Source organism: Streptococcus parasanguinis, from assembly GCF_016648925.1.
GTDB lineage: Bacteria > Bacillota > Bacilli > Lactobacillales > Streptococcaceae > Streptococcus.
The window spans coordinates 1-46,485 of sequence record NZ_JACLQX010000018.1 but is presented as its reverse complement, the minus strand read 5'-3'; the positions used below and the strand labels follow the sequence as shown (position 1 = coordinate 46,485).

Genomic DNA, 46,485 nt, shown 5'->3' with positions numbered 1-46,485 from the left:
GTAGAGCCCACTCAACCACTGCGTCTTGCTCGACAATCCAAAAATAATTGAGAGGCTAGGACTTTTGTCCCAGCCTCGTTTCTGTTTATTTGCGATCGTCCTATTTTGATTCTTCATTTCGCTTCAGACTAAAATGGTCTGGCAAGGGGTCCGGTCCTGCTTTGGTTCCAGGATGGCAACGTAGAATCCTCGCAATCCCCATCAAGACACCTTTCACACCAAAACGTTCAATCGCTTGGATCATATAATTGGAACAGGTCGGTTGAAAGCGACAAGAAGGCGGAAATAGGGGAGAAATCCATTTTTGATAGCCTCTGACCAGTGCAATTAGGATTGTTTTCATGCTTTTTTAGATTTAGTTACTGCTAGATTGTGCAGTTGGCTGATTTCTTTTTTGTTCAAGCGACGGTATTCACCCGGACGTAGCCCTGAGACGTCCAAATTTCCAAACTGGGTCCGGGAGAGTTTATCCACTAAAAGTCCCACCGCTTCAAACATCTTTTTAACCTGGTGGTTACGCCCTTCATGAATGGTCAACTGAACCACTGAACGGTTCTTTTCAACATCGACTTTTAAAATCTCGTAAGTCGCTGGCTTGGTTTTCTTTCCATCAATGGTCACCCCTCGCGTCAAGGGACGCAAGTTTTCCTTATTGGCAATCCCTTTGACACGCGCCACATAGACCTTATCAATTTCATTGCGCGGGTGAATCATCTCATCTGTAAAATCACCATCATTGGTCAAAATCAAGACACCAGATGTATCCCAGTCCAAACGTCCCACTGGGTAGATGCGCTCTGGTACTTGAGATAAAAGGTCAACGACTGTTGTCCGCCCTTTATCATCTGATACACTAGAGATGACGCCACGTGGCTTATTTAAAAGATAATAGACCTTTTCTTCGTTATAGATTGGAGTCCCTTCTACTTCAACCTGATCACCGGTTTTAATGATAGTCGCTAATTCACGCACAACTTGGCCATTGACCGTCACCAAGCCTTGCTTGATCAGTTCTTCGGCCTTGCGACGACTAGCCACGCCTGCATGGGCAATATATTTGTTAATTCTCATCTAGTTCCTCTGTTCTCTCTGAAAATAATTGACCTTCTTCTGGATCGATGTCCACTTCCTCAACCTTTGGCAATTCCTCCAAATGATTGATCCCCATATAATCCAAAAAATACTCCGTCGTGACATACAAATTAGGACGCCCGAGGACTTCTTTTTTTCCGTCTTCGCGGATCAGATCAAATGACAGTAGTTTGGTAATAGCACCACTGGAATTGACACCTCGAATATCATCGACCTCCACGCGGGTGATCGGTTGCTTATAAGCAATAATTGACAAGGTTTCAAGGGCAGCCCGAGACAAACTTTGGTTCATAGGCGTTCTAGAATAGTCTCGTAAAACCGAAGCGTAGTCTGCCTTTGTCACCAATTTATAACGGGAAGCTGTCTCCATCAAACACAGACTCGTACCTGTATCCTCCTGGTATTTTTGGGCCAATTTTTCTAAACTTTGCACCACACCTGTTGGGGGTAAAGAGAGAAGATCTGCGATTTGTCTGGCAGTAATTCCCTCTTCACCCGCTACAAATAAGAGTGCTTCAATTTCAGCTAATTTGCTCATGTTCAATCCTATTTAAGTAAATTTCTCCGAAAGCCGTATCCTGTACCACTGTGACCTCTTGGATCTTGATCAATTCAAGGGTTGCAAGAAATAGGGTAATGACCTCTTGGAGATCCGCTGCTTCTAGAAACAAGTCCTGTAAGAGAACTTGTGAGCGATCGTGGAATCGGTGACGCAGCTGGTCCATCAGATCCTCAATCTTGTATTCATCCTTGACAATGGTTGTATGGTTCTGGCGGAATTCTTCTTTTTTCTTCGTCAATAGTTTTGAGAAAGCCAAGAAGAGATCCACCGTGGTGCGATCATGAAGTAATTCGGTATCGTCATAGACCAATTCCATCTTTGGTTTCGAATAATAGAGGGCGCGCTCCTCGTGCTGCGAGGCCATCAACTCTCCTAATTGCTTGTAAGTACGGTACTCTTCCAATTGAGAAAGGAGGTCCTGCTCTAGATCCTCTGCTTCATCCATCTCCTCTGCGACCTTAGGAAGAAGTCTACGACTCTTGATCAGGGTTAATTGACTAGCCATCAGCATGTATTCCCCAGCTACCTCTAGTTTCATAGCTTGGAGAGTCGCTAGATAAGCCAGGTACTGTTCGATCACCTCAATCAAGGGGACCTCATAGATATCCATCTGGTATTTAGAGACCAAGTGGAGCAAGAGGTCCAAAGGCCCTTCAAAATCTTTAATTTTAATATCCATTATTTATATTTTTCTAATGTCACCATGGTTTTTAGGCCCAATTCACGCGCAATACTAAAGAGATCCACACCGAGTTCCCGTTGTTTCAAAATATACTGCTCACGAATCGATTGTGCCGAAAGGTCTTGGTTGCCTTTTTCGATCAAGAAGGCTTCTAATTGTCGGAATCCCCACTGACGAGAGTATGATTTTCCTTTATTATCAAAGAGATAGACACCATCCAGGAAGAGTTGCAACTCATCCAGTAAAGGCTCTGGAACTTTTAAAACCCGTTTTTGGCCATCTTTGCCCACTCGAATGACATGAAAGTCCAGCTGAATATCTTCGACCTTGACTTGGAGGATCTCACTTGGCAATAAGCCCATCTCCAGAATCAATAAGGCCATCAATCGTCCCTGTGGATTGGTTGATTCTTCCCAAAAATGGGTCAGATCCAACAATTCACGATCATGGGTCTTGGCCGGTTGAATTTTAGGCAAGACCAAACGATGGTATTCAGAAATAAAGCGTTCTTGATACAAATAATATAAAAATTGGTTAACAGCGGATAATTTTCGTTTTTGAACCGCCGGTTTAAAATCTTTTATCGAAGCTTGGTAAATTCTCAAATTTGTCGGTGTCACTTTTCCATGGATCGACTCAATAAATTGGTCCAAATCATAGAAATAGGCAGACTGAGAATTTTCACTTAATTCTTTTTGATCAATAAAACTTGCAATAAATTCTTTCATTTTGGAATCATCTCGTATTCATTTGAAAAATCATGCATTAGCGAATTGATGGCTTTAAGAATCGATTTCCGTGTAATAATCCCTTGGAAATACCCTTCTTCATCCACCACTGATAAGAAGGAGTCATCCACCAACTTATGAAGGACTTCTGTCAAATTGAAGTCTAAGCCGATGACCCCGACCTCCTTCTTTGCAACGTCTAAGATATCCATCGAGGCAAAAGTCTCCTCAGGAATCTCGTGTTTCAATTGATAAGATAGAATATCCGTTAGGGAGATCGTCCCCACAAACTTGCGTTCATCCGTCACTACCGGAATACGACTATAGCTAATCTGGCTCAACAACAAGACAGCATGGTCTACATTGTGGTTATCAATCAAGACCGCTAAATTTTTGGCTGGAGTTAAGAACGTCTCTTCCTGCGCCAGCAAGAAACGTTCAAATTCCTTTGCTATCATCTGCTAAACTCCTTTGTCAATTCAGGATACAACTCATGATCTCGCGTATAATACTCTACCCTATAGTTCGAATCCGTAATCTCTATCTTGGCATACAAACACTCTCGAATCAGACCGCGTGGCTGACTGATCGATCCAGGATTCACAAAGAGGGTTCTTCCTTCCTTCCAAGCATCTGGGATATGAAGGTGGCCGTAAAGACAGATATCTGCTTCTTCCTCTTGGGCCCACAGATCCAATTTTTGAAAACTAAAATTGATCTGGAAGAGATGCCCATGGGTCTGGATAATCCGTGTTGGCCCTAGTTGAGTCACCAAGCGTTCCGGATAGCCGTCATAAAAATCCATATTTCCTTGGACAACGTGGATCCCTTCCCAGACAGGATCGTCACTTTTTAGCTCAGAATCCCCATTGTGAAAGATCCCATCGACCTGGCCTAGGTATTTTTCTTTAATAGCTTCAACAATGGAGCGGTCTCCATGCGAGTCACTCATCACGATGATTGTTTGTTTTGCCATGATGGAAATACCTCCAATAACTTTTTAACAGCTAAAGCACGATGTGATTGTGTATTTTTTTCTTCTAGCGTTAATTCAGCAGCAGCACGGCCCGTTTCCCCAACTAAGAAGAGAGGATCATAGCCAAAGCCGTGTTCTCCTTTGGGCTCAAAATTAATATACCCTGGCCAATCAGCTTCCACCACTAGGCTTTCCCTGCCTGGTCTTGCAACCACCAAGGTCGTATGGAACTGAGCTGAACGATCTTTCAAATCAAAAACCATGGCCAATTCGTGCAACAATTTCGCATTGTTTTCCGCATCTGTCGCTCCAACTCCCGCAAAACGAGCTGACCAAACTCCTGGTAAGCCTCCCAAGATATCTACCTTCAAACCTGAATCATCCGCTAAGACTGTTTTCCCAGTTAGCTCTGCGATGGTTTCAGCTTTTAGGCGGGCATTCTCCTCAAAGGTCATCCCTGTTTCTTCGACTTCTGGAAGCTCTGGATACTGATTGAGGTTTTCCACTTCAAAGCCTAGCTTTTCAAACATATTACGGAATTCTTTGGTTTTTCCCTCATTTCGAGTCGCAATAAGAATCGTATCTTTGACCTTGTCTTGACCCAAGAAGGCTTCCAAATCCACCCCATCACTTGGCAAATGCAAATAGAGCAATTTCCCTTTTTCAACCAAGAGCAAGGCTCCTTGACGCTGGATAATTTCAAAAGATCTTCCCTTGACTTCATTCAAAATTTCAGTCAAAAAGGTTAGGAAACGAAAGGCTGATCCATAGCGCATCACCGATAGATTGAGAGGAAATCCTTCAGGATCCTTGGCAAAGAGAAGTTCCAGCTGGTCTAACAAAGTGGAAGCTCCCGCAGGCACTTGACTAAATTGATTGTAGTCTGCATCTTCTCCCCATTGGGCAATATACCAATCTTGGGAATCTTTGTATTCAAATAGTTTGTCACTCATAAATTTACGTGCTCCACATTCACTGAACGTTCTAGCCATTTTTCGGCAATCGCTGCAAAGCTATTGGCATTTGCAGTGGTATAAAAGCGGTAGGTCTGCTCTAAGAGTTCGCGGCTCTTATTGAGCTCAAAATAGTTTAATAAGACGGAAATATCCCGAACACACTCCGCTCCACTATCAATCAATTTGACATCCGGTCCCATCACATTTTGAATGATCGGTTTTAACAGGGGATAATGGGTGCATCCCAAGACTAAGGTATCAACCTTTCCAACTAGTGGTTTTAGGGTTTCGTAAACCACCTTTTTGGACACACTGGATGCCAACTCGTTGGATTCCACTAAAGGAACAAACTTGGGACAAGCTAAACTGGTGACTTTCATATCTGGTGCCAGACTTTGAATCTTCTCTTTATAAATTCCAGAAGAAACCGTCATCGGTGTCCCAATCACCCCAATTTTTTGATGGGTCGTTGATTTAATGGCTGCAGAAGCACCGGGCAAAATCACTCCTAAAACAGGAATATCAAGTTTTTCCTTGACTTCTTCCCAAACCACTGCAGTCGCTGTATTACAAGCTAACACAATCATCTTGACATTTTTGGTCAGAAGGAAGTTCACCATCTGCCAAGTATACTCGCGAATTTGGTCTGCTGGTCTAGGACCATAAGGTGCACGCGCTGAATCTCCAATATAGACGACATCTTCGTGAGGAAGCTGACGGAGCAATTCGCGGACAACTGTCAGGCCCCCTACTCCAGAATCTAAAAAACCAATCGGTCGGTTATCCATATCTCTTCCTTCCAAAAGGAGGGACTAAGAAATTCCTCCAAGCCCCTCTCATTTATTATCGTGAGATTGCCCCACTCTTATTTTTTCTTGTTTTTCGCCATTGCTGATTTTTGTTGGCTCACAATTTGGCGATAGACTTGTTGAACTTTTGCTTCGCTTGGACGTTGGCCACTCGCACCTAAAAGAGTCCGAACTGCTTCAACATTCAAACGGGGATTTGATGCAAATTCTTTTTCAAATTGACGACGAAGCAAGAACATTCCTGCAACCATCCCACCAAAGAAAGCCAAAATAATCAACAAAATTCCTAAAAAGAGATTCATACAATTTTCTCCGATCCATTATTTTTACATAACTATCATTATATCAGACAATCGCTTATTTTTCAATGTCAAAGCCGTAGAGTGTCGCAAGATAATCTTCTGGTTTTTCTGCTCGACGAATCAAACGGGCCTGCCCATCTTCTTGAAGCAAAACTTCTGCCGAACGCAACTTGGCATTGTACTGATAGCCCATTGAAAATCCATGGGCTCCAGTGTCATGGATCACGAGTAAATCTCCAATCTCCGTCACGGGTAGTTCTCGTTGTTTGGCAAATTTATCGTTGTTTTCACAGAGACTTCCCACGACATCGACCACTTCAGTTGGTTCATCTGAACGATCCATATTGGTAATATGGTGATAAGCACCGTACATAGCCGGTCTAAGAAGATTCACAGCTGAAGCATCGACACCCACATAGGTCCGGTAGGTTTTCTTTTTATGAGTGACTCTTGTTACCAGGAGGCCGTGTGAAGCCAGCATAAAGCGACCAAGCTCGGTATAGATTTTCACATGACCAAGTCCTGCTGGTTTAAGAATCGCATCAAAAACGCGATGCACGCCCTCCCCAATAATGGCAATATCATTTGGTTCTTGTTCTGGCTTGTAATTGACCCCAACTCCACCAGAGAGGTTGATGAAGCCCAAGTGGACACCTGTTTTCTCGACGACTTCTACTGCTAATTCAAAAAGTTGACGCGCTAGCTCTGGATAGTAGTCGTTGGATACAGTATTAGAAGCTAATAAAGCGTGAATGCCAAACTCTTCCACACCTAGTTCTTTCAACTCGATAAAGGCTTGGATCAATTGCTCCTTGGTCATTCCAAACTTGGCTTCTTCAGGATTGTCCATAATATCGGTTCCCAGTTCAAAAACTCCACCAGGATTATAGCGGCAAGAAATGACCTTGGGAATGCTAGTCACAGACTTCAAGAAAGCAATGTCTTCATAGGCGTCCAGATTGATCGTTGCCCCTAATTCTCTAGCATAGACAAATTCATCTGCTGGCGTATTGTTAGAAGAAAACATGATCTCTTTTCCACTAAAGCCCAGTTTATCCGCCATTAACAATTCCACGTAGCTGGCGGTGTCGACACCACAGCCCTCTTCTTGCAAAATTTTTAGGATCGATGGGTTAGGAGTCGCCTTGATGGCAAAGTATTCTTTAAAACCTTCATTCCAAGCAAAAGCTTGATGGAGAGCACGAGCCGTTTCACGAATTCCTGCTTCATCATAGAGATGGAAAGGGGTCGGAAATTCTTGGGTCAGGCTTTCTAATTGTTCACGGGTTACAAAGGGTGTTTTCATAAGCGCTCATTTCTATTCTTTAGTCACTATTAGTATAGCACAAGTCGAAAGACAAAAAAAGCCGAGGCAACTGCCCCAGCTCAATCTCTCTTTGATTAGTCGTTTCTTCCGAAGATACGAAGAAGGCTGATAAAGAGGTTGATAAAGTCAAGATAAAGTTCCAAAGCCATCGCTACTGCCCAACCTGTAGCAGGTTGACCATTTGTTTGATCATAGACATAGCGAATCTTTTGGTTATCCCAAGCTGTCAATCCTGCAAAGAGGAAGACAGAGATAATACTCAAGATATAGTCCATTCCAGAACTTCTCAAGAACATGTTCACAACAGAAGCAATGATCACACCGATCAAGACTCCCATCAAGGCACGTCCCGTTCCAGACAGGTCTTTTTTCACGACGCGTCCGATAGCTCCCATGACAATAAACATCAAGGCACTGACCAAGAAAGCCTTATAGACAGTTGCTTGCATGTAGCGAGCAATGATAAAGCTCAAGGTAAAGCCATTCAAAGCTGAGTAGATCAAGAAGATCGGAAGAGCAGACGGGCTATTTTTAACAGCCTTCCCACTTGCAACAAAGACCAAGATCAATTCTACAACCACTGCTGCGTAGTAAACCATTGGTGCGGTTGTCAAGATTTGTACGAAGAAGTCTTGAAAGACTGTCATCATCAGGCCAGACACAAGGGCTGAAATCCCCACACCGATCCCAACTAATGAGTAGATTTTGTTATAAAAAGCATTCAATCCACTTTGTTCTTGGATTACTGAATCATTATACATATTAACAAGTTCCTTTCAAATTTGTTTACTACGATTTTAACATTTTTCGATGAAAAAATCTCCTTTTAGCCATCTTTTTACGCCATGGTTCTGAAGCTTCTTTAACAGCCCAGTATTTATCCACCATGGTCACTACGAAGGATTCTTTGTAGCGAGGCGGAGCAAGGGTAGCTCCCCACATGTGTTTAATAATGATGTCTTCTTCCTTGGCATTGAGATCTGTGATCTTTCGTGCATTTCTCACGGCAATGCGGGGATGGATCCAGGCGTGACTTTTCGTAAACTTGGTCTCGCGCCAATCATAGTAAAAGAGGTCATGCAAGAGGCCACCCCGAGCCGTACTTTTGGCATCCCAACCAAATTTTTTAGCCAGTTTATAACTGGTATAGCTCACATGAATGGAATGCTCCAAACGATTGGAATGAATATGGTGGGGAATGTCGGCTAATTTTTGAACCTTAGGATGCTGGATCAGATGGCCTACATAGGTCATGTATTCTTTGTCACGATGATATTGCATAAGATAACCACCTTTCGTTGATAAGCTCTCCCAATAAGATCTCCATCAACTTCTTCTTACAGGTTAAGTATACTTCTTTTTCTCAAAATTTCCTTAAAGAAAACATCAAAATTCCTGCTGCCACTGCAACATTTAAACTCTCTGCCCGACCTGGCATGGGAATATGAACCAGCTGGTCTGCTTGTGCCGCCATTTCCTGGCTGATGCCATTTCCTTCATTCCCCATAACCAGGATAAACTGATCGGTCTGAGAAAGCTGACGGTAGTCAATGGAAGCTTCTGAAAGCGTCGTTGCGAGAACTGCTAGATGAGAGTGCGCAGCTCGCTCCAATAGTTCTTCTCGATCCAGTTTCCAGATAGGAATATGGAAATGACTGCCCTGCATGGATCGAAGGGTCTTGAGACTGTATAGATCAGCGGAGGCTTTCGAAAGCATGACGCCATCAAAACCTGCTGCATCTGCTGTTCGAATCATCGTCCCTACATTGCCAGGATCCTGTACATCCTCCAAATAGAGGAATCGCCCTTGTAGCTGATCCGGAAGCTCTGGCTGCTCTAGAAGAATCTCTGCGACAATCCCTTGAGGAGTCTTCGAATCTGCCAAGAGGCTTAAGATCTCCGGAGTCACGATAGTGACTTTTTGGATGTCCTCTACCCGGTCTAAATAGGCTTCTAAAACAAAGACCTGCCGAATCTTCGCATGATTTTCTACTGCCTCTTCAAACAGATGCCAGCCTTCAATGAGATAAGAATCTGTCCGGTATTTTTTTTGATGTAATTTTTTTGCATTTTTGATTACATTATTGGATTTAGACGTTATAATATTCATAGAACTATTATAGCACAAAGAAAAAGAAGAAATCATACCTCAGATAGATTTCTTCGAGTCAAGGAGGTCGCACATGCAAAAGGTAAAAATGATTGCCCAAGGACGGGTTCAAGGGGTTGGCTTTCGCTGGGGAGTCTACAGTCTTGCTTTAGAGATCGGTGGGATCACTGGCCGTGTCTGGAATAATGACGACGGAACAGTTGGCATTCTGGCACAGGCAGAGTCTAGTAGCCAAATGGCCAAATTCATCCAAGAAATTCGCAAAGGTCCTACGCCTTTTGCGCATGTGACTTATTTAGATGTTACGCTCGCAAACTTTGAAAACTATACAGACTTCAAAATTGCAAATTAAGACTAGAGAACTATTGTGTATTTTCAAAAAAAACAGTAGAATAGAAAGGTAACATTAAAAAAAAGAAGGAACTATTTGTGAAAAAAAATAAACTTGCATTACTTGCATCGATGGGACTAGCTTCGCTTGTCTTCTTATCAGGATGCGTGAGTGTCGATCGGAAAACTGGAAATCCGACTGGATTGATCTGGAATCTTCTTGGCCGTCCAATGGGCGAAGCCATCAAATTCTTTGCCAACAACCTTGGCTTAGGCTTTGGGATCGGGATTATTATCGTCACCTTGATCGTACGGTTAATCATCTTGCCACTTGGTTTGTACCAATCATGGAAGGCAACCTACCAATCTGAAAAGATGAACTACTTAAAACCTATCCTTGGGCCAATCCAAGAGCGCATGAAGAACGCTAGCACACAAGAAGAAAAGCTATTGGCGCAACAGGAATTAATGGCTGCTCAACGTGAAAATGGAGTTAGCATGTTTGGTGGAGTTGGGTGTTTGCCACTCTTGATCCAAATGCCATTCTTCTCAGCTCTCTTCTTTGCAGCTCAGCACACCAAAGGGGTAGCAGATAGTAGCTTCCTTGGCATTGCTCTCGGCAAACCAAGCTTGCTCTTGACAGCGATCGTAGCAGTTCTTTACTATATCCAAAGTATGCTTTCTCTTCATGGAATTGAAGATGAAACCCAAAAGGAAAGCATGCGCAAAGCATCACTGATGAGTCCGATTATGATCGGTGTCTTCTCATTGATCTCCTCAGCCGGAGTAACTCTTTACTGGGTAGTCGGTGGGGTGATCCAAATTATCCAACAATTTGTCATCAACTACTTGATTCGTCCAAATCTTCGCAAACGAGTCGCTGAGGAATACAAAAACAATCCTCCTAAAGCGACTAGTCACCGCGTGAAAAAAGATGTCACACCTACTGCAACGACACAAATCCAACACAAACCAAAAAACAACCGCAATGCAGGAAAACAACGCAATAGAAAGTAGTACAAACTACTAATTCTAGCGGTATACAGTAGCACTTGAACCCAAGGTTCAAGTGCTTTTTTTGATATCGTTCAGTCAGCAAAGAATTTTCACTCTCACAAAAAGATTAAGAGCACAAAAAAACAAGCCCTCTTGGAGGGCTTGCGTTTTATAGTTACGCTGTTTTTTCTACGTTCAAAATTTTCACTTGGTAGCTTCCAGCTGGTGTCTCAACAGTGACAACGTCACCTGTCTTCTTACCAATCAAAGCGTGACCGATTGGGCTTTCGTTAGAAATCTTTCCTGCAAAGGCATCTGCCCCTGCTGAACCAACGATGCTGTATACTTCTTCATCTGTTTCGCCAACTTCTTGAACTGTAACGGTTTTTCCGATCGCTACTTCGTCTACTGCAACAGCGTCACTATCGACGATTTCTGCATAACGGATTTTTGTTTCCAAGCTAGAGATTTGACCTTCAACAAAAGCTTGTTCATCTTTTGCCGCTTCATACTCAGAGTTTTCTGAGAGGTCACCATATGAACGAGCGATCTTAATCCGTTCCACCACTTCAGGTCGACGGACCAATTTCAATTCTTCTAATTCTTGTTCCAATTTTTCTTTTTCTGCTAGGGTCATTGGGTATGTTTTTTCTGCCATTATTCTTCTCTTTCTATTATTTGAATGAAAAAGCTGTGGACGCGCCACATGCTTTTTCTAGTTTGAACTTGCTTGTGTCAATTTACTATTGACGTGTTCTTCAACATTTTTATTGTGTTCTTCGTATGTCTTAGCGAAGAAAACTTCACCATTTTCGACATTTGCGACAAAATACAAGTAATCGGTCTTACTTGGGTTCACCACCGCTTCGATCGCTGATACTCCAGGGTTATCCACTGGGCCAGGCATCAAGCCGGTATTCTTATAAATATTATAAGGTGAATCCAGCTCTGTATTGATCGTTGCATCTTCTTTTAAGGTCGTCTTTTGACCAAGTTTCCCTTCTGCATAAAGAATTGCAATATTACTTTGCAAAGGCATGTCTTGGTTCAAGCGGTTATAGAAGACACTCGCGATATCTTTGCGGTCCTGATCCGTCGCCCCTTCTTTTTCAACCAAGGAAGCAAGAGTCAATACTTCGTTTACATTGATGTTCTTGCTCTCAAGTGTTTCATAGTATGGGCTTAAGTTTTGATCCATTGCCGCAAGCATCTGATCGATCATCTCTTTCACTGTGGTATCTTTCCCATAGTTATAAGTTGCTGGGAAGAGATAACCTTCTAAACGGTAGCGAACACCAGAATCCTTACTTGGCAGATTCGCCAAGAGCTTAGGATATTTGGCCACCATCTTCTCAATAAAGGCATCGTCTTGGACAGCCTTCAAGAAATCTTCTTTCTTAAATGGAGTCTTGCCTGCCTTCTTAGTGGAGACATTGGTGGTGATAGCCGTCGCAATCTGATCGATCGTATAACCTTCTGGAATCGTGACCTTTCCAAGAACTGGAGCCTGAGGAGTTTTGGTTCCCTCTTCTTGCAGTTTTTGGATGATGGTTTCTAGATCCATGCTCTTTTGCAAATTGAAATAACCAGATTTGAAATTGCTATAGTTCTTGAACTTGGTATAGTAGTTAAAGAACTGACCATTTTTCACGAGTCCTTTTTTCTCAAGGATCGCGCCAATCTCACGATTACTTGAACCTGCTGGAATCTCAACCGTTACGAATTCTGTTGCATTTTTATCCATCGGCTTGACAGCTGAATGGATATAGGTCACAGCAAAGATCCCTGTAGCTACGATCACAATCAGCAAAAGGCTGACTACTGTCCGCACAATTCGTTTAGCGATTTTATTTTGTTTCTTTTGTTTTTGTTGGCGCTGGTTACGAGAAGAGCGCGATAAGCTTTCCTCTACCGGTTCCTGACTTGGTTCTTTTTTAGCAGGCTTTGTAAGCTCACTCTTTTCTTCCACAGCAGGAGTCGCCTTTACCGGCTCCACTGGTTCTTCTTTGGGAGCCAACGCAGATTCTTCTACTTTTGGAGGTAGTGTTGCTTCTTCCTCCTCTTTCAGTGAAGAAGGGGTTTCAATACTTCGATCAGGTAGATCATACTCTTTTTCGATTTTTAGAAGTTGCTCATTGGCCTCTTCTAAGTCTCTGAGGATCTGCTCTTTGAAGCTTAATAACTTCTCACTGTCTTGTGATTTATCAGTCAAATAATTGACCTCCCTCATCATAATCCTTAATATTATATCTTAAAAGATTTAGAAAAGCAATACAAATCGCCTTTCTTCTTTAAAATACCTATTTAATCAAGTTTTTCATTTTCCCAGACCAGATTGTACCAAACTTCACCCGCATATTGGGATTCTGACCGGCCTTCATTGGTAAATCCTTGCTTTTCATAATAAGGAATCAAATAATCATGACAGGTCAAATTGATCCCTTGGCGATTATCTTTCAACGCAATCTCTTTCATCGCTTCAAGCAAAAGGGTTCCCACTCCAAGTCCTTGAGCTTCTTTAGCAATGGATAGACTCGTAATGGAAATAAAGCCCTGTTCTAACTGACTTAGATCTTCAACCTCTGAAAAAGAGGAATCGATCAAATAGCGCTCCGGTCTAACAGGTCCTTCTAAATAGCCTAAAATCTGACCCTGGCACTCTGCTACAAGAAATGTCGTTTGAATCTTTTCGATGTGATCTTTTAAAATCTCACGCGCAATCGCTTCTTCTTCTGAGAAATTCTCAAGCTCAATGCGCTCGATGGCATCCAAATCCTGCAGCTCTGCCTGTCTAATGTGAATCTTTTCTTTCATCATTTACTCCTTCTATCGTTCCCAAACCATATGGACACCTCGATCAGACTCAGCTTCATCTCGAAATCCTTGCTGGGAAAAATAAGATAGTAAGTCTTCTGGGCAATCGATCCAAATGGCTTCCTTTTCCTTTTGAACAGCTAGATCCTTTAAAGCAGCGATTAAAATAGAACCATAGCCTTGACCTTGAAAGGCTGGTCTCACTGCTAGTCGCAATACAATTAGGTCTCTTTTTAAAGGCTGGTCTTCTGTCGCCAACAAGTAAGCCACAGCATCCCCCGCCTGCTCTGCAAGCAAAGAAATGGCTTCCTTCGAACCTAGCGCTTCCTCAAGAGTGGCCCTGTGCTCCTTTCCTTCATTGCCATGAAGTTCTTCTTCTAGTAACAGCAGCTGTTCTTGATCAGCTGGGGTGATTGATCGAATCATCATCCTGCTTTCCTCATCTCATACTCCTTCAGTGGACAGATAAATTTGAGTCTGGAACCAAAAGATTCCAGACTCAATCATCTCTTATTGTACACTATGTGTCAAACTAGATAATAAACGCTCAAATGAGTATTCATAGGTTTGAATATCTCCTGCTCCCATAAAGACATAGACTGCATTATCATGGTCAAGAAGAGGAGAAACATTCTCAGCTGTAATAATCGCTGAGCGTTTGACAATTTTTGCTTCCAAATCTTCAACTTTCACATCGCCGTGATCGACTTCACGCGCAGAGCCATAGATCTGTGCCAAGTAAACAGCATCTGCTTGATTCAAGGCTTCTGCAAATTCATCTAACAAGGCAATGGTCCGTGTAAAGGTATGTGGTTGGAAAATGGCCACAATCTCTTTACTTGGGTATTTTTGACGGGCCGCATCCAAGGTTGCAATAATTTCCGTTGGATGGTGCGCAAAGTCATCGATGATCACTGTTCCATTGACTACTTTTTCAGTAAAGCGACGTTTCACTCCAGCAAAGGTCTTCAAATGCTCGCGGACTAAATCTAAATCAAATCCTGCAATGTAAAGCAAACCAATGACTGCTGTAGCATTCATGATGTTGTGACGACCAAATGTTGGGATATGGAATTGCCCCAAATCTTCTCCACGGAAATGAACGTTGAAGGTTGAACCTGTCGTTGAGCGAAGCAAGTTGCTTGCCACAAAATCGTTCGTCTCCTTATCAAAACCATAGTAATAAATTGGTGCTGATGAGGTAATCCGACGCAATTCTTTGTCTTCTCCGTAGATGAAGAGGCCCTTACTGATTTGTTTGGCATAATCGTTAAAAGCATTAAAGACATCTTCCAAGCTCGTGAAATAGTCTGGATGGTCGAAGTCAATATTGGTGATGATGCTGTATTCAGGATGGTAAGGCATAAAGTGGCGTTCATACTCATCTGATTCAAAGACAAAGTATTTGGCTGCTGCAGAGCCACGACCTGTCCCGTCACCAATCAAATAACTGGTGTCAGTGATATTTGATAAGACGTGAGAAAGCATCCCTGTTGTCGAGGTTTTTCCGTGTGCTCCGGCAACCCCCATGCTGACGAAGTCACGCATAAATTCACCAAGGAATTCATGGTAGCGTTTATAAGTTAGGCCATGCTCATCTGCATAAGCAATTTCCACATTGTTATCTGGACGGAAAGCATTCCCGGCAATGAGGATCTTGTCGCCTTCCAAATTTTTCACATCAAATGGATAAATTTGAATTCCTACTTGTTCCAAGCCACGTTGCGTAAAGTAATACTTCTCAACATCTGACCCTTGAACCGTATGTCCCATTTGGTGAAGCATGAGGGCTAAAGCACTCATCCCTGCTCCTTTAATTCCAATAAAATGGTATGTATTAGACATGTTTTCTCCTTATTCTTGATCTAGATGGGTTAAATCCAATTCTTGTTTGATTGGCTGTGGTTTCAACTTGTGCTGATCTTTATTGTATATTTGGCTAGTCTTTAAGAAATCATAATTGTTTTTCTTTTCAGTCGGTTCTGCCACTTCTGGTTCTCCTGCAGATTCGAACTCTGCAAGGATCAACTGATCTTGTCGTAATCGTTTGCTATATTTCAATAATTCACCCGGATTTTCCTTTTGGAAGGGAGCCGTTGGCTGACCAGGTTTTCGTTCAGAAATAAATGGTTTTTTCCGTTTACTTGTAGTAGCTGCTGGATCCGTTGTCAGATAGGGAGCTGTGCGTTTCTTTTTCAGATCTTCACGAGCGCGCTCTCTCGCTTCCTCTGCATAACGATTGGCTGGGCTTTTTTTATCAATCGGCTCTTTAAAATCAGGTTTTCTTACTGGCCGTCTTTTCGGTAGGGGCTCTTCTAATGGTTGGTGGTAAGGATGCTTAGGTTTGGTATTTTCAGCAATCGGTTGCCATTCCAAATAATTTTTATCCACATAGTCGCCTGTAATGTTACTAATCAAGTCTGTTTCATCATACAGGTTCATGTGGGGCATCTCTGTTAACATCAACTCATTATCCCCTACTTGAGGAAAATATTTTTCTGTCATGCTTTCTTCCTTTCGACACTCCATTAATTATAAACTATTCACAGAATTTTTCAAGCTATTCTGACTGAATTCCAAGAATCTCACGAATTTCCTCAACCGATAAACTAGATCGTGTTTCCGTTCCGTCTAAAATCGTTGAGACCAAGTGTCTTTTGGAAGCTTGTAGTTCTTGGATTTTTTCTTCGATCGTACCACGAGTAATCATGCGGTAAACTTCAACATTTTGTTCCTGTCCCATTCGATGGGCACGTCCAATAGCCTGGTCTTCCACTGCAGGATTCCACCACAAATCGACTAAGATGACCGTATCGGCACCAGTGAGGTTCAATCCAACCCCTCCAGCCTTCAGAGAAATGAGAAAAGCATGGCGCTCACCTGCATTAAAAGCATTGGTCATTTCTTGTCGATCTTTAGCGGGAGTAGAACCTGTGATTTTAAAGGAGGTCATGCCAAGCTGGTCAATCTCCTGCTCTAGGATATCCAGCATGCCTCTAAATTGAGAGAAGATCAAAACCCGGTGTTCGCCATCCTTGATTTGACCCAAAAGATCTCGAAGGCTCTCCAATTTCCCACTATCTCCCTGATAGTCTTCCATAAAGAGGGCGGGGGTATCACAGATTTGGCGAAGGCGCATGAGACCCGAGAGAATTTCCACCTTACTCCGATTTAGTTCTTCCTCGCTAGAGCTTCGAACCCGATCTTGAATTTGTTTTAATTGAGCCAAATAGATCGTTTTTTGGCTTTCATCCAACTCATTGTGATAGGTTGTTTCAATCAAGTCCGGTAATTCTTGGAGCACTTCATCTTTTTTCCGTCTCATGACAAAAGGTTTGACAAATCGTGCAATGGTCTCAGGACTCAATTTTTGAAATTCTCTTTTAGCTGGGAAGAGCCCTGGAAGGACAATTTGGAAAATGGACCAGAGTTCACCCACATGATTTTCAATCGGTGTCCCAGATAGGGCAAACACATGCGGAACCTCAAAGCCACGTAAGTGTTGGGCAATCTTGGTTTGGGCATTTTTCATGACCTGGGCTTCATCTAGAATCAAGTACTCATACTGATTTTTCTGGTATTCCTCCACATCTTGACGAAAAGACGCGTAACTAGTGATAACTACCTGTGGATTGGTTGCGATGAGTTCATCTCGGTGCTGCTTGAGACCATAGACGACTGCCACTTCCATCTGAGGAGCGAATTTTGAAAATTCTTGTTTCCAATTGTAGATGAGACTAGATGGAGCTAGAATCAAGATTTTAGTTTCTTTTTTTGCGACACTGGTCAAGAAGGAAATAGTCTGCAGGGTTTTCCCAAGCCCCATATCATCCGCTAAAATACCACCAAAACCATAATGATTTAACATGGAGAACCATTTAACCCCTGTTTCTTGGTAATCCCTTAGGGTCGCTTGGATTGTCATCTGAGGGAGTTGGAAGTCTTCTGGATGAGTCAAATCATGAGCTAAATTTCGAAAGTCTTCTGAAAAATGAACATTGTCTTGATCTGCCAACAAATCAGATAGCTGATAAGCGGCAATCCGGCGGGCTTGTAGTTTCCCACCCTTGCTCATTTTCGCCCGCAGATCTGCTAAGGCTCGACTGATCTTCTTGGTTTCTTCATCAAAGACAAGAACTTTCCCTGTATGGCTGACAAAATAGTCTTTTTGCCCTACTAGAGCTTTGAGGACCTGGTCCACTTCGGCTGGATCCACACTTTCAAAGTCAAAACCGATCTCCAGTAGACTGCCATTGGTTTTAACATCAATTTTTGGACGCTCCACTTGATAAAGATCTAAAAGGCTATCAGAGAGGGTAACCTCTCCTAAGGCTTCAAAAGTCGGGATCTGTTGGTGAAAGAATGGATAGATTTGCTCACTTGATAAAGGACTTCTTTGGGAAGAAAAATCATCCGTAAAACCTGCTGCTAGCATGGTTGAAAAAACTTCTTGCTCCTTATCGAAATCACTAGAATAAGGAAGATTGAGAAGTTCCTCACGCGTGGTCACCACACGATCCTGGTATTGAAAGACAACATCCAGTAATACAGTCTGATCCTGTGCTAGATCAAAATGAAATTCCGGAGTGAAATCGTGGATTAAAAAGCTGGTCGGGGCTGTTATTTGTCCCAGTTTTTTGAACTCTTTTAAACTATAGGAAAGTTTGGTCTGATCCGTTGGATCAAAATGCAGGCGTTTTTTTCGATCTTGATCCATTGGTAAGTCTTGAATCGCCTTCCATAAGGTCCGCTGTTGGGGCGTCAGGTGATAGAAGACACCATTTCGAAACAGGTAAACAGCAGACTCGACAACCTTCACTTGTGGCTCAGTAATGATCAATTCGTAAAAATCACCATGGTCTTCCACCTGAAAATGAAAGAGATCTTCCTCCCCATGGACATCCTGAAAATAGACTTCAGAAAAATCATACAAGCTGTATTGCAAGAGGAAGGAATCCAAATTCATTAGTAATTCTACAGCTTCTTCAAAGAGAGTCGGTGGAAAATAAAGATGGCGCCCAGCATTGGGAAAGAAATCTTGCTCTTTCGAGCCACTATCTGTGACCAAGCCTTGTAGGAAATTGATCACATCCTGACTAGGCCCATCAAATTCTAAGTAAGAAATGGGTTCATAGTAACTTTTGCCAATTGCAAAGTGGCCTTCTTTCTGAAGGGTCTGCAAAAAAGCTAGCACATCTCTGATCACATAAGAACGCTCGTCTGGCAAGCGACGAATGCGAAGGGTCCACAAGAATTGACCAGAGTATTCATCCTCCTGCCCGACTGCTGATAAGACATAGCGAGTTTCTTTCTTTTCGATTTTTGGAAGGACCTGGTCTAAAAACAAACTTCCAAAAGAGACCTTCTCCTGCGTTTCTTCAGTCGCCGTGGCATCTTCTTCAAGGCTTGTAAGAGCTGCTTTCCCACTGTCATCATTCTTCAAAAAAGCTTCCACAGCTGCTAGATGTGTACAGAATTTTTTCTTTTGAAAGAAAGCACAGCTACAAAAAACAGCATCGTCGTCCAAACTGTACCGCAAGCTTTCTTCTTCCACCCGAAAATATAGGTATTTTTCTTTTACTTCCTGAAGGGAAACCTTCCCAGCTTCATAGAGAAGGCTCCCTTGTGAACGAACCTTCCCAGGAATTAATTTTGCCATGTTTACCACCTTAGATTAATCCCTTTATTATACCATATTTAAGCAAAAATTAGAAAAAATAGTCATCATCTTGAAAGGATTTTAGCCCGTTTTTTACCTGATTTCGTAACGCTCTCAGTTCAAACAGCTATCCCTAATATCTATCTGTTAACTGTTTGATCGAATAGCTAAACAACGGGAATAGCAAAATCCCGATTGCTCATAGAGAAAAGAAAAAACACGACCTTATTTTTTAATAAAATCCCCAGCAATAGGATCAAGAGCTCCAAGCTTACGATCGAACCGAGAAACAGGAGATACAGATAGATTTTAAATAATAAGTACACAAACCTAAAGCTCTCATGATGTTCATGAGTTTACTCTACTCATCCTTAAAAAAAGCATAAGGAATAAAGAATATCCGGACCATGATACTACGCATCTGACTATCCTCCACTTCATTTTACCAGCTTATTAAAAAAAGCAACGCTTATGCGCTACTTTTAGTTATTTTCATAGTTGGAAGAATGAGCGTTTTATCATTTGAAATATCCTTCTCCACTTTGATCCATTTGTCTCTTATTCCCTACTTCCGTTTTCGAGCAATCAAATGGATTGGAGTTCCTTCAAAAACAAAGGCCTTGCGAATTTGGTTCTCCAAGAAACGGAGGTATGAGAAGTGCATCAGTTCTTCTTCGTTAACAAAGACCACAAAAGTTGGCGGCTTGGTTGCCACTTGTGTCGCATAGAAGATCTTGAGACGTTTTCCTTTGTCGGTCGGCGTTGGATTAATGGCAATGGCATCCATAATCACATCGTTCAAGACAGCTGAAGGAATTCGTGTATTTTGACTCTCACTGATCTGTTTGATCATCTCTGGCAACTTGTGCAAGCGTTGTTTGGTTAAGGCAGAGACAAAAACAATCGGCGCATAAGAAAGGTATTGGAATTGATCGCGAATGTCATCTTCCCACTGCTTCATGGTATGGTTGTCTTTTTCAATGGTATCCCATTTGTTGACAACAATGATCATACCTTTACCAGCTTCATGAGCAAAGCCAGCGATCCGTTTGTCATACTCCCGAATCCCTTCTTCGGCATTGATAACCATCAAAACCACATCTGAGCGGTCGATGGCACGCATGGCACGCATGACAGAATATTTCTCAGTGTTTTCATAGATTTTACCAGATTTGCGCATACCAGCTGTATCAATCATGGTAAATTCTTGGCCATCTGCATCAGTAAAATGGGTATCAATGGCATCCCGTGTGGTTCCAGCTACTGGGCTAGCAATCACGCGGTCTTCTCCAAGGATTGCATTGATCAAGCTTGATTTCCCAACATTTGGACGACCAATCAAGCTAAACTTGATGATATCTGGATTTTCTTCTTCTGTGTCATTCGGAAGATTTTCGATGATGGCATCGAGAACATCCCCAGTTCCGATCCCGTGGACAGAGGATACCGGTAGTGGCTCGCCCAGTCCTAAGGCATAAAAGTCATAGATATCATTGCGCATCTCTGGGTTATCCACCTTGTTGACTGCAAGAATAACCGGTTTATGGGTCTTATACAAGATACGAGTGACATATTCATCCGCATCCGTGATCCCTTCTTTTCCAGAAACAACAAAGACGATCACATCTGCTTCGTCCATGGCAATTTCTGCCTGATGCTTGATTTGCTCCATAAATGGGGCATCTACGTCATCAATTCCCCCCGTATCGATGATACTAAATTTTCGATTCAACCACTCAGCTGTTGCATAAATGCGGTCACGAGTGACTCCTTCTACATCCTCAACGATGGAAATCCGCTCACCGGCAATCCGGTTAAAGAGTGTAGATTTTCCGACATTGGGACGGCCTACAATCGCAATAGTTGGTAGGGCCATGATTTCCTCTTTTCTAATGAAAGGCGAGACCTCGGTTCAAGAACGCCTCTCTTCATTTCATAATAGTTTGTGTTTTTCTAGTAGTTTTTTGGTCTCTTCTTGTTCAGGTTGACCAAATTGAGCTGCAAGACGCTCGCTCCAGCTGTCGGTTGCACGCGCTCCAGCATAATCTGCCTGAACCTTGTCATAGGCAGTCACAACTGATAGGTCTTGTTCTTGGTATTCTTCTTCAAAAACAACCTGCTCCAATGGCAAACGTGGTTTCACCGCATGTTGCTGGTTGGGTACTCCGAGAGCAATCCCAAAAACCGGATAGGTATAGTCTGGCAGACGGAAGAGTTCTGCGACTTCTTCTGAACAGTAGCGCAACATGCCGATCATCACTCCACCATAGCCGAGACTTTCAGCTGCCAATAGCGTATTTTGAGCTGCTAGAGCCGCATCCACTGAGGTGATCAGTAAGTTGTCCACCCCTTCAGGATGGAAATCCTGCTCATGAAGTTTGACAGCTTTTCCAGCGCGGTTTAAATCCCCAACAAAGAGGAGAAAGACGGCTGATTGGCGAATCGCTTCTTGAGGAAGAAAGTCGTAAAGAGCTTCTTTCTTTTCCTTGCTTTTGACCACAATAACAGAATAAGACTGAAAGTTTTTCCAACTTGATGCCATCTGCCCAGCTGATAAAATTTCCTTGAGGTCAGCTTCTTTGATGGCTTCTTCCTTAAAACGGCGAACAGAAAAATGAGATTTCATTAAACGGATGGTTTCATTCATCGGCGATTGACTCCTTCCAGATGGATTTCCTTGGCTAAAAATTTCACGCGCTCCATGACCCGTTTGGCCTGCCAGGTTTCATCTCCATTACGCGAAGCTGCAAAATGACGTTCCAGCTCTTCAAAATTAAAGTTAGAAGTAAAGAAGGTTGGGAGATTTTCCTGCATTCGGTGCTGCAAAATCACTTGTAAGATTTCATCTCGCACCCAGGCTGACATCTGTTCCGCACCTATATCATCGAGAATTAAAATTTCGGCTTTTTTCACCTGATCGACGGTTTCTTTGACCAAGCCTGAACTGATGGCATTTTTGACATCGATAGCAAAACTTGGGAAATGAAGTAAGGTGGTAGAGGCCTGGCGTTTTTCGGATAAATCATGAGCCAAGGCTGCCATCATGTAGCTCTTTCCTACTCCAAAATCACCATAGAGGTAGATCCCCTTTTGATATTCCGGATAGTTGGCCACAAAATTGGCTAATTCTTCAAAGGCCTCAAATCGCCCCTTATCATCGAGCTCTACCTTAGCTAGACTCGCCTCTTTCAAGGTTGAAGGGAGATTGATCAAGTTGAGACGTTGGTTGATCGCAGCACGTTTTTGGGCTTCGATCAACTCTGGTGTTTCCTCATAAGCGACATCCGCATAGCCCTCATTCATGGTGAGGATGGGTTTATAACCTTTGGCAATATAATCTGGATCTCCCAATAAGAAACGGTTGCGTTCACTAATGTATTGATTAAATTTTGAAATACTCCGTCGAATTTCTTGTTCAGACAAAGACTGGTCCTTGATAAAGGCAGACACTTCTTGGTCTGCCAAGATCTGTGTGACCAAATCCTCATAGTTAAATTGACGCGCACGGTTCATGTGAGACATGGTTTGACCTACACTTTCCATCTACTCACCTCCTTGATTCAGTTTTTCTAACAGGCGTTGTTTCTCTTTAGCAAGATCCACCTTTTCTGCTTGACTGGTTTGATTTTGATAATTTGGTTGGCTCCACTTGGGAACATTGCTGTGCTTGCTCTTGGCTGATGTAGGACTCGTCACCTTGTTTCCTTGAGCCTTAGCTTGTTCCTGGCGTTCTCGAACTTTTAAAATCGCTAGTTCTGCACTGTTGACCCCTTGATAAGAAAAATCATTTCCTACCTTCAAAGCATACTTTTCATTGAGATTAGCAGACTGGGTCTTATTAAAGGTCAACAATAAAATAATATTGATCACCTCATCTAGTAAGCCTAGATCAGCTAACTTGGATAAAGTCTTGCGTTCGCTCTGCGTAATGGTCGCATTGCGCGCCTTCTTAATCTCCGCTAGAAATTGTAGGCTGGATTTTGCCTTAGCTTCCCTCAGAATGGTTTCTTCCTGACGGCTATAGGACATGCGTGGTTGCTCTTGGCTCGCCTGAGCCAACTTTTGCTTCATTCTCTTTGGAGAGACAATCTGCTCTACAGCCGTTTCTTTTGCTAGGAGATAGGTTTCATACCAGGTCCATTGTTGTTCTTCTGCGATGGCAAAGAGAGCTAAGGTTGCTTCTCCTTCATCCGCAAAACGGAGTCCATCACGCCCCATCATTCGCTTAAACATTTCCATATCAAACTGCTGTTTCTTACTTGGAAGAACGGTCGCCTCACCAGCATCTAGTCCAAAGACTTGAGAGAAGGAAACTTGCCGTCTAGTTCCTAAAGAGCGTGCTGGGATCAGATCCTCAACAGCCTTTTCCCCAATCTTTTTTTCAAGCAAGCGTTTAAAAACAGCATTCGAAAAAAATTCTTCCGACGCAAGAGGAGCATGTAACTGGATGGTGATCCCAACTTCTTCCTCATAGAGATCGATCAACCCCATGGCAATTAAGCGATCAAAAGCCAGTAGCAACTGTGGAAATCCTATATTCAAATGATTGAGGATTTGAGCCAGTAAATATTGTTTTTCACCCTGATCATAAGAGGCCAGCAGATAACGATAAACCGTTACCGTTTCCATCTCCAAAATAGGCAGGTAATACTGCTCCAATGCAGCCCCTGCCGGTGGAAGAAGATTATTTTTTAAAAATGCGAAAGGCGTATTGGGCTTCATCTATTTTTCCTTTTTCTTCTTGGTTCCCTTCGTAATTTGTTTCAAGAGGGTCTCTAACTCACCGACATCCTTGAAACTCCGGTAAACACTAGCAAAACGGACATAGGTGATCTCATCTAGATCTGCTAACTCATCCATGACCAACGAACCAATATATTCACTGTTGATTTCATTATCACTTTGGCTGCGAACCTTTTGCTCGATCCGGTTTACAATTTCTTCAATTTCGTCACTAGAAACAGGCCGTTTTTGAGCCGAGCGGATAATACCGTTAAAGATTTTATCACGAGAAAATTGCTCGCGTGTCCCATCCTTTTTGACAACCACTAGGGTCCGCTCTTCCACTCGTTCGTAGGTAGTAAAGCGATAATGGCATTCTTCGCATTCCCTGCGACGACGGATGGTGTTCCCATCTTCAGCTTGTCGACTATCCACCACACTAGACTTACTTCCACCACATTTTGGACAACGCATTTGCTACCTCCTTAAACTGTTTTAACACTTCATTTTACCATAAATTGAATCGTAAAGAAAGCAGAAGAACAGGAGAATCCCCTATGCTTGCTCCTCATTGATCCATAAAAAAGAGTCGAAGGACGATTGAATAAAATCGTTTTCCTTTCGACTCTCCATTTATATTAAAGTGATAATTCAGCTTCTAAGCCATAGTGATCACTGACATGGGGTTTGTTTTGATCATCAAAAATGACATGTAGACGCTGGATGTCCCATTCTGGACTTGCAAAGACGTAATCGATTCGCAATGGAACTTGATTATCCGTCCAGCCATCGATTCCAGGACCTACAGTATAAGTCCCCTTTGTTTCTTTGGCTTCGATAAAACTATCTTGAAGTTTTAGCGAACTGGATAGAATCGTTTCATACCCTTCTTGACCAGCAGGATTATTGAAATCACCAGCTAGAATAAAGGGTTTGCCTACTTGGCTGAAGTAGTTCTCAATGCGTGGCCACTCAAATTGGAAACCTTTGTCCCACCAAGAAAGATGGACGCTGGCAACAGCAATCTCTTTGCCATCTACACTTGTATGGGCAACGGCTACTCGACGAGTATGGTAGTCCGTTGGATCATCCATATTGGATACCAAAATCTCATCCGCCTTCAAGGGTTGACGCGAAAGAACGGCCACACCCTCATTGAGGTGATCATAGCCAATATGGTTGTAGGCCCAAGTCCAGTAATAGTGAAGACCTTGAGCAGCCAACTCCTCAACCAATACGCGAACAAAGTGATCCTTGTGAATGGCTACAGCTGATGGCAAAGCTTGATAATACTCATCCGTTTTAACTGCTTCTGAGGCCATTTCTTGATTGACCTCTTGGAAACAGATCACATCATATTGTGCTTCTAAAATTTGCTCCTTGAGGGTCTCAAATTTTTGCTGGGCATTCTCTTCCATCCAACTATGGGAATTTAATGTTAAAAATTTCATCCCCTGATTTCTCCTTCTTTTCAAATCAAGAAACGGCAAGAGGCCGGGTACACTGCCCCAACCTCGTTTTCTTTGCCGACATCTCTTATAATTCTACTGTTGCAACAGGCGTATTTGCAGCCAATTTACCAGTATGTTCGACCTTAACAGATTTAATCGCATCTGCATTTGTGAAGACAACAATTGTTGAAGTTTCACGACCAGCTGCACGGATTGCATCAAGGTCTGCTTCCACCAAGAGGTCTCCAGCAGCCACTGTTTGACCTTCAGAAACTTTAACCTCAAATGGTTTTCCTTCAAGACTAACTGTATCTAGACCGATGTGAACCAAGACTTCCAAACCATTATCTGTTACCAAACCAAGGGCATGTTTGGTTGGGAAGACACTAGTAACTTTACCAGCAACTGGTGAAACGATGTGGCCATTTTCAGGCTCAACTGCAAATCCGTCTCCCATCATTTTTTGTGAGAATACAGGATCTTTCACATCCTCAATATTGATCACTTCACCATCTGCAACAGAGTGCACTTCATCAGTTACCCCTTTAAAGGTTGCTTCAGCCTTTTGAACTGCTGTCATTTGGCTAGGAAGTGTTTCAGGAATAACTTCACCTGAATCAAGAACGTCTTGGATATCAGATTTCAATACGTCAGCTTTAGGTCCGTAGATCGCTTGGACCCCTTGTCCTTTCATGACAAGACCCATAGCGCCTTCAGCTTTCCATTGTTCTTCTGTTCCGACTTTTTCAGCGTCTTTAACGGTTACACGAAGACGAGTCATACATGCGTCAACGTCGACGATATTGGCACGTCCACCAAGAAGGTTGATGATGTTAATGACTTGTGAGCTTGCTGAGCTTGTAGCAGCACCTGCTGCTGCACCATCTCCTGCAGGAGCATCATCATTTTGTTCATAGTTACCGTTACGTCCTGGAGTCGCATAATTGAATTTCTTAATCATGAAGTTGGCAATGAAGTACATGATAAATCCAAAGAGGACTGTTACCCATACAAAGTTAAAGATATCTAATGCCAAACCAGCGTTGATGGCCATTGGGGTACGTGTCAAGAATTCGATTGAACCGAATGAGTGAACTCGAAGGTTAACCAAGTCAGCCATTGCAAAGGCAGCCCCTTGAACAAGAGCATAGATGATGTACAATGGTGTAGCAATAAACATGAACATGTATTCAATTGGTTCTGTTACACCAGTCAAGAAGGTTGCAAGGGCAGTTGCAAAAAGCATCCCTTTGTATTTTTCTTTTTTATCTGGATCCACATTGCGGTAGATAGCAACCACAATCCCCATCAAAATACCAAATGATCCGATCATTTGACCAACTTTGAAACGAGCTGGTGTGTATGCATGAAGCAAGTGTTGGTATTGGCTAGGATCAGCTTTCTTCAAGTTGACAAGGTCTGTTACCCAAGCCAACCAAAGTGGATCTTGTCCAAATACAGTTGTTCCTTTGGCAGCACCTGTAAGAACTTGGTAGCTACCACCCAATTGAGTATAGTTGATTGGAATGGTCAACATGTGGTGAAGACCAAATGGCAAGAGAAGACGTTCCAAGGTACCAAACAAGAATGGTGCCAATACTGGAGCTGTTGATTGTGAGTTGGCGATCCAAACACCAAATCCATTAATTCCTGATTGAACTACTGGCCACAAGGCTGACAAAACCAAGGCTGTGAGTGCTGAACGTACGATAACAACGAATGGTACAAAGCGTTTCCCGTTGAAGAAAGAAAGGGCTTCTGGGAGTTTACGGTAGTTGTAGTATTTATTGAAGGCAGTTGCTCCAACGAAACCTGAGATAATCCCTACAAATACCCCCATATTAAGGGCTGGTGCTTCAAGAACACTGATGAAATAGTCCGCAACTTTAATCGATCCACCGAAGATTGTGTGAACCGTTGCAGTTTTATCAGCTAACGTTGCAGATGTCACTCCGAAAACTGCACCGGTAATGCGGTTAATCAAGATGAAAGAGAGACCAGCTGCAAAGGCACCCCCTGCACGTTCTTTGGCCCAGCTACCACCGATAGCAAGGGCAAAGAGGATGTGAAGGTTCCCGATAACCCCCCAACCGATTTGTTCGAGAATTCCACCTGTAATAACAAGTGGAGCTAAATTCGGGTTGATCATAGGGATTGATTTCCCGATTGAAATCATCAACCCAGCCGCTGGCATGACAGCGATAACGACCATCAAGGCCTTACCGAACTTCTGCCAGAATTCAAAGCTAAATAAACTTTTGAATGATCCTTTGTTCATCATTCAACCTCCTTATATTGTTTAAGGCTTTGTTTTAAGAAAACGTTTGCGCTTAATTTGTTTCTAGTATACCATATTTTAAAAATTTGTAAAGCCTTACATTCATTTTTTTCTCCAAATTTTATCTTTTATTATCTTTTTTAAGCCATATTCTTTTTAAAACTCATTCTTTTTCGACGCAAACGTTTCCCTTGAAGTATAGAAACATTCGAACCCTCTTAGGGTTCGAATATTTTATTCTAATGCGTCTTGCATGGCATAGCCAATCCCACGAACTGTCTTAATATAGCTTTTTTGACCGGGTAGATCAATTTTCCCACGGAGATAACGGATATAGACGTCCACAATATTAGTCTCACCTGTACTCTCGTACTTCCAGACACTTTCCAACAACTGATCTCGTGTCACCACCCCTTTGCTTCCCATCAGAGTCGCTAAGAGATCATACTCTCTGCGGGTTAAACTAATCATGTCTTTCCCACGATAGACGGTATGGTGTTCCACATCAATGCGCAAATTGCGGTATGATGTTGGGATTTTCATCTGGCTACAATGTTGGTCAATATAATCACGTCCTCTAAAAATCGCTGTGATCTTATCGACTAAATCGCTGATAATAAAGGGTTTGACCATATAGGAAACGGCAAAGCGCTGAATACTCTCTTTGTGCTCAGCAATTTTTTCGCGGCTATCCAAAACAATTAAAACAGAAGCTGGGCGAATCCGACTGATTTCCTCTGCGAATGTTTCACCAGACATATCTGACAAATCGTAATTAAACAAGATCAGATCATATTTGGTCGCAGCAATCAAAGCCAGACCCGCTTTTCCATCCTCGACCACATCAACTTGATACCCCTCTTTTTGAAGTTCCAAATCAATGAAGCGAGCGATTTGCTTCTCATTTTCTACTAGTAGAACTCGTTTGACCATAGAGCAAGATTATTTTTCGTCGTACCAAGAATAGTGGTAGGTACCTTCTTTGTCTTTACGTTGATATGTGTGAGCACCAAAGTAGTCACGTTGTGCTTGGATCAAGTTCGCTGGAAGATCCGCTGAACGGTAGCTATCGAAGTAAGTGATGGCTGCTGAGAAGGTTGGTACAGGTACACCTGCTTGAACAGCAAGAGCTACAATGTCACGAACTGATTGTTGGTACTTAGCAGTGACATCCAAGAAGTACTCATCCAATAGAAGGTTAGCAAGATCTGCATCGCGGTTGTAAGCATCTGTGATCTTTTGCAAGAAACGAGAACGGATGATACATCCATCGCGCCAGATAGATGCGATGTCCGCAAATGGTAAGTTCCAGTTGTTTTCTTTAGAAGCAACACGCAATTGCGCAAAACCTTGTGCGTAAGAGATGATTTTTGAGAAGTAAAGGGCTTGACGAATTTTTTCGATCAACTCAGCCTTGTCTCCTTCAAATTTGAATGCAGCTGGTTTTGGAAGAACCTTGCTAGCGTGTACACGTTCTTCTTTGTAGGCAGAGATGTAACGAGCAAATACTGACTCAGTGATGAGTGACAATGGTACACCAAGGTCAAGCGCTGATTGGCTAGTCCATTTACCAGTTCCTTTGTTTCCTGCAGCGTCCAAGATGTAGTCTACGATTGGTCCATCTTGACCTTCATCGTCTTTGCGTTTCAAGATATCAGCTGTGATTTCAATCAAGTAGCTGTCCAACTCACCCTTGTTCCATTCAGTGAAGATTTCAGCCATGTCTTCTGTAGAAAGGCCAAGCAAGTGTTGCATGAGGTCATAGCTTTCTGCGATCAATTGCATATCCCCGTACTCGATCCCGTTGTGGACCATTTTCACGTAGTGACCAGCTCCATCAGGACCGATGTAAGTCACACATGGTTTTCCATCTTCAGGCGCTTTTGCAGAGATTTCTTCAAGAACGTCAGCTACCAAGTCATATGCTTCTTTTTGTCCACCAGGCATGATAGAAGGACCTTCAAGGGCACCTTTTTCCCCACCAGATACACCAGTACCAATAAAGTTGATTCCTGAGTTCGCCAATTCTTCATTACGACGGATGGTATCTTTATAGAAAGTATTTCCTCCGTCGATCAAGATGTCACCTTTATCCAAGTGTGGAAGAAGGGCTTGGATAGTTGCGTCTGTACCAGGTCCTGCTTGAACCATGAGCATGATACGACGTGGTTTTTCGATTGAGTTTACGAAGCTTTCGATATCATAGCTTGGCACAAAGTTTTTATCAGGATGGCAAGCAATCACATCTTCTGTTTTTTCTTTACTACGGTTAAAAATGGCAACTGTATAGCCACGAGATTCGATATTAAGGGCAAGGTTACGACCCATTACGGCCATACCAACAACACCAAAGTTTGCTTTAGTCATGTGACACTCCTCTTTATAGTTTGCCTTTATTCTACCATTTTTCCTCCTCAAAAGAAAGCAGAAAATAGCTTCCCGCCTTCTCCAAGAGGGAGAAGATCATGCAAGTCATTTGATCTTAAAAACAAAAGTGCCCGAGAAACAGTTCTCAGACACTTCTTGATGAATGGCATTAATCTTCTTTAGAAGCTAACTCCTCTGCTTCAATGACCGGTTGTTCTCCTTCTTTGAGTTTATTGACCGTCATATTAACTCCAAGAGCTCCTGCTAGCAATTGACGAATATCAAATCCAGCTCCTTGAGAGACTTGGTCGATACTTTGCATAATATCGCCCACCATCTTAGAAGCATTGCCTTCCCCGTACATGGTGATCTTATCAACCTTGGTTAATGGTTCAGCGACAGCACGCGCAATTTCAGGCAACTTGTCAACGACCATTTCAGTAATGGCTGCTTCTTGCATTTTCTTCATCGCTTCGGCCTTTTGGTCCAAACCTTTGGCTTCAGCTTCCAGTTTCAAGCGAATGGCTTCAGCCTCGGCACGACCTTTGGCTTCAATAGCTTCGGCCTCTTGCAATTGGGCAAATTTCTCAGCTTCGGCTTGAGCTTTTCGAGCTTCGGCTTCTTTTTGTGTTTCGAAGAGTTCTGCTTCCGCCTTGCGTTGGCGTTCGATCAATTCTGCTTCTGCAGCTTGTTGACGCGCATATTTTTCAGCTTCAGCTTGTTTGCGGATATTGGCATCCAATTCTTGTTCACGAACCTTAACTTCGCGCTCTTTGACTTCTGCTTCTTTTTCTTGCTTCATGATATTGGCTTCGGCTGCCACGCGCTCTTGTTCACGACGTTGCACTTCTGCCTCAATCCCTTTAGCGGCATCTGCTTTTGCTTGGGCAATATCTGCTTCTTGCTTGAGGGCTGCTTGTTTGAGTTTTAATTCATTTTGTTTTTGCGCGATTTCAAGATCGGCAGCGACCCGTTTGTCGTTAGCCAATTTATCTTGTTCTGCTTCGACTTCCTTGCGTTCGCGTTCTGCTTTGGCTTTGGCAATCAAGGCATCTTTCTTAATGGTTTCAACATTTTCAATCCCGAGGTTATCGATGACTCCCCCTTCATCAGAGAAGGATTGAACCGTAAAGGCGATGACTTCTAGACCCATTTTAGCCAAGTCTGGCGCTACGTTGTCTTGCACTTTTGAGGCAAACTCTTGACGGTCATTGACCATCTTACGGAGCTCCATCTGACCGATCACTTCCCGCAGGTTTCCTTCCAAGACATCTTGGACAGAATTGGAAATATCTGTCGTATTCCAGTTCAAGAAGTTTTCTGCAGCCCGGGCAATCATTTCATCGGTTGTACCAATTTTTAATTTAACAGCCGCATCGGCACGGACGTTAATGAAGTCCAGTGTTGGGACTGCTTCTGACGTCCGAACATCTGTCGAGAATTGCTCAATATCAAGATAAGAGCGTTGTTCGACAAAGGGAATCATAAAGCCTGCTTTCCCACGCAAGTGACGTTGCTTCCGAAGACCGGTAATGACCACGACTTCGTTGGGTTTAGCATTGACATACCCTTTGACCAACAAGATCAATACAAGAATGGCTACGATTACAAAAGTAATCAACCAACCTGGAATAAATAAAGTATCCATACTTTTTCTCCTTTTTTAGAGGTCTCCCCTCTGTTGTTTATTAATCCTAGTATATCAAAAGAAGGCCTTTCCTCAAAGAAAAGACCAGTATTTATGTCTAAATTTATCAAATGCAATCTCTAGCTTATTCTTCGTCAAACAAGCCATTTAGACCAGCGAAAGGACTGTTTTCTTCTTTCTTGATCGCTTGAGAGGCTTGGTATTCTTCTTCGGATAGGATTTTCCAATCATTGCCTTCGATAAAACCTTGTCCAGCCTCTTCTTCTGGAGTGAGAATCTTGAGAGGAATATTGAGTAGAATATTATCTGCTACACTCTCACTCAGGTCAATCTTCCCGCCTTCGATTGGAAGGATCAAGTCTTCCTCTAGGGCCTCGATATCTGCGTCAGACTGTACATCCTCCGCAAACACCTCTGTTACAGGATAGCTCTCTTGAAGCTCGACAGGGTCCATGCTTCGGCTAGATGCCAAAACGATGGTGTAGGTCAACTGGTAATCCAAGATATAGAGGCCTGTATCATAGGCTACTCGTCCTGTCGCTGTCACATTCTTTAAATCAAGAATTTCTGGATTACGCTTTTGCAATTCCTTAAGCAAATCCAACTCTTGATCAAAAGCTAGTCCTTCAGGATTTTTACGGATTTCTTGTGTAAATAAGTTCATTCTTTTGTCCTCAAATCTTCTAGATACTACTAGTATATCATGAAGCTGCCCCTCAACCAAGAAGTCTCCTCAAAAATTTGTTATAATCATGAAAAAAGATATAGAAACTAGGCCAATTGGTGTTGTACACAGGGTCCCACCATCTCTTGGAAAAAAGAGGTTCACTTGCTAGGGCATTGTTAGATAGAGGAGAATTCATGAAAGAAATCGGAGCAGTTTTTCGGCAGATACGTGAAAGTCGCCACATTTCTTTAGAGGAGGCTACGGGTGGCGAATTTTCGCGCTCCATGCTATCTCGATTTGAAAGAGGGGAAAATGACCTGACCACGCAACGTTTTTTTCAGGCCCTTCAACAGATCAAAACGAGCCTCAGTGAGTTTTCCCATCTAGCTGGAATCGATCAGCACTCTTTTATTCCCAAATTGTTGAAAGAGCACTATGAAAACATGAGCTTGGAACACGATCAAGCCTTGTACCAAAACTACCAGCTAGCCTATCAGAAACATCACAAAAAAGAAGACCTCTTAGCCAGCATTATTCTCAAGGCCCAAATGCTTGGCTTCTATCCTGAGGTGGAGCTCACCGCTAGCCAAGAGGAACTGGATTTCCTCCATGATTATCTCTTCTCTGTCATGATCTGGGGAAATTTTGAATTGAACCTGTTCTCTCTGACCTCTCCACTTTTCTCTAGTCGCCTCTATCGACAATACACAGAGGAGTTGGTCCAACGGGAGGATTTCAAGCTTCTCCTAGACTCTTCTCGTTCTGCCCTTAACTCTATTTTTCTTAATGGCTTCTTTCTGGCCACTAGTTCGAATGAATTTGAAGACGCGATCTATTTTGATCAGTTGATCAAGGACCACTTTTACGCTGAGAACGAAGCCTACCTTCGGACGGTTTATCTCTATGCCAAAGGAGAATTTCTCTATCGAAAGGGTGAAAAAGAAATCGGTCTTGAAAAGATGGAACAGGCCATCCAGGTTCTCTCTATTCTGGATTGTAAGGACAGTGCCGACTACTACAAACAGGGCCTGCAAGAACTGATCAATAAATCCTAAAAACTCACAGATCTATCCTGTGAGTTTTTGTTGAAAATATGCAACATTTATTTTTTCTTGCTTTTTAGGTTTACAATAGGACTATCAAGTAAAGAAAGAAGGTTCTTCCCATGATGACCAAACTAAAAAGCCACTTCCTCCATCTTTTTCTCTCACATACCAGCGTCTATCTGAAGGATCAGGAACTAGCCCTCTCTGAAGAGGAGAAAATGGACCTCTTCAAACAGATCTTTCGATCCATCAAACAAGTCCTAGCAACTGATCACGTGAAGGAGGAAGGCTCATGAAACTCTTAGCTCGTAATAAAATTTTTGCCTTACTTAGTCTTTCTCGCTTTTTGAATACCCTTGGTGCTGCCATCTACAATCTGGTCTTTGTGGTCTTTGCTGCCAGCATGCCACAGCCGAGCCTAGCAGTTGGAATTGCTAATCTCATTGTATTTATTCCTAGCCTCTTTACCATTTTTGTCGGGATGAAGGCTGACCGCACGAAGAAAAAAGCTAACTGGTTGATCCGCATTGGCTATCTTCAAGCCATCCTCTTCATCCTTATTGCTCTCATGACCAAGATTCCGGGTTACCTAGCCTTTTCGATTGTTTGCTTTTTAAACATTGTTTCAGATTGTTTGAGTGATTATCGCGGAGGCTTGCAACTCCCCATTATGCAGAAGAACATCCCTAGCGAGGATTTGATGGAGGCCTATTCCTTCAACCAACTGCTTAGCATGGTCTGTTCGATTTCTGGACAAGCTCTAGGAGTTTGGCTGCTAGCTATCAGCCATCAAAATTTTGCTATGGTCGCTTCGATCAATGCCGTGACTTTTCTCCTGTCTTCTACTTGTCTTCTGATGAGAAAAAAGCAGCTGACACATGCTCCCGTCATTGAGCCCAAAAGTAAGAAATCTTTGGTACACGATTGCCAAGAGATGTACCAGAACGCCAAAAGTATTTTTGCAGATGAGGAGGTTCACCACTTTGGCAAGTTGCTCTTCTCATTGGTTCTCATCAATGCCCTTGGGGGATCCATCTCAGGTATCTACAATTTGCAACTGCTTCACTCTCCCTTCTTTCAGTTGAGCTTTAGCCAATCCCTCTTGATCTTAGAGGCAGTGACTATTTTAAGCATGGTCTGGGCTAGTTTGACACCCCACGATTATTTTTCCAAGCAATCACTCCACCATATCCTCCTTTGGATCGCAGGTGGGCTGACCATGCTTGGGCTCACAAATATCCTGGTACACTGGGACATTCTTTCCCTTCTACTCATCACTTTCCTTGGTTATCTTGTAGCAAAAATCAACCCAAAAGTTTCCAGTCTTTTAATGAGCAAATTACCCGCTGAAAAATTAGCTTCTACCTCTAGCTTTTTGGGACTGATGGTCAGCTTTGCCATGCCACTTGGGACAGCTCTCTTTTCTAGTCTAGCTATCTGGAGCCTTTCCCTAGCGTGGGGGATCTTTGCCATCCTTGGTTTCACTACCCTCCTCTTAACTACCAAATAAAAAAACCACCGTTTGGTGGATTGAGATTTAGGACAAAGTCATCTTAAAAACTTTCCTTAAGTGAGTACGGACGTCAGCGAACTTCGAAGAAGTTCCATGACTTAGTTTTGGACCCAAGGTTCCAAAACTCCCGAGTGCTAGAAACACAATTGTTTCTAGCACTTTTCTCACGGCGGAAAGTTTCAATAGATGAGTTAATAATTCTAAAGAATAAATTTTTTATTCGTATAGAATTTATTAGATTTATAAAGAAAAACAGTTTTCCCACACTCTCAATCCTGCTAGCGATGGATTTACTTTACATGTTTCTTAATCTTTCAACCCGCTCAGCAATGGGTGGGTGGGTATAAAAGAGTTTTTGCAATCCGGATTCTTTTTTTGGATCGTTGATAAAAAGAGCACTGCTCGCATCATCGACATGTCGTTGCATTGGTTCGCTATTGTCTAGTTTTAACAAAGCATTGATCATCCCTTGAGGATTCCGCGTCAATTCAACACTTGAAGCGTCTGCTAGGAACTCCCGTTGACGAGAAATAGCTAACTGGACCAAGGTCGCTGCTAATGGTGCTAAAACGATGGCAAGCAAGGAAAGGATCAACATAACAATCTCCAAACCACCGCTACCTTCTCGATCATCGTCCCGGCTACGACCACCGCCCCACCACATCATCCGGCCACCAATACTAGAAAGCATCGAAATGGCACTGGCAAGGGCCACTGCAATTGTAGAGATACGAATATCGTAATTGCGAATGTGGCTGACTTCGTGTCCGATAACTCCCTCCAATTCCTCACGGTTCATCACAGCTAGAAGGCCTGTTGTCGCTGCAACAGCTGCATTTTGAGGATTAGACCCTGTCGCAAATGCATTCATCGAAGGATCATCCACAATATAGACCCGAGGCATGGGGATCTGAGCTACCATAGCCATATCTTGTACAATATGGTAGAGCTGAGGGGCTTGCTCTTCCGTCACTTCACGCGCCCCATTCATCCGCATGACAACTTCCGTGGATTGGAAAATCATGCTAAAGGCATAGATACCACCAATGATTAAGGCGAGGATAACGCCACCAAGGGAGGAACCTAACCAGAGGTAGCCAACGGCTGCTCCGATGAGAGCCAAGAGTATGAAAAAAGCAATAAGGAGAATCCAGGTTCTCCTTTTATTGCTTGCAATTTGGTCAAAGAGCATATTAGTCTCCTAATCCGCTAAAGTCCACCTTTGGTACTGCTTTTTCTTCTTCAGGCACTTGAAGAAATTCAGCTTGTCTGAAGCCGAACATTCCAGCAATTACGTTTGTTGGGAAAGTTTCCAACTTGACATTGTAATTGCTTGTGACACTATTGTACAATTGACGAGCATAAGAAATTTTGTTTTCTGTGTTGGTCAATTCTTCTTGCAATTGCATGAAGTTGGTGTTGGCTTTCAAGTCTGGGTAATTTTCAGCCACCGCAAAGATGCCTGCTACTTGGCGTGAAAGAGCATCACTGGCTGCCATTGCTTCTGCAGGTGAAGAAGCTTGCGCTACTTGTTGGCGAAGTTGAGTCACTTTTGCTAGTGTATCTCCTTCGTACTTGGCATAGCCTTTAACGGTTTCGATCAAGTTTGGAATCAAGTCATTCCGACGTTTCAATTGCACATCAATTTGACTCCAAGCTTCGCGAGTTTGCATGCGGCTTTTCACCAAACCGTTGTAAACTCCTACTACAATCAACACAAGGACCACAATGATCCCAAGAATAATCCAAATCATTTTATTGAATTCCTTTCATTTCTTTCTACCAGTATATCAAATTTCCCTTATTTTGTGGTAAAATAATAGCATGAAACCAGAAGAATTTTATGTCCGTTTAGCCGATCTCGGCTTCCCATTAACTGATCGACAAAAAGAGCAATACGAACGCTATTTCGAGCTCCTCGTGGAATGGAATGAGAAAATTAATCTCACTGCCATCACCGAAAAAGACGAAGTCTATCTCAAGCATTTTTATGACTCTATCGCACCCATTTTGCAGGGCTTGATCGAAAACCAACCCATCCGTCTCTTGGATATCGGAGCTGGCGCCGGCTTTCCGAGCCTACCTATGAAGATTCTTTTCCCTGAGCTGGATGTGACCATCATTGATTCTCTTAATAAGCGGATCAATTTTCTCCACTTGCTGGCTGAAGAGTTAGGTTTGAGCGGAGTTCATTTCTACCATGGACGTGCGGAGGACTTTGCGCAAGACAAGAATTTTCGTGCCCAATTTGATATCGTAACTGCCCGGGCTGTTGCGCGCATGCAGGTCCTCTCTGAACTGACCATCCCTTACCTGAAAGTAGGGGGACGTCTTCTTGCTCTCAAGGCTAGCAATGCTCCAGAAGAGTTGGAAGAAGCCAAAAATGCCCTCAATCTGCTCTTTAGCAAGGTTGAAGACAATCTACAGTATGAATTGCCAAATGGAGATCCACGCTATATCACTCTTGTCGAAAAGAAAAAAGAAACCCCCAATAAATACCCAAGAAAAGCAGGCATGCCTAATAAGCGGCCATTGTAGTAAGATACAAAGGGCTAAGAGGATAAAGTCAAATAAGAGGCTGGGACAAAAGTCCTGGCCTCTCAATTGTCTTTAGATTGTCGAGCAAGACGCAGTGGTTGAGTGGGCTCTACTACGCTGATTTCATCAGCTTTTACAGCCCTACTCAACTGTGCGGAGGTGGGACGACGAAATCGAATTCTAATGAATTACCGATTTCTGTCCCACTCTCTTTTTTATTTTTGTTTCAATTCTGTTCGCAGGGCTTCTTGCTGCTCTTTTGTCAGATGAACCCCCTTACTTGCAACAATCTGGCTAGATACTTTGTTGGCAAATCTTAAGGCTTGCGCAATGTCTAAGCCTTCTAAACGGGCGGATATGAAGGCTCCCACATGGCTATCTCCAGCGCCTACTGTATCGACGACTTCTGTTGGAAAACCGTCTGCCTCATACCAGTTGTCATCATAGGCAACCGCGCCTTTTTCACCCAAGGTGACAATGACCAATTGCCCCGTTCTCTGATACAAGTATTCGATGGCTGGCTGGATCTCTCTACACCCTGAGAAAGCCAGTGCTTCAGCCTCATTAACATGGAGAATCGGATGCAGATCATAAATTGCTTCCAGTCGATCCTTTGGAATCAAGAGTCCACGTGGCCCAGGTGCGAAAATCACCTGGCCTTCTAGTTGCGAAACAGACTGGACCAATGCAAGACCAGTTGGCTCCTCGACTTCAAGGCCACATAAGTAGATGTAATCAAACCGATATGTCTCAATCTCTTTTAGCCACTCTGCTTGAAAGCTATACTCCACTCCGTGGTCTGATAAGAAGGTCCGCTCACCATCAGACTCTACAAAGCAGTAACAGCAACCATTGGCCCCTTCTAATGAGATGCTAGAGGAAATCCCTAATTGTTTCAACTCTCTCCGAATAAAATCACCATACATCCCAGAACCGACTGGCGAGACAAACTGGTAGGGTTGCGACAAAAAATGAAGGATATTAACGACATTAAAGGCACAACCTCCCACAGACCATTGCTGGTGATCAATATGGGCATCTCCTTCACGACTCGGCAAACGATCCAAGTAAATCATCACATCACAAACTGTAGAACCAATAATTAACGCAGCTGTCATCTTTTTCTCCTTACTTTGCCTTCTATTATACCAGAGGGAAGATAAAAAACAACCAACCCCTTGTGGAGTGGTTGCTTCTCTTTTTAATCACGATAAACGGGTTGAGGACCAAAGGTTTGGGAAACCGGCATGATTTCAATCCGGTTGACATTGACATGCTTGGGCTGTTGGATCAACCAAGCTACTGTGTTGGCAATGTCTTCAGGCTGAATGGCATGGGCATTTCGATAGAGGGCTTCTACCCGTTTTTCGTCTCCTTTAAAGCGAACAGAAGAGAACTCTGTCCCTTCGCAAAGACCAGGTTCAATATTGCTGACACGAATCTTCTTGCCAGCTAGATCTGCCCGAAGATTGAGGGAGAATTGCTTGACAAAGGCCTTGGATGCCCCGTAAACATTGGCCCCTGGATAAGGTACAGTTCCTGCTGTAGAGCCCAAATTAATAATATAGCCGTCATTTCGTTCCACCATCTGGGGCAAGATTTTCCTTGTCAGATAGGTCAAGCCGACAATATTGGTCTGAATCATGGTCAGCCAGTCTGCGACCTCTGCTTCATAAGCTGGGGCGAGGCCTAGGGCCAAGCCAGCATTATTGACCAAAACATCCACTCTCTCCCAAGTTTTTGGCAAACTGGCAAGTGCATGATCTACCTGAGAAAGATCCGTCACATCCATTTGCAGGGGATAAAATGCTTCTCCCAGCTCTTCTTGGAGAGCCTGTAATTTTTCGATGCGTCTAGCTGATCCGATCACACGGTATCCATCTGCTACTAAACGACGGCAAATCGCTTGACCAAAACCAGCTGAAGCTCCTGTTACTAAAATCGTTTCTGGCATATCATTACCTCCATGGATTGTAAAAACGTCCCTGATTGAGAAAGATCAGGACAATACTCAAGACCAGAACAGCTAAGGCTGATAGAATCATCCCATAATCTTTCATTTCCATGGCTTGATGAGAATACCAGGTCCGCTTTTTATTTTTACCAAAGCGACGTAATTCCATAGCCGTAGAAATGCTGTCAATCCGCTCAAGTGAGCTAAAGATTAAGGGAGAGATGATTTGCAAATTGCCTTTGATCCGCTTGATCAGCTTGGCCTTTTTGGACAACTCCACCCCTCTGGCTTCCTGAGACAATTTAATCGTTTGATATTCTTCTTGTACGTCAGGAATGTAACGCAAAGTCAAGCTGACAGAATAGGCAATCTTGTAAGATACGCCAATTTGGTTGAGGCTTGAAGCAAACTGACTAGGATGGGTCGTCATCAAAAAAATCAAGGCTAGAGGTATGGTACAGACATACTTAAGAGCTAGATTAAAAAGATAAAAGAGTTCCTGCAAGGTGATACTATAGGAGCCCCACCCCTTCATCAGTACTGTCTTTGCCCCGTAGATCTCTACACCATACTGGGGGGCAAAGAGATAGACCATGACAACATTTAACAGTGCAAAAACAAAAGCAAATGCAAGTACAAATGAAATATCCCGAAATCGAATACGAGCTGTAGAGAATAAAAGCAAGGCGCCCACACCAATTCCTAGAAGGAGCCGAGTATCATAACTCAACATGGCGGCAAGAGATACAAAAAGAAGAAAGAGTAACTTACTCGCACCTGAAAGGCGATGAAGAAAACTCGTCCCCTCATGGTAGCCGACTAATCGATGATTCATGACCTGCTCCTTTCTGTTGCATATAAAACTGCGTTAACGCCAAGGGATCCATTCCTAATCGATTGGCTAAGGCAAAAATCGAAGTCTCTTTGAGATTAGCCTCTTGTAAAATATCCGGATGAGTGAACAGCTCTGCAGGTGAGAGATCTGCTAGAATTTGTCCGTCTGATACTACAAGGGCACGATCAGAATAATCCAACATCAGTTGCATATCATGGGTAATCATGACAATGGTATGGCCTTTTTCTTGCAAGCTATCTAGAAATTCCATGATGTCAGTGTAATTGCGCTGGTCCTGACCTGCTGTCGGCTCGTCCAAGACCAAAATTTCTGGTCCTAAAACTAGTATAGAGGCGATGGTCACCCGTTTCTTTTGCCCATATGAGAGAGCAGAAATCGGCCATTTACGAAACTCATAGAGACCACAAGTTTTCAGTGCTTGATAGACACGCTCTTTGATGTCTTCTTCAGCGACACCCCGCAAGCGCAAACCTAGAGCAACTTCGTCAAAAATCATATTGGTCGAAATCATTTGATTGGGGTTTTGTAGGACATAACCGACTCGCTCAGCCCGTTCCTTGACACTCTCCTGCTTGATATCTTCACCTCTAGAGGTGTATTGCCCTTCTGTGGTAATGAAGCCACAGATGGCTTTCGCAAGAGTTGATTTTCCTGCCCCATTCTTCCCGACAATCGCTAAGCGCTGCCCCTTAGGTATACTGAGGGATATATTTTTTAAGATCGGATGATTCTCTTGATAGGCAAAGGAAATCTGCTCCAACTTCAATAGTTCTTCCGTCTCACCAGTTTTTGTAAAGGTCGCTTCTGGAATGGAACGATTCACACCAGTAAGCTCGATATCTTCTAGACGATCTAGATGCTCCAATTGATCGATATCCTGCCCTAGCTGGCGAAGAGTTGTTAAATACAGAGGTTCACGAATCCCATTTTCAGCCAGCAGTGTCGTCCTCAACAACTCATCTGGTCGACCATTAAAGAGAACTTGACCTTGATTGATCAAGATTACCCGATCGACAGGACGGTAGAGTACATCCTCTAAACGGTGTTCGATAATAATGGTGGTCGTCCCCTGCTCTTCATGAATCTGATCAATCAGATCTATGATATCCTGACCCGACTTGGGATCTAGATTAGCCAGTGGCTCATCAAAGAGCAGGATCGGACTTTCGTCAATCAGAACACCTGCTAAGCTCACTCGCTGTTTTTGCCCACCGGACAAATCTTGTGGCCGATGATCCAAGAGCTTCATCAAATCTAAGCGTTCTGCCCAACTCTGCACACGCTCTTTCATCGTTCCCAGATCCACCATGTCATTTTCAAGGGCAAAAGCCAAGTCTTCTGCGACACTCAAACCGATAAACTGGCCGTCTGTATCTTGCAAAACCGTACTGACCAAATGAGATTTCTCATAAATACTGAGATCAAAGGCTTCTTTCCCCTGAATGAGGAATTGCCCACTACTGGTTCCCTTATAGATATTGGGGATAATCCCATTTAAGCACTGGCCAATGGTTGACTTCCCAGAACCAGATGGCCCAACAATCAGAACCTTTTCCCCCTTATAAATGGTAAAGTTGAGATTTTTCAAGGTTGGTTCAGACTGTGCCTTGTATTGGAAGGAAAAATCCTTCAGTTCAATCATTGCTTCTTTCATTTAGTTTGCCTTTTCCCAAAAGAACGCAAATTGGATGGCTAACTCCGCGATTCGATCCTTGCTATCTAAATCCTCATGACTAGATAAGGTTCGGATATCCCATTTTTCTTCCGAGAGGTGGTCTGCTGCGTAGAAGAAATGGCAGAGCTCTAAGCCCCTATAAGCTGCTAAGGCTGCCACTGCCGAACATTCCATATCCACACAGATGGCTCCCGCTTCCTTTCGTCGCTTCATCTTGTCGATGGTTTCCCGGTAGGGTGCATCTGTCGTCCACACTTTTCCTGACTGATAGGAAACCTTATGACTGTCCAGAAAGGCTTGGAAGAGAGGGAGGGTTTTCTTGTTTACTTCCACTTCATCACTAGCCGGAAGATAGTGGTAACTAGTCCCCTCGTCGCGAAGAGCAGCTGTTGGAATGATAATGGAGGTTGCTTCGATATCACGGTCTAAAACCCCACAGGTCCCAAAGAGCACCAGTTTTTCCATCCCAAATTGAATCAAATCCTCTATAATCCCCACACAGGAAGCAGCCCCAACTGGTGCATTAAAGGCAGCAATTTGTTGGTCTCCAATAGTGATCCCATAGACCAGGACTTCAAAATTGGCCATGGAGGTTCTTGCAATGACCTCATGGTCATAATTCTCAAGGAGGCGCGCAAAAGTTACTCTTGAAAAGCAAGAGATGACTACTTTGGGAAATCCTTCAATTGGTTGGTGTAAGTCTTGTGGATTGATAATCGCCTGTCGATTGGCATCAAATTCTTCTAACAGCATTTCGTGCACCTCTTTCATTCTACTTCTAGGCCCCTATTATACCATAATTAGCCTAGTCATTGGTTTTTGATCAAAGGAAGGGCATAAAAAAGAACCGCTCCCAGACGTTAGATTTTTCGGATCAAATGTCTGAGCGACAGTTCACTGCGATATTGTTACTTGTTTTCCAATTGCGCTAATTCTAGCAACCGCTCTTTGGACAATTTTTTGATTTCAATTTGACTAGCATCTAGCAGCTGGAATTCATCTGGCTCTAGCGCTTCTATAAATTTCTTCAGAGCAAGAGAGCCAATTGGATGGTAATTTTTTGGCTTATCCGGATCTCCATCGATCGCCACCAATAGAACTCGCCAATCAATGATACCCGCTAAGCCCACAATTTCTACATATTCTGCAGGAACATGTGGCACGCTTGGCAAGACCGTATCCGTATCTTCTGTCAAGCTATAGCTGGCTAAGAATGCTCCTGTCTCCTCCTGTTGATAAAAACGGACTTGACTGAAATAAGCTACACTATATTGAATCTTCTTGATAAAGGCAGAGTAGGCTTCTAGTGGATGGACATGGTTCAAGACTTCCTGCACTGTATCCCGATCCAAATAGACTGGATGAGCGAAGCCTTGTACTTCAAACTCTTTTAGATCTTTTTCTTTCGTCACATTACCCAGCGTTTCTAGGATAACGACTTCATAATCAAAATGGAAAATAGAATCTGGAGTATAGCTCACGCCGTCGCTAGCCACAATCTCCGTTCCTAATACTTCTCCTAGGCGACTAAGCCATCGAAGGGCCAACTGCCAATCTTCTTCTATCGCAAAAGAGGGCACCTGAATCTGATAAGACTCTTCCTCATCAAAATAGCGTAACTGCAGAGGAAGACCGCTCTTACCAAATACGATACAGTTCAAGCCTTCAAAATCATTTAAGGGACGATGAAGGGTAGCAGGATCATAGTTGTAGGTTGTCAACCCTTCTACCAATTTAAGAACTTCCTGTGCTGCGAGTACTTTCTGATAGCCAAATAAGCTCTTTTTATTTTTGATTGAAAACACGATACTCATTTGTTTTCTCCTTTGTGAAATCGCTTACCTAAAGTATAGCACAATTTTCAATCAATTTCCATATAAAAACAGCCTGAGCTTTCAGACTGTTTGTTTCCATTATGCAGGTGCTCCATCAAGCGTCTCACCGATGACTGCTAAACGCTCACGAACTTCTGCTTGTGACAAGTTGTGTTCTTGGACATAACGATTGCGAGGGTGAACCCGGCACTCATGCGAACATCCGCGAAGATACTTGTCTTCGTTTTCTTCTGAGGTCAAGATCCGACGGTTACAGAAAGGATTTCCACAGTTGACATAGCGTTCGCATGGTGTTCCATCAAACCAGTCTTTTCCGACAACACTTGGATCGACATGGTTGACATCGACTGCAATCCGCTCGTCAAAGACGTACATTTTCCCATCCCACAGTTCGCCTTGAACTTCTGGGTCTTTCCCGTAAGTGGCGATTCCGCCGTGCAATTGACCGACATCTTTGTAGCCTTCACGCACCATCCAGCCAGAGAATTTCTCACAGCGAACTCCACCAGTACAGTAGACGACAACGCGTTTGTCCATAAATTTTTCCTTGTTATCACGGACCCATTGTGGCAATTCACGGAAATTGCGGATATCTGGACGAATAGCGCCACGGAAGTGACCAAGATCGTACTCGTAGTCGTTTCGAGTATCAAGGACAACGGTATCCTCGTCGAGAAGAGCTTCTTTAAACTCTTTTGGTGACAAGTAAGCACCTGTTGTTTCAAGAGGATTGATGTCATTATCGAAATTATCATCTTCTAAACCAAGGTGGACAATCTCTTTCTTATAACGTACAAACATCTTCTTGAAAGCTTGCTCTTCTTCCTCATCGATCTTGAACCAGAGGTCTTCCATCCCTGGAAGGCTGTGAACGTAGTCCATGTATTTTTGCGTTATTTCGTAGTCACCAGATACGGTTCCGTTGATTCCTTCGTCAGCGACTAGGATACGACCTTTAAGGCCGATTGATTTACAGAAGGCCAAGTGATCAGCCGCAAATTGTTCTGCGTTTTCAATGGGGGTATAGAGGTAGTAGAGTAATACGCGAATAGGTTTTGCCATATCATTCTCTTTTCTAAGATTAAATTATCAGAATTTTTCATTCAACTATACCAGTATACTCTCCCAAGAAAACGAATGCAATTTATTTGACTGAAAAATAAAAGCCTGGGATACCAGACTTTTACACGATGAAACCAAGTTACTCTTCTTTTTCCAATTGATCCAGATAGGCTTCATAGCGTTTTTTCTCTACTTTTGCAAGGAGCATTACAAGGGTATTCATCCCCCATACAATCGGAAGATTCAGGAGAAATGCGATAGGAAGCACCAGCAAAAATTTTGAATGGAAGGGATTGGCCTGATAAACAGCTTGGTTTAATTGAAAATTTTGAGCCCAGATGAACAAGGAGAGAATAGAGGTTACTGCTACAATTCCCGTCACATTTAGATAACTATAACTGATAAATCTCACACCCAATCGTTGACAACGAACAGAGTAATACAATCCTGAGACGATGAGTAAGGCTACCACCATGATTGGACTGAGCCCCACCTTAGATGTAAAAATGGATCCTACACTAAAAACAGTTAAGGCAAGGAAAAGAAAACCAGCCGTCTCAGCACCAGCCTTATTAGCTAAGCCTTCTTCTCGTTCATCTATGATTTGTTTGTTCAGCAATTGTAATCACATCTCTTCCTCCTTATTCTTCATCCTCTAACTCTGCCTCGATCTTCTCTTGTTTTTTCCGATTGATAAGAGCAAGTGGTTTTTCAAGCAGATCTGTCAGGATGGCAAAGACGAGAATTTCTAATAAAATTTTGACCAGATACTTGGGACTCAAGATAAAGCTCATTGCTTCTCTCTTTCCAATCACATCCATAGCTGTCACAAGCACAGCAAAGAATAGACCTGACCCAAGGCGACTCAACCAGCTATCTTTTTCTAACATATCTCGGATATCAATCCCTGAACTGATCCTTCTCACAAAGGCATAGGCTCCCATGGCAATCAGAAGGAACATCTCAGGGAGATAAGCGACTAGGTCTAAGTCCAGGATACTGGATTTCACAAAGGCAGATAGGGCAATAAAGCAGGTCATACCAAGGACAAGTTCTCCTGCGATTTTTCCATCAAGTAGCATGGTCCGTTCATCTTTTACAATTGGTTCTTTCTTTTGTTTCATATGTTTCCTCTTTCTATTATTAAAACTGTTACTCCCAGAACAGTTGATCCAGCGTCTTATCCAAGGTCTTACAGATGGCAAGGCAGAGACTGAGGGTTGGGTTATACTTTCCCGCCTCAATCAGACCGATGGTCTGGCGCGTCACTCCAATGGCATCTGCAAGATCACCCTGGGTCATATCATGCTCGACCCGGGCCATTTTTAATTTGAGATTTTTCGCCACAGGCTTTTCCTTTCTTGTTTTTATAGCTTTATTATACACTATATTTTCTATTTTGCAATATATATCTTGCATTTTGCAAAAAATATTTTTGATAAAACAAAAAAGCGGCTGGGACAAAAGTCCTAGCCTCTCAATTATTTTTGGATTGTCGAGCAAGACGCAGTGGTTGAGTGGGCTCTACTA

50 protein-coding genes are annotated in these 46,485 nt (G+C 43.0%); 6 read left to right on the top strand and 44 right to left on the bottom strand.

The window, feature by feature from the left end; genetic code table 11:
• Positions 1 to 100 precede the first annotated feature (100 nt).
• The 14 genes from yidD to H7T97_RS07350 all read right to left on the bottom strand — a co-directional run bounded on the left by yidD (position 101) and on the right by H7T97_RS07350 (position 9,544).
• On the bottom strand, positions 101 to 343 hold the full coding sequence (gene yidD, locus H7T97_RS07415) for a membrane protein insertion efficiency factor YidD (RefSeq protein ID WP_049486129.1): 243 nt from the start codon (positions 341 to 343) through the stop codon (positions 101 to 103).
• Positions 340 to 1,071 carry a pseudouridine synthase gene (locus H7T97_RS07410; RefSeq protein WP_003005375.1) on the bottom strand — a complete coding sequence of 244 codons (732 nt, stop codon included), beginning with the start codon at positions 1,069 to 1,071 and terminating at the stop codon, positions 340 to 342. The genes yidD and H7T97_RS07410 overlap by 4 nt, the downstream gene beginning before the upstream one ends.
• Positions 1,061 to 1,630 (bottom strand): SMC-Scp complex subunit ScpB, encoded by a 570-nt coding sequence (gene scpB / locus H7T97_RS07405; protein ID WP_070587004.1) that lies wholly within the window; start codon positions 1,628 to 1,630, stop codon positions 1,061 to 1,063. Before scpB ends, H7T97_RS07410 begins: the two co-directional genes overlap by 11 nt.
• Positions 1,614 to 2,333: a segregation/condensation protein A gene (locus H7T97_RS07400; RefSeq protein WP_049472072.1), complete on the bottom strand. Its 720-nt coding sequence runs from the start codon at positions 2,331 to 2,333 to the stop codon at positions 1,614 to 1,616. Before H7T97_RS07400 ends, scpB begins: the two co-directional genes overlap by 17 nt.
• On the bottom strand, positions 2,333 to 3,064 hold the full coding sequence (gene xerD, locus H7T97_RS07395) for a site-specific tyrosine recombinase XerD (protein WP_003005319.1): 732 nt from the start codon (positions 3,062 to 3,064) through the stop codon (positions 2,333 to 2,335). The genes H7T97_RS07400 and xerD overlap by 1 nt, the downstream gene beginning before the upstream one ends.
• A complete protein-coding gene (cbpB, locus tag H7T97_RS07390; RefSeq protein ID WP_195227446.1) occupies positions 3,061 to 3,522 on the bottom strand; it encodes a cyclic-di-AMP-binding protein CbpB in 462 nt (153 codons plus the stop codon). The genes xerD and cbpB overlap by 4 nt, the downstream gene beginning before the upstream one ends.
• Entirely contained in the window at positions 3,519 to 4,040 is a 522-nt protein-coding gene (locus tag H7T97_RS07385) for a metallophosphoesterase (RefSeq protein ID WP_195227445.1), read from the bottom strand. The genes cbpB and H7T97_RS07385 overlap by 4 nt, the downstream gene beginning before the upstream one ends.
• Positions 4,016 to 4,993 (bottom strand): nucleoside-triphosphate diphosphatase, encoded by a 978-nt coding sequence (locus tag H7T97_RS07380; RefSeq protein WP_195227444.1) that lies wholly within the window; start codon positions 4,991 to 4,993, stop codon positions 4,016 to 4,018. Before H7T97_RS07380 ends, H7T97_RS07385 begins: the two co-directional genes overlap by 25 nt.
• A complete protein-coding gene (gene racE / locus H7T97_RS07375; RefSeq protein ID WP_195227443.1) occupies positions 4,990 to 5,784 on the bottom strand; it encodes a glutamate racemase in 795 nt (264 codons plus the stop codon). Before racE ends, H7T97_RS07380 begins: the two co-directional genes overlap by 4 nt.
• Positions 5,785 to 5,861: 77 nt before the next feature.
• Positions 5,862 to 6,107 carry a YneF family protein gene (locus tag H7T97_RS07370; RefSeq protein ID WP_195189419.1) on the bottom strand — a complete coding sequence of 82 codons (246 nt, stop codon included), beginning with the start codon at positions 6,105 to 6,107 and terminating at the stop codon, positions 5,862 to 5,864.
• 55 nt (positions 6,108 to 6,162) lie between these two features.
• On the bottom strand, positions 6,163 to 7,413 hold the full coding sequence (locus H7T97_RS07365; RefSeq protein ID WP_049482903.1) for a diaminopimelate decarboxylase: 1,251 nt from the start codon (positions 7,411 to 7,413) through the stop codon (positions 6,163 to 6,165).
• Positions 7,414 to 7,508: 95 nt separating this feature from the next.
• Complete coding sequence (locus H7T97_RS07360) at positions 7,509 to 8,195, bottom strand: Bax inhibitor-1/YccA family protein (RefSeq protein ID WP_201089930.1); 687 nt, start codon at positions 8,193 to 8,195, stop codon at positions 7,509 to 7,511.
• 28 nt (positions 8,196 to 8,223) lie between these two features.
• Complete coding sequence (locus tag H7T97_RS07355) at positions 8,224 to 8,715, bottom strand: HDIG domain-containing metalloprotein (RefSeq protein WP_003005617.1); 492 nt, start codon at positions 8,713 to 8,715, stop codon at positions 8,224 to 8,226.
• A gap of 82 nt (positions 8,716 to 8,797) precedes the next feature.
• On the bottom strand, positions 8,798 to 9,544 hold the full coding sequence (locus H7T97_RS07350; RefSeq protein WP_049523730.1) for a TrmH family RNA methyltransferase: 747 nt from the start codon (positions 9,542 to 9,544) through the stop codon (positions 8,798 to 8,800).
• 73 nt (positions 9,545 to 9,617) lie between these two features.
• Between H7T97_RS07350 and H7T97_RS07345 the strand changes: the two genes are divergently transcribed.
• Positions 9,618 to 9,896, top strand: a complete 279-nt coding sequence (locus H7T97_RS07345; RefSeq protein WP_023918900.1) for an acylphosphatase — start codon at positions 9,618 to 9,620, stop codon at positions 9,894 to 9,896.
• 77 nt (positions 9,897 to 9,973) lie between these two features.
• Entirely contained in the window at positions 9,974 to 10,891 is a 918-nt protein-coding gene (gene yidC / locus H7T97_RS07340) for a membrane protein insertase YidC (protein WP_003008377.1), read from the top strand.
• Positions 10,892 to 11,045: 154 nt separating this feature from the next.
• Here the strand turns inward: yidC and greA are convergent, their stop codons facing one another.
• From greA to H7T97_RS07250, 18 genes are all read right to left on the bottom strand, one after another.
• Positions 11,046 to 11,528: a transcription elongation factor GreA gene (gene greA / locus H7T97_RS07335; RefSeq protein ID WP_003005389.1), complete on the bottom strand. Its 483-nt coding sequence runs from the start codon at positions 11,526 to 11,528 to the stop codon at positions 11,046 to 11,048.
• A gap of 57 nt (positions 11,529 to 11,585) precedes the next feature.
• Entirely contained in the window at positions 11,586 to 13,115 is a 1,530-nt protein-coding gene (mltG, locus tag H7T97_RS07330) for an endolytic transglycosylase MltG (RefSeq protein ID WP_463260688.1), read from the bottom strand.
• A gap of 59 nt (positions 13,116 to 13,174) precedes the next feature.
• Positions 13,175 to 13,684 carry a GNAT family N-acetyltransferase gene (locus H7T97_RS07325; RefSeq protein WP_176745539.1) on the bottom strand — a complete coding sequence of 170 codons (510 nt, stop codon included), beginning with the start codon at positions 13,682 to 13,684 and terminating at the stop codon, positions 13,175 to 13,177.
• 12 nt (positions 13,685 to 13,696) lie between these two features.
• Complete coding sequence (locus tag H7T97_RS07320) at positions 13,697 to 14,113, bottom strand: GNAT family N-acetyltransferase (RefSeq protein ID WP_024054776.1); 417 nt, start codon at positions 14,111 to 14,113, stop codon at positions 13,697 to 13,699.
• 81 nt (positions 14,114 to 14,194) lie between these two features.
• Positions 14,195 to 15,529, bottom strand: a complete 1,335-nt coding sequence (gene murC, locus H7T97_RS07315) for a UDP-N-acetylmuramate--L-alanine ligase (protein WP_024054775.1) — start codon at positions 15,527 to 15,529, stop codon at positions 14,195 to 14,197.
• A 9-nt stretch (positions 15,530 to 15,538) separates the two neighbouring features.
• Entirely contained in the window at positions 15,539 to 16,189 is a 651-nt protein-coding gene (locus H7T97_RS07310; protein WP_003017389.1) for a hypothetical protein, read from the bottom strand.
• Positions 16,190 to 16,244: 55 nt separating this feature from the next.
• Complete coding sequence (locus H7T97_RS07305) at positions 16,245 to 19,343, bottom strand: DEAD/DEAH box helicase (RefSeq protein WP_031575506.1); 3,099 nt, start codon at positions 19,341 to 19,343, stop codon at positions 16,245 to 16,247.
• Between the two features lie 565 nt (positions 19,344 to 19,908).
• Positions 19,909 to 21,219, bottom strand: a complete 1,311-nt coding sequence (der, locus tag H7T97_RS07300) for a ribosome biogenesis GTPase Der (protein WP_031575509.1) — start codon at positions 21,217 to 21,219, stop codon at positions 19,909 to 19,911.
• Positions 21,220 to 21,276: 57 nt separating this feature from the next.
• Complete coding sequence (locus tag H7T97_RS07295; RefSeq protein ID WP_195529543.1) at positions 21,277 to 21,990, bottom strand: nitroreductase family protein; 714 nt, start codon at positions 21,988 to 21,990, stop codon at positions 21,277 to 21,279.
• On the bottom strand, positions 21,987 to 22,886 hold the full coding sequence (gene dnaI / locus H7T97_RS07290; RefSeq protein WP_195529542.1) for a primosomal protein DnaI: 900 nt from the start codon (positions 22,884 to 22,886) through the stop codon (positions 21,987 to 21,989). The genes H7T97_RS07295 and dnaI overlap by 4 nt, the downstream gene beginning before the upstream one ends.
• Complete coding sequence (locus H7T97_RS07285; protein ID WP_195529541.1) at positions 22,887 to 24,065, bottom strand: replication initiation and membrane attachment family protein; 1,179 nt, start codon at positions 24,063 to 24,065, stop codon at positions 22,887 to 22,889.
• Positions 24,066 to 24,539: a transcriptional regulator NrdR gene (gene nrdR / locus H7T97_RS07280; protein WP_003005476.1), complete on the bottom strand. Its 474-nt coding sequence runs from the start codon at positions 24,537 to 24,539 to the stop codon at positions 24,066 to 24,068. It abuts the gene before it with no gap.
• Between the two features lie 164 nt (positions 24,540 to 24,703).
• On the bottom strand, positions 24,704 to 25,516 hold the full coding sequence (locus tag H7T97_RS07275) for an endonuclease/exonuclease/phosphatase family protein (protein WP_070845691.1): 813 nt from the start codon (positions 25,514 to 25,516) through the stop codon (positions 24,704 to 24,706).
• Positions 25,517 to 25,601: 85 nt separating this feature from the next.
• Positions 25,602 to 27,794 (bottom strand): PTS transporter subunit IIBC, encoded by a 2,193-nt coding sequence (locus H7T97_RS07270; protein WP_201089932.1) that lies wholly within the window; start codon positions 27,792 to 27,794, stop codon positions 25,602 to 25,604.
• A gap of 234 nt (positions 27,795 to 28,028) precedes the next feature.
• A complete protein-coding gene (locus tag H7T97_RS07265) occupies positions 28,029 to 28,727 on the bottom strand; it encodes a response regulator transcription factor (protein ID WP_021153723.1) in 699 nt (232 codons plus the stop codon).
• 9 nt (positions 28,728 to 28,736) lie between these two features.
• On the bottom strand, positions 28,737 to 30,161 hold the full coding sequence (gene gndA / locus H7T97_RS07260) for an NADP-dependent phosphogluconate dehydrogenase (RefSeq protein WP_201089926.1): 1,425 nt from the start codon (positions 30,159 to 30,161) through the stop codon (positions 28,737 to 28,739).
• A gap of 169 nt (positions 30,162 to 30,330) precedes the next feature.
• On the bottom strand, positions 30,331 to 31,809 hold the full coding sequence (locus H7T97_RS07255) for a flotillin family protein (RefSeq protein WP_003017392.1): 1,479 nt from the start codon (positions 31,807 to 31,809) through the stop codon (positions 30,331 to 30,333).
• Positions 31,810 to 31,933: 124 nt separating this feature from the next.
• Positions 31,934 to 32,473 carry a YceD family protein gene (locus tag H7T97_RS07250; RefSeq protein WP_195529538.1) on the bottom strand — a complete coding sequence of 180 codons (540 nt, stop codon included), beginning with the start codon at positions 32,471 to 32,473 and terminating at the stop codon, positions 31,934 to 31,936.
• Positions 32,474 to 32,670: 197 nt separating this feature from the next.
• Here H7T97_RS07250 and H7T97_RS07245 point away from each other — a divergent pair, with 197 nt between their 5' ends.
• The 3 genes from H7T97_RS07245 (at position 32,671) to H7T97_RS07235 (ending at position 35,032) form a co-directional block, all read left to right on the top strand.
• Positions 32,671 to 33,531: a helix-turn-helix domain-containing protein gene (locus H7T97_RS07245; RefSeq protein WP_201089924.1), complete on the top strand. Its 861-nt coding sequence runs from the start codon at positions 32,671 to 32,673 to the stop codon at positions 33,529 to 33,531.
• Between the two features lie 110 nt (positions 33,532 to 33,641).
• Positions 33,642 to 33,818: a hypothetical protein gene (locus H7T97_RS07240; protein WP_201089922.1), complete on the top strand. Its 177-nt coding sequence runs from the start codon at positions 33,642 to 33,644 to the stop codon at positions 33,816 to 33,818.
• Positions 33,815 to 35,032, top strand: coding sequence for an MFS transporter (locus tag H7T97_RS07235; RefSeq protein ID WP_195529535.1), 1,218 nt, complete (start codon positions 33,815 to 33,817; stop codon positions 35,030 to 35,032). Before H7T97_RS07240 ends, H7T97_RS07235 begins: the two co-directional genes overlap by 4 nt.
• Positions 35,033 to 35,330: 298 nt before the next feature.
• Here H7T97_RS07235 and htpX read toward each other — a convergent pair whose 3' ends face one another.
• Positions 35,331 to 36,227: a zinc metalloprotease HtpX gene (htpX, locus tag H7T97_RS07230; protein ID WP_195529534.1), complete on the bottom strand. Its 897-nt coding sequence runs from the start codon at positions 36,225 to 36,227 to the stop codon at positions 35,331 to 35,333.
• Position 36,228: 1 nt separating this feature from the next.
• Positions 36,229 to 36,789, bottom strand: a complete 561-nt coding sequence (locus H7T97_RS07225) for a LemA family protein (protein ID WP_023918932.1) — start codon at positions 36,787 to 36,789, stop codon at positions 36,229 to 36,231.
• A gap of 70 nt (positions 36,790 to 36,859) precedes the next feature.
• Here H7T97_RS07225 and rsmG point away from each other — a divergent pair, with 70 nt between their 5' ends.
• Positions 36,860 to 37,573: a 16S rRNA (guanine(527)-N(7))-methyltransferase RsmG gene (rsmG, locus tag H7T97_RS07220; protein ID WP_049483332.1), complete on the top strand. Its 714-nt coding sequence runs from the start codon at positions 36,860 to 36,862 to the stop codon at positions 37,571 to 37,573.
• Between the two features lie 215 nt (positions 37,574 to 37,788).
• On the opposite strand, the gene H7T97_RS07215 is transcribed toward rsmG, so the two are convergent.
• The 10 genes from H7T97_RS07215 to H7T97_RS07170 all read right to left on the bottom strand — a co-directional run bounded on the left by H7T97_RS07215 (position 37,789) and on the right by H7T97_RS07170 (position 46,302).
• A complete protein-coding gene (locus H7T97_RS07215) occupies positions 37,789 to 38,691 on the bottom strand; it encodes a carbohydrate kinase family protein (protein WP_195311418.1) in 903 nt (300 codons plus the stop codon).
• 83 nt (positions 38,692 to 38,774) lie between these two features.
• Positions 38,775 to 39,527, bottom strand: coding sequence for an SDR family oxidoreductase (locus H7T97_RS07210; RefSeq protein ID WP_201089920.1), 753 nt, complete (start codon positions 39,525 to 39,527; stop codon positions 38,775 to 38,777).
• Between the two features lie 4 nt (positions 39,528 to 39,531).
• Positions 39,532 to 40,362: an energy-coupling factor transporter transmembrane component T family protein gene (locus tag H7T97_RS07205; RefSeq protein ID WP_201089918.1), complete on the bottom strand. Its 831-nt coding sequence runs from the start codon at positions 40,360 to 40,362 to the stop codon at positions 39,532 to 39,534.
• Positions 40,334 to 42,037, bottom strand: coding sequence for an ABC transporter ATP-binding protein (locus tag H7T97_RS07200; RefSeq protein WP_201089916.1), 1,704 nt, complete (start codon positions 42,035 to 42,037; stop codon positions 40,334 to 40,336). The genes H7T97_RS07205 and H7T97_RS07200 overlap by 29 nt, the downstream gene beginning before the upstream one ends.
• Positions 42,038 to 42,811, bottom strand: a complete 774-nt coding sequence (locus H7T97_RS07195) for a nucleoside phosphorylase (protein ID WP_201089914.1) — start codon at positions 42,809 to 42,811, stop codon at positions 42,038 to 42,040. It lies immediately after the preceding gene.
• A gap of 155 nt (positions 42,812 to 42,966) precedes the next feature.
• Positions 42,967 to 43,872: a DUF4299 family protein gene (locus H7T97_RS07190; protein ID WP_201089911.1), complete on the bottom strand. Its 906-nt coding sequence runs from the start codon at positions 43,870 to 43,872 to the stop codon at positions 42,967 to 42,969.
• A gap of 99 nt (positions 43,873 to 43,971) precedes the next feature.
• Entirely contained in the window at positions 43,972 to 44,955 is a 984-nt protein-coding gene (gene trhO, locus H7T97_RS07185) for an oxygen-dependent tRNA uridine(34) hydroxylase TrhO (RefSeq protein WP_201089909.1), read from the bottom strand.
• 139 nt (positions 44,956 to 45,094) lie between these two features.
• On the bottom strand, positions 45,095 to 45,574 hold the full coding sequence (locus H7T97_RS07180; protein ID WP_227223966.1) for a DUF6773 family protein: 480 nt from the start codon (positions 45,572 to 45,574) through the stop codon (positions 45,095 to 45,097).
• Positions 45,575 to 45,596: 22 nt separating this feature from the next.
• Positions 45,597 to 46,079, bottom strand: a complete 483-nt coding sequence (locus tag H7T97_RS07175; protein WP_003008473.1) for a DUF6773 family protein — start codon at positions 46,077 to 46,079, stop codon at positions 45,597 to 45,599.
• 28 nt (positions 46,080 to 46,107) lie between these two features.
• The gene (locus H7T97_RS07170) at positions 46,108 to 46,302 is read right to left on the bottom strand and encodes a helix-turn-helix transcriptional regulator (protein WP_003005328.1); all 195 of its coding nucleotides are present in this window, start codon (positions 46,300 to 46,302) and stop codon (positions 46,108 to 46,110) included.
• Positions 46,303 to 46,485: the final 183 nt, after the last annotated feature.

Excerpts from the sequence above, each read along its gene's own strand:
- H7T97_RS07285 (WP_195529541.1), bottom strand. The coding sequence starts at position 24,065 with ATGAAGCCCAATACGCCTTTCGCATTTTTAAAAAATAATCTTCTTCCA.
- H7T97_RS07245 (WP_201089924.1), top strand. The coding sequence starts at position 32,671 with ATGAAAGAAATCGGAGCAGTTTTTCGGCAGATACGTGAAAGTCGCCAC.
- H7T97_RS07305 (WP_031575506.1), bottom strand. The coding sequence starts at position 19,343 with ATGGCAAAATTAATTCCTGGGAAGGTTCGTTCACAAGGGAGCCTTCTC.
- racE (WP_195227443.1), bottom strand. The coding sequence starts at position 5,784 with ATGGATAACCGACCGATTGGTTTTTTAGATTCTGGAGTAGGGGGCCTG.
- H7T97_RS07250 (WP_195529538.1), bottom strand. The coding sequence starts at position 32,473 with ATGAACTTATTTACACAAGAAATCCGTAAAAATCCTGAAGGACTAGCT.
- H7T97_RS07255 (WP_003017392.1), bottom strand. The coding sequence starts at position 31,809 with ATGGATACTTTATTTATTCCAGGTTGGTTGATTACTTTTGTAATCGTA.
- H7T97_RS07410 (WP_003005375.1), bottom strand. The coding sequence starts at position 1,071 with ATGAGAATTAACAAATATATTGCCCATGCAGGCGTGGCTAGTCGTCGC.
- H7T97_RS07370 (WP_195189419.1), bottom strand. The coding sequence starts at position 6,107 with ATGAATCTCTTTTTAGGAATTTTGTTGATTATTTTGGCTTTCTTTGGT.
- murC (WP_024054775.1), bottom strand. The coding sequence starts at position 15,529 with ATGTCTAATACATACCATTTTATTGGAATTAAAGGAGCAGGGATGAGT.
- H7T97_RS07325 (WP_176745539.1), bottom strand. The coding sequence starts at position 13,684 with ATGAAAGAAAAGATTCACATTAGACAGGCAGAGCTGCAGGATTTGGAT.
- rsmG (WP_049483332.1), top strand. The coding sequence starts at position 36,860 with ATGAAACCAGAAGAATTTTATGTCCGTTTAGCCGATCTCGGCTTCCCA.
- H7T97_RS07190 (WP_201089911.1), bottom strand. The coding sequence starts at position 43,872 with ATGAGTATCGTGTTTTCAATCAAAAATAAAAAGAGCTTATTTGGCTAT.
- H7T97_RS07350 (WP_049523730.1), bottom strand. The coding sequence starts at position 9,544 with ATGAATATTATAACGTCTAAATCCAATAATGTAATCAAAAATGCAAAA.
- H7T97_RS07310 (WP_003017389.1), bottom strand. The coding sequence starts at position 16,189 with ATGACAGAAAAATATTTTCCTCAAGTAGGGGATAATGAGTTGATGTTA.
- trhO (WP_201089909.1), bottom strand. The coding sequence starts at position 44,955 with ATGGCAAAACCTATTCGCGTATTACTCTACTACCTCTATACCCCCATT.
- H7T97_RS07265 (WP_021153723.1), bottom strand. The coding sequence starts at position 28,727 with ATGGTCAAACGAGTTCTACTAGTAGAAAATGAGAAGCAAATCGCTCGC.
- nrdR (WP_003005476.1), bottom strand. The coding sequence starts at position 24,539 with ATGCGTTGTCCAAAATGTGGTGGAAGTAAGTCTAGTGTGGTGGATAGT.
- H7T97_RS07195 (WP_201089914.1), bottom strand. The coding sequence starts at position 42,811 with ATGCTGTTAGAAGAATTTGATGCCAATCGACAGGCGATTATCAATCCA.
- H7T97_RS07320 (WP_024054776.1), bottom strand. The coding sequence starts at position 14,113 with ATGATGATTCGATCAATCACCCCAGCTGATCAAGAACAGCTGCTGTTA.
- der (WP_031575509.1), bottom strand. The coding sequence starts at position 21,219 with ATGGCCCTACCAACTATTGCGATTGTAGGCCGTCCCAATGTCGGAAAA.
- H7T97_RS07400 (WP_049472072.1), bottom strand. The coding sequence starts at position 2,333 with ATGGATATTAAAATTAAAGATTTTGAAGGGCCTTTGGACCTCTTGCTC.
- H7T97_RS07175 (WP_003008473.1), bottom strand. The coding sequence starts at position 46,079 with ATGAAACAAAAGAAAGAACCAATTGTAAAAGATGAACGGACCATGCTA.
- H7T97_RS07365 (WP_049482903.1), bottom strand. The coding sequence starts at position 7,413 with ATGAAAACACCCTTTGTAACCCGTGAACAATTAGAAAGCCTGACCCAA.
- H7T97_RS07235 (WP_195529535.1), top strand. The coding sequence starts at position 33,815 with ATGAAACTCTTAGCTCGTAATAAAATTTTTGCCTTACTTAGTCTTTCT.
- H7T97_RS07360 (WP_201089930.1), bottom strand. The coding sequence starts at position 8,195 with ATGTATAATGATTCAGTAATCCAAGAACAAAGTGGATTGAATGCTTTT.
- H7T97_RS07225 (WP_023918932.1), bottom strand. The coding sequence starts at position 36,789 with ATGATTTGGATTATTCTTGGGATCATTGTGGTCCTTGTGTTGATTGTA.
- dnaI (WP_195529542.1), bottom strand. The coding sequence starts at position 22,886 with ATGGAAAGTGTAGGTCAAACCATGTCTCACATGAACCGTGCGCGTCAA.
- H7T97_RS07275 (WP_070845691.1), bottom strand. The coding sequence starts at position 25,516 with ATGAAATTTTTAACATTAAATTCCCATAGTTGGATGGAAGAGAATGCC.
- H7T97_RS07270 (WP_201089932.1), bottom strand. The coding sequence starts at position 27,794 with ATGAACAAAGGATCATTCAAAAGTTTATTTAGCTTTGAATTCTGGCAG.
- htpX (WP_195529534.1), bottom strand. The coding sequence starts at position 36,227 with ATGCTCTTTGACCAAATTGCAAGCAATAAAAGGAGAACCTGGATTCTC.
- yidD (WP_049486129.1), bottom strand. The coding sequence starts at position 343 with ATGAAAACAATCCTAATTGCACTGGTCAGAGGCTATCAAAAATGGATT.
- H7T97_RS07240 (WP_201089922.1), top strand. The coding sequence starts at position 33,642 with ATGATGACCAAACTAAAAAGCCACTTCCTCCATCTTTTTCTCTCACAT.
- H7T97_RS07215 (WP_195311418.1), bottom strand. The coding sequence starts at position 38,691 with ATGACAGCTGCGTTAATTATTGGTTCTACAGTTTGTGATGTGATGATT.
- gndA (WP_201089926.1), bottom strand. The coding sequence starts at position 30,161 with ATGACTAAAGCAAACTTTGGTGTTGTTGGTATGGCCGTAATGGGTCGT.
- H7T97_RS07345 (WP_023918900.1), top strand. The coding sequence starts at position 9,618 with ATGCAAAAGGTAAAAATGATTGCCCAAGGACGGGTTCAAGGGGTTGGC.
- H7T97_RS07385 (WP_195227445.1), bottom strand. The coding sequence starts at position 4,040 with ATGGCAAAACAAACAATCATCGTGATGAGTGACTCGCATGGAGACCGC.
- H7T97_RS07210 (WP_201089920.1), bottom strand. The coding sequence starts at position 39,527 with ATGCCAGAAACGATTTTAGTAACAGGAGCTTCAGCTGGTTTTGGTCAA.
- H7T97_RS07200 (WP_201089916.1), bottom strand. The coding sequence starts at position 42,037 with ATGAAAGAAGCAATGATTGAACTGAAGGATTTTTCCTTCCAATACAAG.
- scpB (WP_070587004.1), bottom strand. The coding sequence starts at position 1,630 with ATGAGCAAATTAGCTGAAATTGAAGCACTCTTATTTGTAGCGGGTGAA.
- H7T97_RS07295 (WP_195529543.1), bottom strand. The coding sequence starts at position 21,990 with ATGAATGAAACCATCCGTTTAATGAAATCTCATTTTTCTGTTCGCCGT.
- H7T97_RS07380 (WP_195227444.1), bottom strand. The coding sequence starts at position 4,993 with ATGAGTGACAAACTATTTGAATACAAAGATTCCCAAGATTGGTATATT.
- xerD (WP_003005319.1), bottom strand. The coding sequence starts at position 3,064 with ATGAAAGAATTTATTGCAAGTTTTATTGATCAAAAAGAATTAAGTGAA.
- H7T97_RS07355 (WP_003005617.1), bottom strand. The coding sequence starts at position 8,715 with ATGCAATATCATCGTGACAAAGAATACATGACCTATGTAGGCCATCTG.
- greA (WP_003005389.1), bottom strand. The coding sequence starts at position 11,528 with ATGGCAGAAAAAACATACCCAATGACCCTAGCAGAAAAAGAAAAATTG.
- H7T97_RS07205 (WP_201089918.1), bottom strand. The coding sequence starts at position 40,362 with ATGAATCATCGATTAGTCGGCTACCATGAGGGGACGAGTTTTCTTCAT.
- cbpB (WP_195227446.1), bottom strand. The coding sequence starts at position 3,522 with ATGATAGCAAAGGAATTTGAACGTTTCTTGCTGGCGCAGGAAGAGACG.